Origin of the sequence: Snodgrassella sp. W6238H11, from assembly GCF_016100525.1 — a bacterium.
Classification (GTDB): Bacteria; Pseudomonadota; Gammaproteobacteria; order Burkholderiales; family Neisseriaceae; genus Snodgrassella; species Snodgrassella alvi.
Map to the genome: position 1 here is coordinate 181,792 of NZ_JACFSH010000002.1, position 57,671 is coordinate 239,462.

Genomic DNA, 57,671 nt, shown 5'->3' on the forward strand with positions numbered 1-57,671 from the left:
TGTATCGCACGCTTAGGAGGCATGTGTTCTATCCGTTGAACTACGGCGAGACATTTTAAAAACAGGGCTATGGCTGAAATCTGCCATAGCCCGTTATTTTAAGAGATTCGGGCTAAAGATGCCAAGGCTAAATCTCGCATAGCCTGGGTGGTTTCATTAACCGGTAACTCATCCAGGCAGTTAATTGCGGCATCTACGGCTTTTTTTGCCTGCATAGTGCAATAAGCCAGTGCATCAGAGTTGATTACGTGATCGTGAATTTTGTTGAAATAGCTGCGGTCGGCGTGTTCCAGAGCATGGCGTACATCGGCTTTGGCCGCAGCACTGCCCTGATTAAGCAGGTAAATCAGCGGCAGGGTAGGTTTGCCCTCAGCCAGATCGTCGCCGACATTTTTACCAATGGTTTCTACATCACCGGCGTAATCCAGTACATCATCGATAATCTGGAAAGCTGAGCCCAGATATGTACCATAATATTTTAAAGCCAGTTCCTGTTGTTCTGTAGCCTTGGCAAGTATGGCACCTACTTGTGCCGCTGCCTGAAAGAGTTTGGCGGTTTTGTATTCGATTACCTGTAAATACTGTTCTTCAGTGACATCAATATTACCAATATTCATCAGCTGCATGACTTCACCTTCAGCAATGATGTTGGTGGCTTCTGCCATCACTTCGAGAATACGAAGACTGCCGGAGCCAACCATCAGCTGGAAGGCTCGTGTGTAGAGAAAATCGCCCACTAATACAGCAGCGGCATTGCCAAACAGATTGTTCGCAGTTTCCCGGCCGCGGCGCAGGTCGCTTTCATCCACTACATCGTCGTGCAGCAATGTGGAGGTATGGATAAATTCCACCATGGCGGCCAGTGAAAAAAGCGGGTCTTCTGTATAGCCCAGAGCTTTGCCGGCAAGGATGGTAATTATCGGGCGCAGGCGTTTACCGCCGGCACTGATAATATACTGGCCTATTTGTGAAATCAGGACAACTTCGGATTCAACAGCACGGTTGATTACCGCATTAACACGGTTTAAGTCTTCAGGCAGGTGTTTCTGGAAATAAGGCAGGTTCTCAAGCATGTGTTTAGTGTTTCTGCAACTGGTAATGATGATGTGTTTTAGCCATGTGTCCCCGAAACTGCCGGGCACTTTTGTGTATTATTATACTTGAAATTCATTTGGGAAATGAGAAAAGTTAGATTGGGTTAATAAAGATGCAATTGTGAATCGGACAGGTAAATTATGCTGGTGTATACACAAGCCGGAGCAGAAATTCTATGCTCAAAGCGGTGCATCCGTCAGAAATGGTGGTATATCCGGCAGCCGGTTAGCAGTTATGCTGCAATACTTGTAAAGTATTTTTGTGTGCTTGTACGGTAGACCGGAGAGCAAATTTTATGACACTGAATAATTCAGCTCAAGTTTGAGTATGGAACATTATTAATATAAATCAGTTATGTAGTGCTTCGCCATTTTATCCATTCATTTACCGGAACTTAAAGCATTACTTGAAGAAATTAATGCTAAAATAAATTGCATAAAATCAGGTGCATTACTAATATGCCGGAACCGCCTGAATGGATAGGCTTCGGAATTAAATATGAGTTTCGGATTATAGGACAAAATCCCGTTATTCCAAGATTCATCCAATTGCATGCAATAAGGGCTTGGCATGGGTAATGACTTCGATAATGCATCATGATAGTGAGTATCTGGTTGGTGATTATCCGGTAAGGTAAAACCGGTATTTGTCATATTTAAGGGGATGGTTATGCTGTTTTTGATTATTTCCTCTAATGACTGTTAAGTGACAGCAGTTAATACGCCATCTAAGACATCTAATGCCATAGTTTGAGTGGGCTTGCTTTGGCTGTGACTAGTCTGTGAATGTAACGGGTCTTGCATATGCTTGGCAACACTATAAATAGCTTTCGGTAGGGCTTAATTTTTAATTGACTTAACTAATCTGAGCTATATATGCCATGAGATATTTATTATTGTTTTGACAGTAAAATCATGCGTTGATATAATCGCGAATTCCGTTTTTTGCGGAAATTTAATTTTTGTTTTTAATTGAATTCCTATTGGAGTTGAGTATGTACGCGGTCGTAAAAACCGGCGGTAAACAATATAAAGTTGCCGTTGGCGAAAAATTAAAAGTAGAACAGATACCAGCAGAACTCGACAGCCAGATCGAACTGAATGAAGTTTTGATGATTGCTGACGGTGAAGCGGTGAAAGTGGGCACGCCTTTTATTGAGGGCGCTAAAGTAACCGCTAAAGTGGTTGCACATGGCCGTCACGATAAAGTACGTATTTTCAAAATGCGTCGTCGTAAACACTATCAGAAACGTCAGGGTCACCGCCAGAATTTTACCCAGATTGAAATCATGGCGATTGCCTAATTGAGTGAAGGAATAACAGAATGGCACACAAAAAAGCAGGCGGTAGCTCCCGCAACGGTCGTGATTCAGAAGCCAAACGCCTGGGCGTTAAAGCCTTTGGTAATGAGCTGATTCCGGCTGGTTCAATTATTGTTCGTCAGCGCGGTACCCGTTTTCACGCAGGTGAAAATGTAGGTATGGGTAAAGACCACACTCTGTTCGCTAAAGTGGATGGTTATGTGGAATTTGCCGTTAAGGGCGCGCTGAACCGTAAAACCGTAAGTGTGCGTCCGTATACCGGCGCAGACGAGTAAGTTTTTACTGATGTTAAGCCCTGCCTTGTCTGGCAGGGCTTTTTTGTTATCAGGTCAGCTGGTGTGAAGAGGCAGCACAGATATTCTGTACTTTGGCTATAATCATGCTATGAGGTGTTCACAAGGGTATTACTGAGACTGGTTGCCCGGCATAAATATTGCAAACTGAGAATGATATGAAGTTTATTGATGAAGCAAAAATCGAGGTAGTTGCCGGCCGCGGCGGCAATGGTGCGGCCAGCTTCCGCCGCGAAAAATTTGTGCCTAAGGGCGGCCCCGATGGCGGTGATGGCGGCAGAGGCGGCAGTGTCTGGGCTGTAGCCGATGAAAATATTAATACCCTGGTGGAGTATCGTTTTGTTAAACGCTATCAGGCTAAAAACGGTGAAAAAGGTCATGGTTCAGACCGTTATGGTCGCGGAGCTGATGATATTGAGTTGAGAATGCCGGTAGGTACGCTGATTCGTGATGTTGATACGGAACAGGTTGTGGCGGATTTAACTCATCATGGTCAGAGGGTATGTCTGGCTAAAGGCGGTAAGGGCGGCTTAGGTAATATTCATTTTAAATCATCAGTAAACCGTGCTCCTAAGCAGGCTACACCCGGTGAAGAAGGTGAAGCGCGCAGTTTGTTGCTGGAGCTGAAAGTACTGGCAGATGTCGGTTTGCTCGGTATGCCGAATGCAGGGAAATCTACGCTGATTAGTGCAGTTTCGGCTGCACGGCCAAAAGTGGCTGATTATCCGTTTACAACGCTGCATCCTAATCTGGGGGTAGTACGCAGTGATGACAATCACAGTTTTGTTATGGCTGATATCCCCGGTTTGATTGAAGGAGCTGCTGAAGGTGCCGGTTTGGGGCACCGGTTTCTGAAACATTTGTCGCGTACCGGATTGCTGCTGCATGTGGTGGATCTGGCTCCTTTCGATGAAGGTGTGGAACCGGCAGCAGAGGCGCTGGCGATTATTGAAGAGTTACGCCGTTATGATGAGGCTTTGCACGATAAGCCGCGCTGGCTGGTGTTGAATAAAATTGATATGCTGGCTGATGATGAGCGTGCCGAACGTGTGGCTCAGTTTCTGGCAGATATTGGCTGGGATTACCCGCAGCCGGATGATCAGTTTGAATTTGATCTGACAACCCCGCGGGTATTTCAAATCAGTGCACTGGCACGTGAGGGTACGCAGGAGCTGGTGCAGACCATACAGCGTTATTTGGATGTGAAGCATGAATTACTGGCAAAACAGCAGGCTGAACAACCTGTTGTAACGGAAATGCCGACTACAAACGGGTTGATACAGCCGGAATAATTATGCTATACGGATAATTGATGTAGCCACCTGTTACAGGTGGCTTTTTTGTATTGGAATGAATCAGAAAATTGATGGTACTGAGAAATTAGTTTGTCTTATTTCTGACAGAACGGCGGCGGATAAAACGATATATCAATTGCAGGAGCAAGACGCTGACTAATGCCAGAACGGCAGCCATTGATATATGATCTATTGTATATACCGTTGATTTTATCGGTGTGACTGTGCCGGCGGTAGCCTGATAGGTGGCAATGGTAATGCTGCGTGATGTACGCAGGCTGGTTCGTATCAGCTGTTGTTGTGCGTTTTGTTCAATAACTTTATAACTAAAGGTATCGTTATCATTTTTCTGTTTGCTGCCGTCAGGCTTTTTAGCCAGAAAAGTGGTATTGGCCAGTGTGTACTGTTGAACGTAAGAATAGGGCAGGGCAAGAAAGGAGCCGTCCGGTTCAAAGGCTGCAATAGTCAGATCGCGGTGCCATGGTTTGTGATTGGCCGCAGTTCTGCTGTCCTGACCGGCAAGCAGGAAAATAAATAAAATAAAGAAGCCGCAAAATAAAATCAGTTTAAGCAGTCGCTGTTTAAACTGACCGGAACGCTTCTGAGGCTGACTGGCTGCCGGATTATGCTGAGTACTCATGTAACTAACCACTGCTGATTGATTAAATTCAGCCTGAATAATGGCTGAAAGGTAATTTTACCTAATTTTTGGCCTGTGAAAGCTTATTATATTGTTATTAATATTCTGATACGGGTAAATAATTGCCGATTTTATTGATTTTAATGGCATTCTGATTTGATGATTTATTTGTGCTCATCTTTTTTTCTGTGCCCGGTATGTTTGATAAGGATGCCTCGCCGATGATAAATAATGGTATGACGGTCAAATGGAATTTGAATTTTCAGATGGAAATTATTATCATTAATTTTGGTTATTGTTAATCTGATACAGGAATGAGTGTATGAGTGAGCAACAGAATGTCGCTGAGCTTCAGGCTGCTGTAACACGTTTACAGCAATTAAATTCTCTGGTTCTGGCTACGGTAGCACAGGATGGTACCCCTCAGGCAAGCTATGCGCCTTTTGCTGAATATGATGGTTGTCTGTATATCTTATTATCCGGTCTGGCACCACATACACAGAATTTGCAGCAACAGGAGCAGGCCAGTGTGATGCTGATTGAAGATGAAGCTTCGGCACGCAATATTTTTGCCCGTGCCCGGCTGAATTATACGGTATCGGTTACGGTAATTGAAAAAAACACAGCTGATGGCATTGCCGCTTTGCAAGCAATGAAAACAAAACTAGGCAATACAGTAGATGTGCTGTCTGAATTGCCGGATTTCATGCTGTTTCGTCTGCAACTAGAAAAGGCTCGCCTTGTAACTGGCTTCGGCCGCGCTTATGTCTTTATGCCGGGTAAGGTTGATGGAGCAATACAGCTGACTGAAAAGAATGCTAAAACAGTGTGATGTCGCTGTGCGCAGCGATTGCTCGGTAAAGGTGGTTAAAATCCCGTACAATAGTCGTTTTATTCGGACAAACCGGAGCTGCGTGCATGTGGTGTTGGCCTAAACGAATTTGGGTAATTATCCATACGGTGTATGTATATGGTCTGCTGGATCTGGTTCAGCAGCATGTACATCCGTCATGGCTGCAAAGGCTGATACGTTTACTGCCGCGCGGACACAAATACCGGCAGCTGGATGCAGCGGTACGGTTGCGACTTGCTTTGGAAAGTCTGGGGCCGATTTTTGTTAAATTTGGTCAGGTATTATCCACCCGGCCGGATTTAATCCCTGCTGATTACGCGCGTGAACTGGCCTTACTGCAGGACAGGGTGCCGCCGTTTGCCAGTGATGTAGCAATCCGGGTGATTGAAACTGAGCTGGGCAGGCCGCTGGCAGAAATTTACGCCCGCTTTAATCCGCAGCCGGTAGCCAGTGCGTCTATCGCTCAGGTTCATGAAGCCTATTTATTCAATGAGGCCGGTGGTATCGGTCAAAAGGTTGCAGTAAAAGTTCTTCGTCCTGACATCGCGCCGGTTATTGATCAGGATTTAGCACTGATGGCTGTAGGAGCGCGCTGGGTAGAATGGCTGTTTGCAGATGGCAAACGCTTAAAGCCACGCGAAGTAGTCGCAGAGTTTAAGAATTATCTGCATGATGAGCTTGATCTGATGCGGGAAGCCGCTAATGCCAGCCTGCTCGGGCGGCAGTTCAGTAAAAGCACTATGCTGATTATTCCGGCTGTTTACTATAATTATTGTGCGCGTCGGGTGCTGACAATTGAATGGATGGACGGTACTCCGGTTGCCAGTACCGATAAGTTGCGTGAAAAGAATATAGATTTGCACCAGCTGGCACGCTATGGGGTAGAAATATTCTTTACTCAGGTATTTGACAACGGTTTTTTCCATGCGGATATGCATCCGGGCAATATTATGGTCGCAGATGACGGCAGGTATATTGCACTGGATTTTGGTATTGTCGGCACGTTAACAGATTATGATAAGCGCTATCTGGCAATTAATTTTTTGGCGTTTTTCAATCGTGATTATCATCGGGTGGCTACTGCGCATGTGGAATCCGGCTGGGTACCGGCAGATACGCGGGTAGAGGAGCTGGAAGCAGCAGTGCGTGCTGTATGTGAACCGATTTTCAATAAACCGCTGGCAGAAATTTCTTTTGGTATGGTGCTGATGCGGTTGTTTGAAACCAGTCGTCGTTTTAATGTGGAAATTCAGCCGCAGTTGGTGCTGCTGCAAAAAACATTACTTAATATAGAGGGGCTAGGAAGACAGCTGGATCCTCAGCTGGATTTATGGGCAACTGCCAAACCGTTTCTCACCCGCTGGATGCATAATCAGATTGGTCTGAAAGCGCTATGGAAAACGCTAAAGCAGGAAGCACCAGACTGGGCGCAAATGCTGCCTGCACTGCCACGTAAGCTTAATGCCCTTGTAGATGAAAAGCGTCAGCTTGAATGGCGTGATGCCTATATTCATCTGCTGCGTACACAGCGGCAGCAGAATTTCTGGCTGGCGGTAATTGCTTTGGTGATGCTGGCAGTTTTTCTCTTTAAATAAAATTTAACTGTGTTTTTAATGTGAAATTATCGGATATCAGCTTGCTGTGCTGAGATGGTAACCGTTACGGTTTAGCTGGTCTTTGGTTAATAATTGTACTGTTTTTATATTGTTCTTATGCTGAAATCTGCTTATAGTTATATGCGGTGCTTTAAGGTACAGATTTCGGGTTATAATTTTGTCATTGTTTTAGCTCGCGGTTCATCCGCAGTATCTCATCTGTAAAGGAGTAGCCTTGTGTCGCGTGTGTATCCTTATCCTTTGATTGCTAAGGAAGGCTGGCCGTTTATTATTGGCAGCCTGGTGCTGAGCATATTAACTTTTTTCTGGTGCGGATGGTGGTCGCTGCCTTTATGGGTGCTGACAGCATTTGTGGTGCAGTTTTTTCGTGATCCTGCCCGTGATATTCCTGCAAATCCCGAAGATGTGCTGAGTCCGGCAGACGGACGTATTGTGGTTGTGGAAAAAACTACCGATCCGTACCGTGGTGTGAATGCTCTTAAAATCAGTGTATTTATGAATGTATTCAATGTACATTCTAACCGCAGCCCTATTGATGGCAAAGTGGAGCGTGTAGATTATTTTAAAGGCAGCTTTCTAAACGCTGCACTGGATAAAGCCAGTGCACAAAATGAACGTAATGCAGTTCTTGCGGTAACCAAAACCGGTCGGCCGGTAACATTTGTACAGGTTGCAGGTCTGGTAGCACGGCGTATTCTGTGCTACGTAAATGCGCATGATTTATTACATCGCGGTGACCGCTATGGTTTTATCCGCTTTGGTTCGCGGGTAGATGTTTATTTGCCGGAAGATGCTACTGCGCTGGTGGCTATTGGTGATAAGGTCAGTGCCAGCAGTACAGTACTGGCAACTTTGCCATTGCAGGCTCCTGATATCAGTTCTGAACCGCAAAGTAATACTGAAGAACATGCAGATCTGGTCACAGAAGCTGCTAATCGGGCAGCAGCTGCCGCACGGCATGTACTGTCTCAGGAATAAAGGCTATTAATTGTTATACAGGCTGTTTGTCCTTTGTAAGGTCAGGCAGCCTGTTGTCGTTTAAACCGGTAAATGATGAGCAGATTTGATAAGACCAATTTATCTGAGCAGCAGCCAGAGCGGGTGCTGCTGGTAGGGGTATTGCTGGATAAGGATTTTCCGGTTGCTGCCGAGCGCCGGACAGTATTGTTTGAGTCGGCACTGGCTGAAGCTGAGGAGCTGGTACGTGCTACCGGAGCAGATTTAGTGGAAGTTGTTCCGTGTAAACGTCAGCAGCCGGACAGTGCATTGTTTGTAGGTAAAGGCAAAGCAGAAGAACTGGCACAAAAAGTATCTGAAGCCGGAATTGATCTGGTGGTCTTTAACCATGCGCTGACGCCTACGCAGGAGCGTAATCTTGAAAGGCTGCTCCAGTGCCGGGTATTGGATCGGGTTGGCCTGATTCTCGCTATCTTTGCCCGGCGTGCACAAAGTCAGGAGGGGCGCTTGCAGGTGGAGCTGGCTCAGCTGGTTCATTTATCCAGCCGGCTGGTGCGTGGTTATGGTCATTTGCAGAGCCAGAGAGGCGGTATTGGTTTACGCGGCCCGGGTGAGACACGTCTGGAAACTGACCGCCGTCTGATCAGGCAGAAAATTACCCGTCTGCGCCAGCAATTGCAGCAGGTGCGCCGGCAGCGGGCAACTCAGCGTAAAAGCCGGTATCAGGGTACACTGCCGGCCTTTGCGCTGGTGGGCTATACCAATGTAGGCAAATCCAGTTTGTTTAACCGTTTAACCAAAGCTCAGGTCATGGCAGAAGACCAGTTGTTTGCCACCCTGGATAATACAGTGCGCCGTTTGTATCTGAATGACCAGACCAGTGTTTTATTATCCGATACTGTGGGTTTTATTCGCGATTTACCGCACGGACTGGTAGCTGCTTTTGCGGCGACACTGGAGGAAACTGCGCTGGCTGATGTACTGCTGCATGTGGTGGATATTACCCATCCGGAATTTGAGCGGCAAATAGATGCTGTGAATACGGTATTACAGGAAATTGATGCAGAAAACATACCGCAGCTGATTATTTATAATAAAATTGATAAATTGTCTGCTGAACAAAGAATGCAGGGGATTGTGCGTGATATACATGGTCGTCCGCAGGCTGTTTATATATCGGTACAGGATGGCAGCGGACTGGATGATTTACGTACAGCTATGATAGAAATGGCAGGTATGAAATATGCACAATATAATAAACAGGATGAGTAATTAATATTGCCTGTTGAGGATTTAGCTGAATATGACTCAAGAAAAAAATGATGTAATTAAACCAAATCGCCCCCATCGTCCGAACCGGCGCCGCCGGCTGCGTGATAACAGTATTTATTTGCTGCCTAATGCATTTACGCTGGCGGCACTGTTCGCCGCTTTTTATGCCATTACTCAGTCGATGCATGGTCATTATGAAATTGCAGCCATTGCGGTATTTATTTCTATGCTGCTGGACGGTATGGACGGGCGGGTTGCCCGTCTGACTAACAGTCAGAGTGCTTTTGGTGAACAGCTCGACAGTCTGGCTGATATGGTAAGTTTCGGGGTGGCTCCTGCCTTGATTGCGTATAAATGGCAGTTATTTCATTTTGGTAAAATCGGTTACTCGGTAGCATTTATTTATTGTGCCTGTGCGGCCTTGCGGCTGGCATTGTTCAATACTCTGATTGGTAAAGTAAGTAAGAAATGGTTTATCGGAATTCCCAGCCCGACGGCAGCTGCACTGGTAATTGGCTTAATCTGGGTAAGCCATACTTTTCAGGGTTTACCTCATGTAGACTGGCTATGCCTGATTATTACTCTGTTTGGCGGTTTATCCATGGTGGTTCAGATACCGTTCTGGTCATTCAAGGAAATCAATGCTTATCGTAAAGTACCTTTTTTTGTAATGATTCTGGCTGTTATTGGCTTACTGGTAGTGACATGGGAACCATCAGTAGTGCTGTTTGCCTTTTTCCTGCTCTATAGTTTGTCTGGTTATGTGATGTTTATCTGGCGCGTGCTGACTAAACGCAAATTTCAGCCAGAATAATGATGAGCACTTTCTATTGCTGAAAAAATAAGCTGATATTGATTAAAGGAGAATAGTAATGGCAGTTAATTTGTCCGTGCCTGGTGATGAGCAGATTTTAGCCATTGATGGCGTGCAGGTATTTGTCGGGCAGGCCGGAATCAAAAAACCGGAACACGATGATTTAACGCTTATCGTGCTTAACGGGATAAACAGCATCGGCGCTGTATTTACCCAAAACCGTTTTTGTGCTGCACCGGTGCAGATTGCTAAACAGCATCTGGCTACAGACGCCGGAGTGCGTGCACTGATAATCAATACAGGTAATGCCAATGCCGGTACAGGCAAACAAGGGCTGGATGATACGCAGTTGATATGTGACAAGGTTGCACAGCAGATTGGTTGCAGTGCATCAGAGGTTTTACCGTTTTCTACCGGTGTGATTCTCGAACCCTTGCCGGTAGATAAAATTGTGGCTGCTTTGCCGAAAGTGAAAGTTGTACACTGGCCGCGGGCTGCTGCTGCCATTATGACTACGGATACTGTTCCTAAAATGGCCAGCCGTACGGTTTATATTGACGGGCATAAAGTACGTTTCACCGGTATTGCCAAAGGTTCCGGCATGATTCATCCAAATATGGCTACTATGCTCGGATTTGTGTTTACTGATGCGGCTATAGCCCAGCCATTGTTGCAGCAAATGGTAGCTGAAGTAGCAGCCACATCTTTTAATGCGATTACTGTTGACGGAGATACTTCTACTAATGACAGTTTTGTGGTGGTAGCCACAGGTAAGTCTCAGCTGGGGCGGATAGAGTCAGTAGCCGGAAAAGATTACTTAGCCGTCAAAACTGTACTGGCTGATCTGGCACTGGAACTGGCACAGGCGATCGTACGTGACGGTGAGGGCGCAACCAAGTTTATTACTATTGATGTACGCAATGCTCTGACTGAAGCAGAGGCCAGACAGGTAGGCTATGCTGTTGCCCGTTCACCATTGGTAAAAACAGCTTTTTATGCCAGTGATCCGAATCTGGGGCGTATTTTATGCGCAATCGGTTATGCAGGTATTGCTGATTTGGATGTGGCAGCAATTAAGGTATATCTGGGTGAAGTGCTGGTGGCAGAAAATGGAGGCCGGGCTGCCAGCTATACAGAAGAGGCTGGTCAGCAGGTAATGGCACAGAATGAAATTACCGTAACCATTGATCTGGCACGTGCGGAAGCACGGGCAAAGATTTACACTTGTGATTTATCCAGAGAGTATGTGACGATTAATGCCGATTATCGCAGCTAAGCTGTACTGAATCAGCAATTACTGAACCCGCGTTTAACGCGGGTTCAGTGCTTTAAAGGATTTCTTTTTGTACAGCTGTTAGTTTGATTTCTACTTTCCAGTCTGGGTTAGCCAGAGCAGCCTGTATACAGGCTCGTGCCGGCGCTCTTCCTGGTGTAACCCAGTTATCCCATGCCTGATTCATGCCTTCATATTCCTGCATATTGCTCAGGTAAATTACTGCTTCACAAATATGCTGCTTATCACTGCCACATGCTTCCAGAATAGTATCTATCTGTGCCAGAACATTGGCAGTTTGCGCTGTGATGTCGGCATCTTCATTAGTCGGAACTTGTCCTGCAAGAAATATCAGGCCGTTAACAATGGTGGCTTCTGCCAGGCGGTTACCGCTCTCGTAAAATTTAATACTCATAAAATTCTATACCCATATACTGGTTCTTGTGAAAATAGCCTGAGCTACAATGTTATCTGTTAATGCAAGAATTTATTTTGTGGCCGGGCAATACTGGACTGAAAAGAAAAAACAGACAGCAAAAGAATATAAGCAATGCCTTTTTATATCAATACTATCTTTTGAATCTATCGAGATATCGCTATATGATAACCATCATTTTTCATTAAGTAGTAAAATAATAATCCGTTATCTTTGCCTGAGTTGATGAAAATAATTGATGAGTAAAAGTAAATTTCCGGTTACTCCTGCTATCCGTTTTTTGCGTGCTCACCAGATACCGTGTGAACCGCGTGAGTATGCTTATGTTGAGCATGGCGGAACAGCACAATCAGCATTAGCGCTGGGCGTAGACGAGCATGCAGTGATTAAAACCATTGTGCTGCAAAATGAGCATAAGCAAGGTCTGATTGTGCTGATGCATGGCGACCGGCATATATCTACCCGTCAGCTGGCACGTAAACTGGGTATGAAGCATATAGAACCAGCCAGTCCGCAGCAGGCTAATAAATGGACTGGTTATCTGGTTGGTGGGACTAGTCCTTTTGGCAATAAGGCCGGATTACCGGTGTATGTTGAAAAAAGTATTTATTCTTTGCCACTGATTTATATTAATGGGGGTAAGCGTGGATTTCTGGTACAGATGCAGCCAGAATATCTGGCCTGCCTGCAGCCGCAATCAGTGCAGGTGGCAACAGAGACGGAATAATATTGACTAATAAACACAGGCCGGACGTGAAAGTCTGGCCTGTTTGTTTGCTGGCTAATAGAAATTTTTATTTAATTAGTCCGCGCTGATAAGAGTTATTAAAAGGCTGATAATTATGATCATGCAGCTGCTGGGCTGCTTCGGTTAACCAGTTGGTATTACGTAATAACACCCGTCCTTCCATAATCAAATCTGCCTGACCGGTTTGTAAAATATATTCAGCCAGATCAGGGCTATCCAGCAGACCAACGGTTGCTACCGGAATATTGACTACTTGCTTCATGGCAGTCGCAAAAGGTGTCTGATAACCGCCATGCACCGGGATATCCGGAGCGTAATCCATAACACCGCCGGTGGATACATCAATAACATCTATGCCGTCACGTTCTAGCCACTGACATATTTCCTGCCAGTCGGCAATACTGTTTTGCTGACCGGTTTTGTCATAGTCGGATAAAGACATGCGTACCCATAATGAACTGGAAAATACTGCACGCATTTCAAGAGTAATTTCGTGCAGCAGACGATAACGATTCACTAAAGAACCGCCATATTCATCGGTACGCTGATTACTCAGCGGTGAAAGAAATTCACTGATTAGATAACCATGTGCAGCATGGATTTCAATTACATCCACACCGGCTTGCCGGGCTCGTCTGGCTGCAGCGATAAAATCTTCTTTGATTTGTGTGATTTCCGGTTTACTCAATGCTTTTGGCGTTTTCGAGCTGCTATTAAAAGGAATAGCACTGGGTGCAACTGGCTGTAATGCATCTGAAGCTTTGCGTCCGGCATGTGCCAGTTGCACACCTACTTTGCTGTTCAGATAATGTAGTGAATCAACCAGCTGAGTGAATTTTTCTGTCTGACTATCATCCCATAAACCTAAATCGTGTTTGGTAATCCGTCCGTCCAGCTGTACGGCAGTGGCTTCTATAATAATCAGACCGACATTGGCAATGGCACGTGCGCCATAATGTGCAAAATGAAAAGGTGTAACGATACCATCTTCCTTTTTTACTTCATACATGCACATTGGTGCCATAACTACCCGGTTTTTCAGATTTAAATTACCAATGGATATAGGAGATAATAATAATGACATTGATTGTTCCTTTTGATTATCTGATTCCTGATTGGGTGCAGTAAGTAATGTATAAAAATAATATTCAGATTATTTTTATTGATTTATTACTTCTTATCCAGTTCTCTGAATGATATCCGACAGGCAGATACAGCCTGCTATCAGCAGATATTTCATCAAGTTCATCATATAATAATATCTTGTTTGATAAACATAATTAATTATTATTTACTTACAAATAAAACTTATTTGTAATTTAAATTATCTATAATTTGTGACACAAATCCCCATATATGAATCCTTGCCAGTCTACGTCAATATCTTTTCCAAACGCGATGACTTTAAATAACTCGCCCATTTCATGTGCATCCAGCAGTGTATGACAGGCTGAAGCAGTCTGAATGTATGCATTTTCTTCCGGTTTGCCGGTTTTTGCGAGTAATTCGGTTATACCCAGATTAAGCAGAAATGTTGCCTGATTGGTATAACCAATTAAGTCCAGATGATTATCAATGCCGGCATCAGCAATACGAGTGAAATTAACATGAGCGGTTAAGTCAGTGAGTCCGGGATAAAAGAACGGATCATGAACGGTATGATGCCGGTAGTGGCCGATTAACGTACCCTGACGGCGCTGAACATGATAATACTGTGCTGCGTCAAAACCATAATCAATCCATATCATTGCTCCGCGTTTCAGCTTTTGTGCCAGTGTTGCTACAAAGGCATATTGTTGTGGATGCAGCTCAGACTGATAAGGTTCTGCTGTATCAGGGAAAGTTTCCATGACCTGTTGTATTGCTGCGCTGGTAGCAGGTTTATCCTGCCAGACAAACTGGTTATCCAGCCAGCTAACGCCCATTTCTGTTATCTGATTTGTCTGACGGAGATAGACCGGAACAGGCATGGCATCCAGAACTTCATTTCCTATCAGGATACCGTCAAATTGTTCAGGCAACTGAGTCAGGTGTGTAACTTTATGTATCTGATCAGGTGCATGAGTCTGAATATATTCTCTCTGACGCTGCGCCAGTTCTGCAGAAAGTTCAATAATGTAATAGTGCTGAAAGTGCTGGCTGTGCAGAGCTGGTAATACAGATGCTGCCAGATGACCGGTTCCGGCACCGAATTCATAAATATTGCCTGCTGTTTGTGGCAATAGTGCATCTAATTGATGCGCCAGCGTCTGCCCGAACAAAGGAGTCAGAATAGGTGCAGTAATAAAGTCGCCATCACGACCAAATTTTTGTGCTCCGCCGGTGTAATAACCATAGTCAGGCGTATACAGTGCCATTTGCATGTAGTCGGCAAAAGAAAGCCAGTTATTTTGCTGCCGGATTTTCTGCTGAATAAGTTCAGACAGTTTCTGCGAACTGATTAATGCGGCTTTTTCAGGAGTGGGTAAATTATCCATAGGATAGATGATGGAAATTGTAAAGAAGATGGTCATTATAAACGCTGATTTTGGCTTATGTTGACCCTGGTCAAGTGTCTGAAAAGGCACATAGGGGCTGGATTGGATGATTAGTAAAATAATGATTTGATTTAAATATATTTTTGTATTTTGGATTGCTTTTATTCGGCTTCGGAATTTGACTGGATTACATTGACCCTGTATGCAAAATTGCCTTATAGTGTGAATAAGTGTGTAAAGGTGTGGCGAAGTGGGGGATAATCCCGTTATATTGAATAGGAGCTAAACAGTGTTTGGCGGCGCGTATGAATTAAGTATAGACAGTAAAGGACGACTGGCGATTCCGGCCAAGTTTCGTGATTTGCTGGCGCGTCATTTCACTCCGGTACTGGTTGCCACACTGGAAAAGCGCACACATTTGTTACTGTATCCTGAGTCATCATGGCGCAGTGTGGAAGCTCAGCTGTTACAGCTTCCTGTGGCAGGCAACAGAGTATTGCAGGCCTATCAGAATTTACTGTTGCATAATGCGGATACTTTGGATTTAGACAGTGCCGGCAGAGTATTGCTACCGGCACATTTGCGCCGTCTGGTGAATTTTGAGCGTGAAGTTTATGTTGTGGGTCGTGCCAACCGCATTGAAGTGTGGGGCAGGGCACTATGGGAAGAACAGAATAATGCTGCACTGGATATGGATGAAGATATGCTGGCGGCAGAGTTGGGTAAGACTCAACTGCAATTATGAGTGAACAGATAAATAATGGCGGTCATGTTACCGTATTACTGAATGAAGCAGTTGCCGGTTTACAGGTACAGCCGGCCGGCGTGTATGTTGACGGAACTTTTGGCCGTGGCGGCCATTCGCGTTTGATTCTGTCTCAGCTCGGGAAAAACGGGCGGCTGGTTGTTTTTGATAAGGATCCGCAGGCGATTGCTGTAGCACAGGAACTGGCAAGGCAGGATGCACGGGTACTGGTTGTACATGAAGGTTTTTCTGCATTAAAGCGGTCGTTACAACAGCTGGGTATCAGCCGGATAAATGGCGCCTTATTTGATCTGGGTATTTCCTCTCCTCAGATTGATGATGCAGGTCGCGGTTTCAGCTTCCGCTTTGATGCACCGCTGGATATGCGTATGGATACTACGCGCGGACAGTCAGCAGCCCAATGGCTGGCTGTGGCAGAAGAGCAGGATATACACGAGGTAATTAAAAATTATGGTGAAGAGCGGTTTAGTCGCCAGATTGCACGGACAATTGTGGCGCAGCGGGAACAAAGCCCGATTACCACAACCGGCCAGCTGGCGCGCCTCGTCGCACAGGTCGTCCGTACTCGTGAACGTGGACAGGATCCGGCCACACGTACCTTCCAGGCCATTCGCATCTTTATTAACCGTGAACTGGAAGAAATAACTGTGGTACTGCCGCAAGTGATGGAATGTCTGGTTGTCGGCGGACGGATGGCAGTGATTTCATTTCATTCACTTGAAGACCGGATTGTAAAAAGATTTATGCAGCAGCACAGCAAGCCGGCTCCTTTACCGCGCTGGGCAGTAGTTAAAGAAGCAGAACGTGAGCAGCCGCCGTTGCGCCTGATAGGCAAGGCGCAAAAACCTGCTCCGGCAGAAATTGAAGTTAATCCGCGAGCCCGTTCAGCGGTGTTACGGGTAGCAGAACGCAGTTATTAAATAAAGACTAATAGTTGATTAATTATGAATAAAATCAACATTATTTTGCTTATATTGGTACTGGTCTCAGCTTTTGCTGTTGTAACAGTACAGGATCGTTCGCGTCAGTTTTTTATTGCGCTGGATAAAGCGCAAAAAGGGGAAAGTCTTTTGAACGAAGACTTTAGTCGCTTAAAGTTAGCGCAGGCAAAGCTATCTAATCATCAGTTGATTCAGGATGCTTCAGCCCGGCAGAATCTGCATTCGCCGTCATTGGCTGAAACGCAGATGCTGGCTGCGCCGCGCCCGGTTAAGTAATGAAGTGAAGGGTCAGGGATTAATGGAGTACTGCTTCAGACAGTATTTCCGGCAGTGGAACAAACTACTATGTTAATTAAAAACGATTATAAGCCACGCATGCTGCCCCGTGAGGTAAAACAGGCTAAGCCTGTAACCACTAACGGGCGGATTGTATTGGTATTAGGTGCTCTGGCTATAGCTTTTGCTATGCTAATCGGACGTGGTATCTACTTGCAGACTGAGAAACATGAATTTCTGAAAGAGCAGGGTGATCAGCGTTTTGTCCGTACTCTGCCGCTTACTGCTACCCGTGGCACAATTACTGATCGCAACGGAGCCGCACTGGCCATCAGTGCACCCGCAGATTCTTTATATGCAGTGCCCTCTGCCATGGAGCAGATGCCGACAGATACTCAGATTCAACAATTATCTGTATTAATTGATGTACCGGCGGCAACCATTAAAAGCCGCCTTAGCCGTAATAAAGACTTTATTTATCTGAAAAGACAATTGTCGCCGGAGATTGCAGAAAAAGTTGCTGCGCTGAATATTAAAGGTCTTGCCTTTCAGCATGAAAGTAAACGCCATTATCCGATGGGACCGATTTTTTCCCATATTATCGGTTTTACCAATATTGACGGTAAGGGGCAGGAAGGACTGGAATTATCGCGTGAAGACAGTCTGCATGGTATTGATGGTGCTAAAGTTGTTTTGCGCGATAATAAAGGTAATATTGTTGATAGTCTGGATTCTCCGCGTAACCGTCTTCCTCAGAATGGTACGGATATGGTGCTGTCTCTGGATCAGCGGATTCAGTCAATTGCATATGAATCGTTAAATAAAGCAATGCAGTATCACACTGCATCAGCCGGTTCAGTTGTGGTTCTGGATGGTAAAACCGGTGAAATTCTTGCTCTGGTAAATTCACCGGGATATGACCCTAATAATCCGGGTGCCACCGATAGTGATGCACGCCGTAACCGTGCGGTAACTGATATGATTGAACCGGGTAGTGCGATGAAACCGTTTACCATTGCTAAAGGGCTGGATAGCGGAAAAATCAAACCAGGCAGCGGTTTTAATACTTTACCGTATAAAATCGGACCGGCAACAGTACGGGACACGCATAATTATCCTTATCTGGATGTGGGCGGTATTATTCAGAAATCATCTAATGTTGGTACAAGTAAAATTTCTGCAATGTTTACGCCCGAAGAAATGTACAACATGTATACTTCTGTCGGTTTCGGACACCGGATGCATTCCGGTTTTCCGGGTGAAACACCGGGAGTAGTACGTGACTGGCATAACTGGCGGCCGATTGAGCAGGCTACTATGTCTTTTGGTTATGGTATACAGATGAGTCTGCTCCAGCTGGCACGGGCATATACTATCTTTACCAATGACGGTGCGCTACTGCCAGTGAGTTTTCTTAAGCTGAACAGTGCCCCGCAGGGTGAGCAGATTATCCAGCCAAAGACTGCAAAGGCAGTACGCCATATGATGATTGCTGTAACGCAGCCTGGTGGTACTGGTTTGCAGGGAGCAATTGACGGGTATGATGTAGCCGCTAAAACAGGTACTGCGCGAATGCTGGTCGACGGACACTATTCTGATTCCAAGCATATGGCTACATTTATTGGCTTTGCACCGGCAGACAATCCGCGAGTTATTGTGGCAGTAAATATTCAGAATCCTACTACTAACGGTTATTACGGAGGGCCGGTTGCCGGTCCGGTATTCCATGATGTAATGGTTGGCACTCTGAATGTACTTGGTGTTTCTCCGAGCAGACCGGTAAAATCCGCGCCACATTCTGAAACGCATTAATCTGAAGACAATCTGTGTGTTTGCACAGATTGTCTGTCTGTTTGTACCCGATAAAAATGTTTGAATCGACAGTGTTATGTTTTCCCTGAAAAAAATTTTGCCTGAATATCATTTAAGTGCTGAAACAAGTCGGCTGATTGCTGGCCGTACACTGCGGGTGGATAGCAGAAAGGTACAGCCCGGAGATGTATTTGTAGCCTGTCAGGGTGAGTATAGTGACGGTCGTGATTTTATACAGGCTGCAATTGATAATGGTGCAGAATTTGTTTTCTGGGATGATGATGGTCAGTTTGTATGGCAGACCGGCTGGAAAGTAGCGAATGAGGCTGTAAAAGATTTACGTCAGCGTGCCGGATTGGTGGCTGCTGCCTGTTATGACTATCCGGGCAGAAAGCTGAGTGTCTGGGGAGTGACCGGAACTAATGGTAAAACGTCAGTGTCACAATGGCTGGCGCAGGCTTCAGATATTCTTGGCAAAAAATGTGCCATTATGGGTACGGTAGGGAATGGATACTGGCAACAGCTGCATGATACTGCCAATACTACTATGGATGCGGTATCTAATCAGACATGGTTACGTGATTTTGCTGAAAATAATGCTGCAGCCGTTGCCATGGAAGTGTCCAGTCATGGTCTGGATCAGAACCGTGTCGTTGGTGTCCCTTTTACCAGTGCTGTTTTTACCAATCTGACCCGGGATCATCTGGATTATCATCATAGCATGCAAAGTTACGGTGATTGCAAGGCTTCATTGTTTTACTGGCAGGGGCTGAAACACGCCATTATTAATATTGATGATGAGTTCGGCTATCGGTTATGGCAGGATTTATGCCGTGATTGTCCGCAGTTAACTGTACTGGCTTATGGTTTTCATGCTGATGCAGATATTCATATTAGTCAATTTCACGCTTCAGCAAGTGGTATGCAGGTGCATTTGCGTACGCCGTGGGGAAACGAAGTAGTACATACACGTTTACTGGGTCGGTTTAATGCTCAGAATCTGGCAGCCTGTATAGGTGTATTGTGTGCTAATGGTTTTACTTTTAATGAGGTAATTGCTGTCTGGCCGCAGATTAAGCCTGCTACCGGACGTATGGATTGTCTGATGGGAAGTAATCAGCCGTTAGTGGTGGTTGATTATGCTCATACACCGGATGCACTGGAAAAAGCATTATCGACTTTGCAGGAAATTAAACCTGACGGAGCGCATTTGTGGTGTGTTTTTGGCTGTGGCGGAGACCGTGATGCAGGTAAAAGACCATTAATGGGAGCCGCAGCCGCTGCAGGAGCGGATTATGTTGTCGTAACCAGCGATAATCCGCGTACAGAAAATCCTCAGGCAATTATTAATGATATTTTGCCGGCTATTGCTGAACCGGCACTGGTAGAAGCAGACCGTAAAGCTGCGATTAATTATGCTGTAAATCATGCAGCAGTTGACGATATCGTTCTTATTGCAGGAAAAGGTCATGAAACCTATCAGGATATCGGTGGTCAGAAACAGCATTTTTCAGACTTTGAAATAGCACGGTCAGCTTTGCAACAGCGAGTCTAAAATTTTGTAATTGCTTAATAATATGCCAAATTTAGATCTTAATTTTATTTATCAGACTTTTGGACAAGTGTTACCTGATAATAATCAGCCGGTCACACGGGTAGTTATTGATAGTCGCCAGATTCAGCCGGGTGATGTATTTGTAGCCATTCAGGGTGAACACTTTGATGGTCATGATTTTGTTGATGAAGTGCTCGCTCAGGGAGCACAGTTGTGTATTGTTAGTCGCTCAGAGTGGCAAAATAAGGCGAAATGTCTGGTAGTTGCAGACACAGAAAAAGCGTTGGGAAAGCTGGCACAGACATGGCGAATGCAGGTTAATCCGGCATTGCAGGTGTTTGGTATTACCGGTTCAGCCGGTAAAACTACGGTAAAAGAAATGCTGGCTGCAATTTTGCGGCATCATGCAGGTACTAGTGCGGTTCTGGCTACTGCCGGTAATTTTAATAATCATATTGGTTTACCGCTGACATTATTACAGTTAAAGCCGCAGCATCGCTATGCTGTGATTGAAATGGGTATGAATCATACCGGAGAACTGAGTTATTTAACTGGTCTGACCAAACCGGACTATGCTCTGGTTAATAACGCACTGCGTGCTCATATCGGCTGTGGCTTCTCAGATGTTGCTGATATTGCCCGCGCTAAAAGTGAAATTTATCAGGGTCTGAATGCGAATGGAACTGGTTTTGTTCCTACTGATGATGGTCAGTCAGAAATTTATATTTCAGCTTTGCAAGGTAAGCAATGTGTCCGCTTTGGTACAGAACAGGGTGATGTATATGCCAGCAATATTGTACTGCAGCCATTAAATATCAGTTTTGATTTGTGCAGCCCGCAAGGGGTGGTTAATTTACAAGTCCCGGTTCCGGGATTGCATATGGTACATAATGCTGTGGCCGCTTGTGCACTTGCTTTGGGTGCCGGTTTGCCCTTGGCAGCATTACAGGGATTGAATTCATTTGAGAATGCTAAAGGCAGATTGCAACAAAAGCGCAGTGTGCATGGCGCGTTGGTAATCGATGACACTTATAATGCTAACCCGGATGCCTTTAAGGCAGCTATCGATGTTCTGGCGGCTTTTCCTGCGCCACGAATTATTGTGATGGGTGCTATTGGTGAGCTAGGCAGTAATGCTTCTGCTCTGCATGCAGAGGTAGGTACTTATATACGGGCACGCGGTATTGATGCAGCATTTTTTATTGGTGACGAAGCGCGGTTTGCAGCAGAAGCTTATGGTGTACCGGATGCTTTTTATACGGATCGAAACAAACTAATTGATGATTTACGTGCATGGGATCAGCAGACAGCTACCATTCTGGTAAAAGGTTCAAGGTTTATGCATATGGAAGATGTAGTACAAGCAATAACACAGAAATAAATTATTGCTAACTCTCGTCAAGTAGTGCTGAACGACTTAAAATAGCCGTTTTTATCCGGCTCAGGCTATCTGGGTGATTATGCATCATTCATATAGCAATAAATTATTTAATAACGGTTATGGCTTTGGCTGTGACAAGGGAAAACAACCATGCTGTTGTGGTTAGCAGAAATTTTTCACTATTGGATAAATGGTTTCCATTTATTTCAATACACTACTTTTCGTGCCGTAATGGCGGCACTGACATCCATGGGGCTGAGTCTGGCATTCGGTCCGTGGATGATTCGTAAATTAACTCAGCTCAAAGTAGGGCAGGCTGTTCGCGATGACGGTCCCAAAACCCATCTGGTGAAAACCGGTACACCAACTATGGGCGGTACACTTATTTTACTGGCTATCACTGTTACAACATTATTATGGGCTAATATGGCCAACATTTATATCTGGATACTTTTGCTGGTTATGCTGAGTACCGGAGCTTTGGGTTTTTATGATGACTGGAAAAAGGTAGTTTACAAAGATCCGCACGGGGTTTCAGCCAGATTTAAAATGATCTGGCAGTCTGTAGTGGCTCTGGTAGCCGGTCTGGTGTTGTTTTATGTGGCACACTTAAGCTCTACAAATACTTTTATTGTACCTTTTTTCAAGGAAATTACTTACCCGCTGGGTGGCATTGGTTTTGTTATTCTGACGTATTTTGTCATTGTTGGTACTTCTAATGCAGTAAATCTGACTGACGGACTGGACGGACTGGCTGCTTTTCCTATTGTGCTGGTTGCTGCCGGTCTGTCAATTTTTGCTTATGTCAGCGGTCATGCTGAATTTGCTCATTATCTGCAGTTGCCGCATGTCCCCGGTGCGAATGAAGTTATGATTTTCTGCGCCGCTATTTGTGGTTCTTGCCTGGGATTCCTGTGGTTTAATGCTTATCCGGCACAGGTATTTATGGGAGATGTTGGTGCACTGGCTTTAGGTGCAGCTTTGGGTACGATAGCTGTGATTGTGCGTCAGGAAATTGTACTGGTAATTATGGGCGGCTTATTTGTTGTTGAGGCAATGTCTGTCATGCTGCAGGTAGGTTCATATAAATTACGGCGTAAACGTATTTTTCTGATGGCACCGATTCATCATCATTTTGAACAAAAAGGCTGGAAAGAAACTCAGGTTGTAGTACGTTTCTGGATTATTACCATGATTCTGGTACTGGTTGGTTTAGCTTCCCTGAAAATCCGTTAGTAGTCAGATAAGCAGGATCAGACGATATACATTTGGGTTAAATTTAGTGTAGGACTTAACCATGATTGACTGGCGTAATCAAAAGGTTTTAGTTGCAGGGCTGGGGCGTACCGGAATTTCAATGCTGGAGTTTTTAACTCAGGCAGGTGCTGATGTAGCTATTTATGATGTCCAGCCTGATGCAGAACAATTGCAGTCTTTAACTGAGCGTCATCAGGTTGCCGTATATACCGGAGAGCTGGCAACAGTGTTTGAACAGCACCAGTTTGATATTCTGGCTTTAAGCCCGGGAATCAGTCAGCGTCAGCCTGCTATTGTTGATTTTAAACGTGCCGGCGGTGTCGTACTGGGTGATGTGGCTATTCTGGCTGATTTACTTGAAAGCAGTAACAGTAAAATTATTGCAATTACCGGTTCAAACGGTAAAACCACTACTACCAGTCTGGTGGGTTTTTTATGTGCGCAATGCGGACTTGATACAGTGGTGGCAGGTAATATTGGTACCCCAGTACTGGAAGCCTATCTGGAGCGCGCAGGTAAAGCAGCAGATGTCTGGGTTCTGGAATTATCGAGTTTTCAGCTGGAGACTACTCCCTGCCTGAATGCGACTGCTGCTACAGTGCTGAATGTATCAGAAGACCATCTGGATCGCTATGATGATTTTCTGGATTATGCACATAGCAAAGACCGTATTTTTCGGGGACAGACCATACAAGTGTTAAATGCCGATGATGTTTTTTGTCGCGCTATGGTACGGCATAACCGGCCGGTAAAATGGTTTTCTTTACAGCAAAATACTGATTTCTGGTTGAATAAAGATGTGTTGTGTGCCGGCAATGAACCATTGCTGGCCTGTGATGCCCTGTCTTTACAGGGTACACATAATGCGGCCAATGTTTTGGCTGCATTTGCTTTATGTGAAGCCATTGGCTTGGCGCGTGCACAATTGCTTCAATATGTATCCACTTTCAAAGGTTTACCGCATCGTGTGGAAAAAGTAGCCGAAGTGAAAGGTGTGACATTTATTGATGATTCTAAAGGTACTAATGTCGGTGCTACCTGTGCTGCATTGCTCGGGTTGGATAAACCTATTGTGCTGATTGCCGGCGGACAGGGTAAAGGTCAGGATTTTACTCCGTTGCAGGCTGCATTACAGGATAAGGCACGTGCAGTTTTACTGATTGGTGTGGATGGTCATCAGCTTGGAGCAGTTCTCGGACAAGCCTCCTATCCGGTAGAGTACTATGATGATTTGCCGCATGCTACTGAACGTGCTTTTGAACTGGCTCATCCGGGAGATATTGTGCTGCTTAGTCCGGCTTGTGCCAGCTATGATATGTTTAAGGGTTATGCACATCGCAGTGAGGTATTTATTGCCAGCGTCCGTCAATTGCAGGGTAGCGCAGCATGATTACTGAATCACGTCTGCTGGATCGCAAGCTATTGCGACGCGGATATACTTTTGATCAGTCACTGTTATGGATGGTGGTATTGATGGCCAGTTTCAGCCTGATCATGGTTTACTCGGCCTCAATTGCGTATGCAAAGCATGATGGTGGCAGTACTTATTTTTATCTGATTCGTCAGGCTATTTTTCTATTGTGCGGCGGCATACTTGGTTGTGTGGCTGCACGTATTCCTTTGCGAACATGGAAAAAGCTGACACCACTGGTGTTGCTGTTCAGTATCGTGCTGCTGATTCTGGTGCTGGTAATGGGAAGAGAAATTAACGGTGCCAAACGCTGGATTAATGTAGGGATGGTTAATATCCAGCCTACTGAAGTTTTTAAACTGGCGATAATTTTGTATTTATCCAGTTTTTTTACCAGACGTGCTGAAATCTTGAAAGAATTCAAAAAAGTCTGGTTTGCAGGTATTCCGGTAGGACTTGGTCTCGGGCTGATTATGCTGGAACCGGATTTTGGTTCATTTGTAGTGGTTTCTGTTATTGCGGTAGGCTTGCTTTTTCTGGCTGGTTTACCGTTTCGCTGGTTTATGGCTGTAGTAGGTTTTGGTTTGCTGGCCATGGTTATGCTGGTGCTGTTTGAGCCTTACCGTATGGCACGTGTAGCCGGTTTTCTTGATCCGTGGGCAGACCCTCTGGGTAAAGGTTATCAGCTTACGCATTCATTAATGGCAATTGGGCGCGGTGGCTGGTTTGGTGTCGGACTGGGAGCCAGTCTGGAAAAACGTTTTTATTTACCTGAGGCTCATACGGATTTCATTCTTGCGGTCATTGGAGAAGAATTCGGTTTTGCCGGTATTCTGGTATTAATGTTTTGTTATATCTGGCTGGTAGTCCGTGCTTTTTCCATTGGTAAACAGGCTCGCGATTTAGAGTTGTTTTATGGTTCTTTCGTCGCCAAGGGTATTGGTATCTGGCTGGGTATTCAGAGCTTTTTTAATATTGGTGTGAATATCGGGCTGTTACCGACTAAAGGGCTGACTCTGCCTTTACTGTCATATGGTGGTTCAGCTGTTATGATTATTTTAATCAGTGTGGGTTTGCTGTTGCGAGTGGATTATGAGAACCGGCGTGTGATGCGTGGATTCAAAGTATAAATAATCACAAAACTCTGATAGTTTTGACGGGAAAATAATGAGTGTAAAAACTTTCATGGTCATGGCCGGTGGAACAGGCGGTCATATTTTTCCTGCGCTTGCAGTTGCTCAGGCATTACAGGCACAGGGTCATCGTATTATCTGGCTGGGTAGTGACGGGGCGATGGAAACCCGTCTGGTTCCGCAATACGACATACCACTGGAAACCTTGGCAATCAAAGGAATACGCGGTAACGGGCTAAAGCGTAAGCTAATGCTACCTTTTACCTTATTAAAAACCATTGCGGCAGCACGTCAGATTATTCGCAGGCATCAGGTAGATGCAGTCATCGGTTTTGGTGGTTTTGTTACTTTTCCGGGTGGTATAGCCGCAAAGCTATGCGGTTTACCATTAATTGTTCATGAACAGAATGCGATTGCTGGTTTATCTAATAAAGTGCTGGCTCGTTTTGCCAATCAGGTAATGTATGCATTTCCACAAGTATTCGCAAATGAAAACGGACTGGTAGGTAATCCGGTACGTGCTGATATTGCTGCATTACCACCACCGCAACAGCGCTTTAACGGTAGAAATGGTGAGCTGAATATTCTGGTAGTTGGCGGAAGTCTGGGTGCCGATGTATTAAATCAGATTGTGCCGCAGGCTGTGGCTTTGTTACCAGTTGAACAGCGTCCGCGACTGCTGCATCAGTCCGGAAGAAATAAACTGTCACAGTTAGAGCAAAATTATGCTCAGTGTGCAGTAGAGGTGCAATGTGTTGAATTTATTACAGATATGGTATCAGCCTATCGTGATGCTGATTTGGTGATTTGCCGGGCCGGAGCACTGACAATTGCTGAATTAACCGCTGCCGGAGTCGGGGCAATTCTGGTGCCTTATCCACATGCGGTAGATGACCATCAGACAGTTAATGCACAGTTTATGGTTAAAGATGGTGCGGCAATATTATTACCACAGACGAATCTGAATACACAGACATTAATGGCTACGCTGGCTGATTTATCGCGCGAACGCTGTTTAGACATGGCGATTAAAGCACATGCGCTGGCTCAGCCTGACAGTGCGGCTAAGGTTGCGGCAGCAGCGCTAGCGAGTATCCGTTAAATTTTGATTGAGCCGGATGAATTGTTGCAGACTCGAGCTATCAATCACAATTCAGACTGGCAGGAAAAGTTATAAAGTATGAAAGAAAACATGAAAGACCGTATCCGCCATATTCATTTTGTAGGGATTGGCGGAACCGGTATGTGCGGTATTGCAGAAGTTTTACATAATGAAGGTTATCAGATAAGTGGATCTGATTTGGCTGATAATGCCGCAACCCGGCATTTACGGGCAATCGGAGTGCATATTTGTTCTGGACACAGTGCTGAAAATATTACTGGTGCAGATGTAGTAGTGACATCAACAGCCGTTAAAAAAGATAATCCGGAAGTGGTAGCGGCGCAAGAACAAAAAATTCCGGTAATTCCGCGAGCCATGATGCTGGCTGAAATCATGCGCTTTGGTCGCGGTATTGCCATTGCCGGTACACATGGTAAAACCACAACAACCAGTTTAACAGCTTCAGTACTGGCAGCAGCAGAGTTAGATCCGACTTTTGTTATTGGCGGTCGGTTAACTGCGGCCGGAACTAATGCCAAGCTGGGTAAAGGTGAATATATTGTTGCTGAAGCAGATGAATCAGATGCTTCGTTTCTGTATCTGACACCATTATTTACGGTCGTTACCAATATTGATACCGATCATATGGATACATATGATCATGATGTAGAAAAACTACATCAGGCGTTTGTGGATTTTGTGCATCGTATGCCGTTTTACGGCAAAGCCTTTTTATGTATTGACAGTGAGCATGTGCGCCAGATTTTACCGTTGATTCAGAAACCTTTTGTTACCTATGGTCTGGATGAAAGTGCTGATTTATATGCAACTAATATTGTTGCCGATGGTGCACAAATGCATTTTGATGTCCATACGCGTAAAAAAGGCATAAAACCATTTAGTGTGACGGTCAATATGCCAGGGCGGCATAATGTTCTGAATGCACTGGCTGTTATCGGGATTGCACTGGAAATTGGTGTCTCAGTACCGGCAATTCAACTTGGGCTGGAAAGTTTTGCAGGTGTGGGTCGCCGTTTTCAGCAGTACGGTGAGATTGCATTACCGAATGGTGGCGAAGCATTACTGATTGATGACTATGGTCATCATCCTGTTGAAATGTCTGCAACCATAGCTGCTGCACGAGGAGCCTACCCTCAGCGTCGTCTGGTCGTAGCATTCCAGCCACACCGCTATACACGTACACGGGACTTGTTTGAAGATTTTGTTCAGGTTTTGAGTAAAGCTGATGGCGTGGTTTTAACGGAAGTGTATTCTGCTGGTGAAGACCCGATTGTGGCGGCTGACAGTAAGGCATTAATGCGTGCGATCAGAGTGCTGGGTAAAGTTGAGCCGATTTATGTAGCAAACGTAGACGAAATGGCGCCCACGTTATTAAATGTCTTGCAAGATGGTGATGTTTTGCTCAATATGGGTGCCGGCAGTATTAACAAAGTACCTGCCATGCTTACCGGAATGTCTGCTGCAGTATAATGACAGCAGTTTAATTATTTTACATACTGTTCTTATTAAAAGAAAAACAGGATTAATGACAAACAATGAGTGATTTTGGTAAAGTTGCCGTACTGATGGGCGGTTTCTCCAGTGAGCGTAAGGTTTCACTGGCTAGTGGTGCATCAATTCTTACTGCATTGAAAAGCCGTGGTATAGATGCACATGCATTTGATCCGTCTGAGCGGCCATTGTCTGAACTGGTTAGTGCCGGCTTTGACCGGGCTTTTAATATTCTGCATGGCTCTTATGGAGAAGACGGAGTCGTACAGGGAGCATTGGAAGCATTTGGTATTCCTTACACCGGTTGTGGTGTTGCGGCCAGTGCGCTGGGTATGGATAAATTCCGTAGTCGTCTAGTCTGGCAGGGAGTTGGTTTGCCTTGCGTACCATTTATTGTGCTGCATGATGATAGTAATTTTGCTGCAGTAGAAGAAGAGCTGGGTTTACCTTTATTTGTTAAACCTGCAGCAGAAGGCAGTAGTGTGGGTGTGGTGAAAATCAGGCAGGCTGGTGAGTTGGCACAAGTTTATCAGCAACTGAAACAGTACCATGGTGAAATTCTGGCTGAACGGGCCATCGAAGGTGGTGAATATACATGTGGTATTCTTGGTGAACAGGTATTGCCAAGTATTCGCATCGTACCGGCAACGGAGTTTTATGATTATGAAGCTAAATACCATCGCAATGATACCGAGTATTTGTGTCCGGCTGATCTGGCACCGGCAGATGAGCAGTATATGCGTGATTTGACAGCCCGTGCTTTTAAAGCATTGGGTGGTCGGGGCTGGGGGCGAGTAGATTTTCTGCGTGATGCGGACGGTACAATCTATATTCTGGAAGTTAATACTGTACCCGGTATGACCGGACACAGTCTGGTGCCTAAAGCTGCACGTGAAATTGGCTTGAGTTTTGAAGATTTGTGTGTTGAAATTTTAAGTCATGCGACTTTGGGATAATGCACAAGCCTTAAAACGGCTTTACCGGTGGTTATATGTATGTGTATTGTTCTGCCTGCTGGCAGCAGGCGGATCTTGGCTGGTGCATTCACCATATTTTCCGGTCCGGCAAATTCAGGTAATACATCCGTTGAAGCATTTGCAGTCGGCTGAAATTGAACAAATCAGCAGACAATATTTGCAGGGTAATATTTTTACTGCGGATGTGAGTGCGGCACAATCTGCACTGGCTAAACTACCTTGGGTATATAAAGTACAGGTAAAACGAATCTGGCCGGATACGGTACAGTTAGACATCAGGGAGCGGGATCCTGTTGCACGCTGGAATGACCAGCAGCTGGTGGATACTGACGGACAGATATTTAATGCAGTAATTCATGAGCAGCTGCCGGTATTTGTTGGAAGCAGCGGTTCTGCTCGCTACATGACCGTACATTTGTTAACATTCGAAAATTTGTTGCAATCAACAGGTCTGCATATTCAGCAGTTGCAGTTAAGTAATCGTTCTGCCTGGCAGCTGACCTTAAGCAACGGAATTACCCTGAAACTGGGGCGGGAAAAGGTAGAACAGCGTTTGGCTCATTTTGTCTGGGCATGGCCACAGGTTTTACAGAAACAGGCCAGTAATATCGATTATGTAGATTTGCGTTATCCGGATGGTTTTGCGTTACGGTACAAAAATAAGGCTGTTTCAGCTGCAAGTACCAGCGCAGTAAATGCATCTGAAGTGGCGGATCAGTATGAAGCAAATCTGGATTGATCCGGACAGACCGATTGATTATTTGATTTTAAAGTGATGACCATGGTTAAAGGTAAAAAATACATCAGTGCACTGGATATCGGCACTTCAAAAGTAATCGCTCTTATTGGTGAGGTTCAGGAAGATAATGAAATCCACATTGTTGGTTTAGGACAGGCTCCGTCGCGCGGTTTGAAAGCAGGTATGGTGACCAACATTGAAACCACTGCACAAGCAATCAAACAGGCCATGGAAGAAGCGCAGATGATGGCTGATGTACAGGTAGACTGTGTAACAACCGGTATTGCAGGTAATCATATTCGCAGTTTCAATTCACAGGGTGTGGTTAAAATCAAGGACGGAGAAGTCAGTCAGGCTGATATTGACCGTGCAATTGAAACGGCAAAAGCTGTCAATATTCCGCCGGATCACGATATTTTACATACAGTGGTACAGGAATTTATTATTGATAATCAGCCGGGCGTGCGTGAACCCATTGGCATGAGCGGGGTTCGTCTGGACACGCGCATACATATTATTACCGGTGCTGTAACAGCAATGCAGAATATCCAGAAGTGTGTCAATCGCTGTGGTTTGCAAATCAATAAAATGATATTACAGCCACTGGCCAGTGGTCAGGCAGTACTGACTGAAGATGAAAAAGATCTGGGTGTCTGTGTTATTGATATCGGCGGAGGCACGACAGATATTGCTGTATATACTAACGGAGCTATCAGGCATACAGCCGTTATTCCGGTGGCAGGGGATTTGATTACCAAAGATCTGGCACAAGCGTTGCGTACACCCCACAGTGCAGCTGAATACATCAAAATTAATCATGGAGTGGCACTGGCAACCATGGACGGTCTTGATGATATGATTGAAGTACCCAGTGTGGGCGACCGTAATCCGCGCCAGATTTCGCGTCGGACACTGGCAAGTGTAATTGGTCCGCGCGTGGAAGAGATTCTGGAACTGACACTGAATGAATTGCGCCGTTCCGGTTTTCCTGAGGATGTGCTGACTTCAGGCATAGTTCTTACCGGCGGAGCATCATTATTACCCGGAATGGTCGAGCTGGCAGAGGATGTATTTAATCTGCCGGCCCGAATTGGTGTGCCGCAGGAAATGGGTGGTGTCTCAGAACGGATCCGCAATCCGCGTTATGCTACTGCTATTGGTCTGTTACAGTCTGCCTGTGAAGAAGAAAACAAAACAGACATGCCTGTGGCAGCAGCTTCTGAACCGAAAGATTCATGGCTTAAAAAATTACAGACTTGGTTTAAGAACAATTTTTAACTAAACTCAAACATTAAATGACAGAACTTTTGCGCATTGTATATAACTGTCTATATAATGATAGCTATACAAGGGCAGATGACGTTTATGCATAGGTTTTGTCAGGAGACATAAATGCAATTGGTATATGATGTTGTGGAGACGGTAGTCGGTGCTGCAGTTATCAAAGTCATTGGTATCGGCGGTGGTGGCTGTAATGCTATTAACAATATGGTGGAAAATGCGGTTGCCGGTATTGAGTTTATCAGTGCCAATACTGATGCACAGTCTTTACAAAACAGTAAAGCATCTAAACGCATTCAGCTGGGCAATAATCTCACCCGTGGTCTTGGCGCAGGAGCCGATCCGGAAATTGGCCGTAACGCCGCAATGGAAGATCGCGAAGCATTATCTGATGCTATTCGCGGAGCGAATATGCTGTTCATCACCACCGGCATGGGTGGTGGTACAGGTACAGGTGCGGCTCCGGTAGTTGCAGAACTGGCAAAAGAGATGGGTATTCTGACTGTTGCTGTTGTTACCCGTCCGTTTGAGTATGAAGGTAAACGTATTCACGTTGCTAATAACGGGATTGAGATTCTTAAAAATACCGTTGATTCACTCATTGTTATTCCGAATGACAAATTAATGTCAGCACTGGGTGAAGATGTGAGTATGCGCGAGGCTTTTCGTGCGGCAGATAATGTATTGCGTAATGCAGTAGCCGGAATTGCTGAAGTCATTACTAATCCGGGTATCATTAATCTGGATTTTGCCGATGTGAAAAATGTCATGAGTATCATGGGTATGGCCATGATGGGGTCAGGCAGTGCACATGGTGTTGACCGTGCCCGTATTGCTACTGAACAGGCTATTGCCAGCCCGCTTCTGGATGACGTGACTCTGGATGGCGCACAGGGTGTGCTGGTTAATATTACTACCGCACCAGGCTGCCTGAAAATGTCTGAATACAAAGAAATTATGTGCATGATTGATGAATATGCACATGATGATGCCGCCCTGAAATACGGTACTTCTGAAGATGCCAGTATGGAAGAAGGCGAAATCCGCGTAACCATTATTGCTACCGGATTGCAGGAACAGAAAGTTTTACATAACCAGCAACCGAGCAGTTTGCGTGTTTTGCAAACCGTACAAGCCACTGGTACAGAAGATGCCTATCCGGATATCGGAAGTGTGGTACGTTCAGGACGCAGTGCACGCGGGATGAATCTGGCTGCTGCTGATTTCTCAAATCAGTCTGTGCTGGATGACTTCGAAATTCCGGCAGTCATTCGCCGACAAGCTGATTAATTGATTAAAGTTATTAAAGCTGTCCGGGCTAAGCTCCGGACAGCTTTTTTATTTTTAAAATCAATATATATAATTTAAATACGATATATTGCCGGCATAAGAAAATTTTTTTAAAAAATTAGATAAAAAGTTTATTCTTTAGAAAAAAGTGCAATTTCTGCAAAGTTTGTGTTGTATTAAAACCAACAATATTTTACTGAAATGATAATGGTTTTTATAACATGCATTTCTGTTTTGTTATTTCATCAAACCAAAAGCAGTAGTTTTGGGTATAAAAGCAAAATCCTTTACAATAGGTAGCTTAGATAATCTGTTCCACAGAAGAATTTAATTAAGTCAGAATAAGTATGAGTGAATCTATTCAACAATCAGACCGCAGTGATGATCATCTGTTACTTGGTCAGTATGCAGAACGTGCTTACCTTACCTATGCCATGAGTGTGGTAAAAGGGCGCGCATTACCAGATGTGGCTGACGGGCAGAAGCCGGTTCAGAGACGCATTCTGTATGCTATGAAAGATATGGGGCTGGCTCATGGTGCCAAACCGGTAAAATCTGCCCGCGTGGTTGGTGAGATTCTAGGTAATTATCATCCGCATGGTGATTCATCCGCTTATGATGCGATGGTACGGATGGCGCAGGATTTTACCTTACGTTACCCTTTGATTAACGGTATTGGCAATTTTGGTTCACGTGATGGTGACAGCGCAGCAGCTATGCGCTATACCGAAGCCAGTTTAGCACCGATTGCTGAATTGCTGTTATCGGAAATCAATATGGGGACTGTAGATTTTGTACCCAATTATGATGACAAATCTTTTGAACCCTCTGTATTACCGGCACGCCTGCCAATGATATTGCTTAATGGCGCCTCAGGTATTGCAGTAGGTCTGGCAACTGAAATTCCTTCACATAATTTACGCGAAGTCAGTGCAGCTGTTGTGGCTCTGTTGAAAAAGCCTGAGCTGGATTCAGCAGCCTTAATGCAGTATTTACCCGGCCCTGATTTTGCCGGTGGTGGTCAGATTATTACTGCACCAGAGGATATTCAGGCAATTTATGCACAGGGTAAAGGCAGTATACGTGTACGTGCACGTTATGAAATTGAAAAACTGGCACGCGGACACTGGCGGGCTATTGTCACAGAATTACCTCCCGGTACCTCTGCGCAAAAAATTCTGGCTGAGATAGAAGAACAGACTAATCCCAAACCGAAAACCGGTAAAAAAAATCTCACTCAGGAACAGCAGAATACGCGCACATTAATGCTATCACTGCTTGATCGGGTGCGTGATGAATCAGATAGTCAGGCACCGGTGCGTCTGGCGTTTGAACCGAAATCCAGTCGTCTTCAACCTGAAGAATTTATGAATACTTTGCTGGCACAAACCAGTCTTGAAGGGAATGTGCCGGTCAATCTGGTTATGATGGGGCGGGATAATAAACCGGCACAAAAGAATTTATATCAGATTCTGCGTGAATGGCTGGATTTTCGGATACTGACTGTAACCCGGCGTTTGCAATACCGTCTTGAACAGGTGGAAAAACGTATTCATATTTTGCATGGGCGGCAAACGGTATTTCTTCATATTGATGAAGTCATCAGGGTTATCCGTGAATCAGATGAACCCAAAAATGAATTGATGTCTGCATTCGGTTTAAGTGAGATACAGGCGGATGATATTCTTGAAATCCGTTTACGTCAGCTGGCCAGACTGGAATGGATTAAACTGGAAACAGAACTGAATAAACTACAGCAGGAACGTGATCAGTTAACCACCCTTTTGGAAGATGATAAAGCTAAAAAACGACTAATTATCAAAGAAATTGAGTCTGATACCAAAATCTATGGAGATGACCGGCGTACACTGATACAGCCGGCAGAGCGGGCTTCGCTTACCCGAACTACTGCAGATGAACCAGTTACGCTGGTATTGTCACAGAAGGGCTGGCTGAAAACGCGTGTCGGACACAATCTGGATTTAAGCCAGACTACTTTTAAGGAAGGTGACGGTCTGCTTCAGGCAGTAGAGGGACGTACAGTCTGGCCGGTAGTTTTACTTGATTCGCACGGGCGAGCCTATAGTGTGGATGCTGCCAGTATTCCGGGCGGACGTGGTGATGGTGTACCTGCAGGTTCATTGGTTGATTTAGATAAAGGTGCCAGAATTGTAGCTATGCTCAGTGCCTTGCCGCAACAGCATTATGTACTGAGTAACAGTGGCGGATATGGTTTTGTGGTTGCATTTAAAGATATGGTCAGCCGTACTAAAAACGGTAAAGTTGTTATGACGGTTAATAGTGATGAGGCATTGCTGCCGCCGCTTCCTGTACCGTCTGCCTGCCTGTCTGTAAACGGGCAGACTCAACTTATTGCCATCTCCAGTGCCAATCGTCTGCTGGCCTTTCCATTACATGAATTGAAAGTGATGGCTAAAGGCCGTGGTCTGCAAATTATGAGTTTACCGGCTAATGAGAAACTGCTTTATCTTACTCTGACAAATAAATCGGAATTTAAACTGGAGACTCAGGGAAAACGTGGCGGACGCTATCAGGAAACCTTACGCGTTCAGGATATTCTTAATAAACGCGGACATAAAGGTAAGGAATTAAGCGTTTCGGGTGATATCGTTGCCGTCTATGGTGATCTGGATAACGGAAACTAAGCCGGTATGAAAACGTATATAAATGGCTGGCCGCAATATCTGGACAGGCTTTCTGCTTTGCTCAATATTGCGCGTATAAGTCTGCTGTTTTCAATTATGACGTTTTATTTGCTGACCCGCAGTATGGATGAGCCCGGTCTGGCTGTACCCATATTCAATAAAATTGAACTGTATAGCTGGGCAGCACTCTACGGTATTCTGATTGTCTTTTCCATGCTGGTGCCACGCTGGCAGAATCAGCCGGATGCACTACCAAATGTTAATTCTGCTGTAGACATTACCATGATAGCCTGGCTGATGAATATGGGTGGAGGAGTGGATAGCGGTTTTGGTATTTTACTTCTGCCATTTGTCGGTTCGGCCTGTTTGTTCAGCCGTGGCCGGTATCCGATGATTTATGCCGGTTATGTAACTTTACTGATTGTCATCATTACCTGGACGCAGCTAAGCCGTAATGGTTTTGCTAATCACAGTATGCGGATATGCATTATTGCCATCATGCTGATTGCCGCTGTCTTTCTTGTGGCCGGTCTGACTGCCTATGCCGCTACTTTACTGGCGCGTTCACAAAGTTTGCAATATCAGCAGTCAAAAATGCTGAACAGTTACCGGAATTTGCTCGACCGTGCTTTTAATTATGTACAGGAGGGGGTAGTTGTACTGGATGAAAGCGGTCTGGTGTGGCTGATTAACCGGAAGGCGCAGAATTATTTCCCGATGCTGCTGGTTGATAAACAAACTGCTTTATTTCGTCAGGTTATGCATTACTGGCACACTGAACAGAAAAATATTTTCGAAATAAACTGTACACTGAATAATTGGCCGATGAGGGTGCATGCACGCTTGTTACAGGAAGCAAATACGCCTTTACTGATGTTATCAATGCGTTCGCGTACTGAAATTGATAAGGAGGCTATGGCCATTAAACTGGCCTCATTAGGCCAGTTAACGGCTAATCTGGCTCATGAAATTCGTAATCCGATGTCTGCAATAAGACAGGCCAATGAATTGTTACAGGAAGAAGAATATGATTCGACACGACTGCGGCTGTTTAATATTATAGAGAACAATATCAGTCGTATTGATAAAATGCTTGAAGATATCAGTATGCTGAATAAGCGGGATAAAAAAAATAAACAGGCAATTGATTTGCGGGTATTCTGGACTGCCTTTATGCAGGAATTTATACTGATCAGGCAGCAGGCTGTGGATTGTATTGAACTACAAGCCGATAAAGGGGATTTAATCGTCTGGTGTGATTCGGTACACTTGCAGCAGATTATATGGAATCTGATGAATAATGCCTGGCGTCATAGTTTGCAGAATAAAAATGCTATTCGTGTTATTTTTTGTATAGAAGAGCAAAATGAAATTTCCATTACCGTAATTGATAATGGTGCTGGTGTCAGTGCAGAAAATCAGTTGTATTTGTTTGAACCGTTTTTCACGACTGAATCCAGCGGCACCGGTCTTGGATTATATGTGGCGCGCGAACTGGCTCAGGCTAATCATGGTCAGTTAATTTATCGCCCTGAAGTTAATGGATTTGAATTAACCTTGCCAAGGATGGTTGATGAATAATAATAATCAGATGGACTTAGAAAAGCCGGTACTGATAATAGATGATGAAGCCGATATTCGTGATTTAATGGAGTTAACCCTGATTAAAATGGGTTTGTCCGTAAAAACTGCCGCTGGTGTAGCTGAGGCAAAAAAGGCTTTACGTACGCATGCTTTCTCTCTGGTGCTAACGGATATGCGTATGCCGGATGGCTCAGGGCTGGAGATTGTTGATTATATTACTGCCCATAATCTGGATATTCCGATTGCAGTTATTACCGCTTACGGAAATGCAGCGCAGGCTGTACAGGCACTGAAAAATGGTGCTTTCGATTACTTACAAAAACCCATTACTCTGGCGCAGCTGCGTACTCTGGTTAAATCTGTTATTACAATCAATAATACTGCCGAAACCGAAATAGATAATAAAATGGTAACCGCATTTAAACAGTCTGAAAATAAACAAAAAAATGAAGATACTTCCGCAATGGTTAACGAACAGCCGGTACGTGAACGTTTACTGGGTAATTCTCCGTTAATAACAGAAGTACGTCAGTTGATCAGCAAGCTGGCTAAAAGTAACGTGCCGGTATACATTGCCGGAGAATCAGGCAGTGGTAAAGAGCAGGCAGCGCGCAGTATTCATGAACAGTCAGAACGCAGAGACAAGGCATTTGTTGCTGTAAATTGTGGTGCCATACCTGAAGCATTGATGGAAAGTGAGTTTTTTGGTTATAAAAAAGGCAGTTTTACCGGAGCAGAATCAGATAGGGCTGGTTTTTTTCAGCATGCGGACGGCGGAACATTATTTCTGGATGAAGTAGCTGATTTACCACTATCGATGCAGGTTAAATTATTGCGGGCCATTCAGGAACGTGCTGTACGCCGGATTGGCGAAATGGAAGAAAAGCAGGTTGATGTCCGTATTATCTGTGCAACCCATAAAGATTTAAATGCTCTGGTTGAATCAGGTCAGTTTCGTCAGGACTTGTTTTATCGTTTGAATGTTGTATCTATTACCATGCCGCCATTACGTGAATTACGTGATGATTTGCCGCAGTTAATTCGGGTTTTACTGCAACGAATTTTGCATGATGAAACCATGACATTAACACCGGAAGCAAAAAAAGCACTGTTGCAATACAGTTATCCCGGTAATTTCCGTGAATTGGAGAATATTCTGGAACGTGCTATTGCACTGTCGAAAAATCATATTATTGAGGTAGATGATTTACAGATTCATAGCTATCAGCTGGATAATCCGCGTACTGAATCTGCAGAGAATGCCGGCAGTAATCTATCCGCAGATAGTAATGAGGAAATTGAGGATTACCAGTTCGGAAAAACTCAGATACAGGATTATCTGGATGAAATAGAGAGAAAAATCCTGGAACAGGCTTTAGCGCAAACCCGATATAACCGAACACAGGCCGCCAAATTACTGGGTATCAGTTTTCGTTCTATGCGTTACCGGATGGAACGGTTAGGGATTGTCTGATGGTAAAGCCTCTGATTTTAACCGGTCAGATAGCAGATAAAACTGATCTGATCACTCCTTTACAGAAATTGCTAGCCAGTAAAAAACTCTGTTATCAGCAACAACCACCCGAACAGGGATTATATCTGATATACGAAAATGACAGTCTTGCTTTAGCTAAAGCCGGGCAAAAAGGGGTCGTGCGGGTTGATTTTGTAGAAGGTACTGCACGGCACCGGCGGCTTTTTGGTGGGGGAGAATTACTGGCACGTGCTATTCAGGCCAAAAACCGGCCGCTTGTCTGGGACGCTACCGGAGGTTTAGGTCGGGACGCTTTTGTAATGGCATCATTGGGACTGGAAGTTGTGGTATTTGAACAGAATCCTTATGTATATGTTTTATTTGCGGACGGGCTGAAACGTGCGATGGTTGATAAACAGACTGCGCATATAGCACAGCAGATTCATCTGCATTATGGCAGTATCACTTTACCAGACGCGGAACAAAAGCAGATACCATTGCCTGATGTGGTCTATCTGGATCCGATGTATCCGCAAAAGCAAAAAGCAGCAGCAGTAAAAAAAGAAATGGCTTATTTTCATGAATTGCTGGGTAATGCAGATATGAATAATGATCAGGCTTTATTACTCGCAGCACAGAAATTAGCCCGAAAACGGGTCGTGGTAAAAAGACCAGCTAATGGGGCAGTTTTAGCAGGAAAGACACCGGCTTTTCAGTATTTTGGTAAAACAACGCGATTTGATGGGTATATGCCTTTGTAGTTTTAAGGAAGAAATCAATTTTGTGAATCTGAATTATTTTGTTTAAACTTAATACAGGGGAGAATAACAATTGGCTAGAAAAATCTGGGCATATGCTAAAGATAAAAATCAATGTTTTATCTGCGAAAATCAATCTTTGCAGCCAAAAATTTTTTATATCTGGGATGTTCTGAGATTAAAAGAACAAAATTTTAAAAAATATCTGGAATTAACGTTTTACTCAACGGAATACGATGAAATTAATCGTCTGGAGTTAATTCCAACTGAACATGGCTTTTTTCGGTATAAATCCGACGAAATTGATGAAAACAATAAAGAGTCTATTTACCATTCTGCAGCGACAGTGATATTACTGGAAATGCCTGTAATTAAATTTACTATTGATAAAAATAAATATATTTTAAATTTTTCAAAATTTTTAGTTGAGCCGTGTCTTCGATTTAAGCATTTCGATCAAGATGAGGAAAAATATTATCCCGACCTTGTTGGCTATTTTTCTTCTGAGTGTGAATTGCAGGAAAAATGGAAAGGATGTCTGGCTATAGAGGTTGTTTATACTAATGCTTGTTATTCTAAAAAAATACACTCTTTTGAAAAAAATCATATACCGATCATTGAAGTGAGTATTTCAAAAAAATTAAAACTAGAGACAGAGTTTGGCGGTGAAATAAAATTTACAGTTGCAGATGTTGAAAACTATTATTTCTCACTAAAGAAGATTTTTGAGAAAAATGTATATGGTAAAATACGTTCAGATCCGGTGAATCATAAATTTTATACGGATAAGATTATTTCTCTTGAAGACGCATATAAGCGTGAATTAGAAAATAAGCAGCTATTAAATGATAATGAACAAGCAAATTTAAAAAGAGAGCTTAATTATATAAATCTAAAGTACGAAGAAATGAAATCTGAAGCATCACATTTACACAATTTACTTGAACAAATGAAACAACAGGAATGGCACTTAAATAACCGGTTAAATAATTATGCAGTAATGGGATTTTGGCAGAAACTAAAATTTTTATTTAATATTTCTGCCAAGAAATAATAAAGCTGCTTAGGAATTAAGGCAGCTTTATTATTTCTTGGCAGATATTTAATAATTTTGATTTAATTAGAAAGTATAACCTGTCTGAACTTCTTCTGAGCCAATTAATTCAGTAATTAATTGCAGTAGCGGGCGCAATTCACCATAACGGCGGCTGGTTTTGCGTAAATATTTCAGGAAGCGATGAATTTCACCGCGATATTTATCTTTACCATCGCGGTAATATAAGCGGGCAAAGATACCGGCAACTTTCAGATGGCGCTGTACACCCATCCATTCAAAATCACGGTAAAACTGATCAAAATCAGTATGTACCGGTAATCCGGCAGCTCTTGCTTTTTCCCAGTAACGAATGACAATGTCAAGTATAAATTCTTCGTCCCATTCGATAAATGCATCACGTAATAGTGATACTAAATCATAAGTAATCGGACCATACAATGCATCCTGAAAATCAAGAATACCAGGGCGGTCGCGGGTGAGCATGATGTTTCGAACAATAAAATCACGATGTACATAGACCAGTGGCTGTGACAATATTACCGGTAATATATTGTTAACTGTTTGCTGCCATAACTGTTGCTGTTTCTCAGTTAATGATAAACCAAGTTCTTTCTGAACATACCATTCAGGAAAAAGTTGCATTTCCCTTTTTAGTACGGCTTCATCATATAATGGTAGTTGATCCGGCTGGCTTGAAAGTTGTAGTTTGATGAGTTCATCAATGGCTTCCAGCAGCAATACTTTGTGTACTTCAGCACGTTTATCCTGTTGCAGTGCAGCCAGATAAGGGGTATTACCAAAATCTTCCAGAGCCATAAATCCTTGCTGTGTATCCAGATGATAGATTTCGGGAACATTAAGAGCCTGAAAAAGCTTTTGTACCTTAATATATGGCAGGATACTCATTTTATCCGGAGGGGCGTCCATACAGATTACTGTACGGTCGTCAGTAAAAGTAGCGCGGAAATAGCGTCGGAAATCAGCATCAGCAGCTGCAAAACTAAGAACAAATTCCTGTTGCGGATAGCAGGTATGAAACCATTTTTTTAATTCAGATTCTCGTTGCATGACATTTTTCAGGTTAAAATAAACACTATTTTAACTGGCAAAGCCGTTTAGGTGATACTTTGTCCTACTTATTCTCTCCAAAACCATTAGCTCTGGCCTTAACAACGGTTTTTTGTACTTTGCCCGGGTTTGTTCTTGCGGCCTCACCTTTGTCTATGGGCGAAGGAAATGTTTGTACAGCGCCACAGCGACCGAAAAATTTTGTTAAACCTGTACAAAGCAGCGGTGAAGCTAATCCGGGTACTGATGTTACCCGGGTTGTGGCTGACGATGTCAACGGGCAGTCACAGGTTCAGGTACATGCAAAAGGGAGTGTCATTATTGAGCGTAATGATGTCACTTTGAATTCAGACTGGGCTGATTATGATCAGGAAAGCCAGATTGTTAAAGCTGGTGATCACTTTACTTTAGATAATGGTAAGGGACGTGTTACCGGTGAACATGTTACTTACGACATGGCTAAAAGTACGGGTGTCGGTGATGCCGGCCGCTTTGAAATGGAAAATGATAACCGGCGTCTGCAAGGTGTCGGGGACGAGATACAGATGGGTGGTAAAAATCGCTATCGTCTGCAAAGTGCTAAATTCAATACCTGTAATCCGGGCGATGACAGCTGGTATATCCGTTCAGGCAGTATTGATCTGGATTATGATAAAAATGTCGGGGTAGCCCGTAATGCAACGCTGGTATTTGGCGGTGTTCCTCTGTTTTATACACCATGGATCGATTTTCCGTTAAACGGCAATCGTAAAAGCGGGTTTCTGACGCCTACACTTAAAGGAGGATCTGACGGTTTTGAAATAATGACTCCTTATTATCTGAATCTGGCTCCTAATTATGATGCAACTATCCGGCCGCATTTTATTAGCAGCCGTGGTCTACAGCTGGGTGGTGATTTCCGTTACCTGCAGCCGACTTATCAGGGACAGATTAGTGCTGACTGGGTGCCGAATGATCAGAAAAGCAGTCACAAAAATCGTGCTGAAATTGATTTTACCCATTCCCAGAGACTAGCAAAGGGATTAACCGGCGGTATTGACTATCATCAGGTCTCAGATGATGATTACCGGCGTGATTTCTGGAGCGGAGATAATGGCAGTTCTAATCTGAACCGGCAGGCATGGCTGAATTACCACCGAGATTTATGGGGCGGGACATTTGATGGCAGTTTAATGGTGCAAAAATATCAGACACTGGCCTCAATCAGTGGATATAAGGATCAGCCTTACTCACGTTTACCTCGTTTATCTGCTACGTGGAACCGTTATTTTGGTAATCATTACGCAGTCAATGTCTATGCTGAAGCAACCCGTTTTGAGGGCAGGGAAACTGGTCATAAAGACTGGTGGATACATAAATATCCCAATGGTACCCGTCTGGTATTATTGCCAACATTTACTGCTGACTATTCCAATAACTGGGGGTATATCCGGCCAAAACTGAGTTTTCATGCCACTCATTATGATATGAACCGGCAGGATAATCAGGATAGCCGCAGTATGGATCGTGCCGTACCTTTACTTAGTGTGGATTCAGGCGTGACCTTTGAGCGTTTATGGAAAAACAATCGATTAAACAAGGGATATATTCAGACACTGGAACCACGTCTGTTTTATACCTATATACCGCGACGTAATCAGAATGATATGCCTTTGTTTGATACAGCCGAAAACAGTTTTACTTATGATCAGTTATTTCATGAAAACCGTTATTCAGGACAGGACAGAATCAATGCGGCTAATTTTATGACAACGGCGCTGCAATCTCGGATATATGATAGTACTAACGGTATTGAACGTTTCGCAGCCGGTATTGGTCAGCGCTTTTATTTCCGTGATGATAACGTCAAACTGAATGACAACACGCCTAAAAATAAAGAACGCAAACGCTCTGATATGGTGGCTTTTGGACGTGCTGCCCTGAGCGAGCACATCACAGCTGAAACTAACTGGCATTATAATCAGGATTTAAAAACATCTGAAAGTTATAACTTTGGCATCCGCTATACACCGAATGCAGGTAAAACTATCAGTGTTCGCTATAAATATGGTCGTTATGAAAATTTATATGATGATGTTTATGGCAAAATGCGTACAATAGATGTCGGTGTTCAATGGCCGCTAACCCGTAATTACTATCTGGTCGCACGGCAGGATTATGATTTTAATAGTAGTACATCTCTGAATCAGACAGTAGGAATAGAGTACCAGAGTCCGTGTCATTGCTGGAGTGCCGGACTGGTAGGTTCCCGCTATACAGATGATTACAAAAAACGCAAAACCGCCGTATTATTCCAATTGCAGTTGCGTGACCTGACAGGTATGGGAAATGGTTCCCTCAATCAGCTCACTTCACAAATTCCCGGTTACAGCAATACTTATGAGGTAAAACATTAATGAAAAAGATACATTCCTGGCTGGCAGCAACGATGCTGGCTGTAGTATTGCCTTCGGCAATGGCATTGGATATCAAACCAGTTGATAACATTGTGGCAGTTGTCAATGATGATGTAATAACACGTCGCGAGCTGGACTTAGTAGCAGCCCAGATGCGTTCACAGTTACCAAAAGGACAAAATATCAGTAATGCAGATTTACACGAGCAGGCACTTGCACAGCTGATACGTAAGGATTTACTGGTGCAAGCTGCCAGGCGCTCCAATATCCGCCTGACTAATGCCGATGTAAACGAAGCAATTGAACTGTTTGCTTCACAACGCCATATGACAGTTAAAGAGCTGATTCAGCGCATTGCTAAAGAAGGTGTGAATGAAGATCAGCTGCGCCGCACCATAACGGAAAACCTGCTGGCACAGAAAATTGAACAAAGTGAAGTAATGGGCAAAAGTCAGGTCAGTGATGCAGAGGTAGATGATGCTATTGCACGTGCCCAGCAGGAAGGAAGACCTCTGCCGCCACCGGTTACAGCCTATTCCTATCATGTGCAACATATTCTGTTGAAAAACGATAACGATATCACACGAAAACTGATTGAACAGATTGCTCAGCAGGCACGTTCCGGTGCCTCATTCGATCAGCTGGCACGGCAGTATTCTCAGGATGGCAGTGCACAAAATGGCGGAGATCTGGGCTGGATTATCGATGGTGAGACTGTGCCGCCATTCGAAGCTGCGGTGAAATCATTGCAGCCGGGTCAGATATCCATGCCGGTGCGTACTCAGTTTGGCTGGCACGTAATCCGTCTGGTGGCTGTCAGAAGCAATGACAGCCCGCAAGAACGTCAGCGTAACGGGATGCGTGCAGTACTGGTACAGGAAAAACGCGAAATTCTACTGCAGAATTTCCTGAAACAGTTACATGATCAGGCCTATATCAGTATTCGTCCTTTGGATTAACTGCATAAAAACAACTTTTCTGCAATGCGTGCAGCCTGTATCAGTGTCGAAATGTAGAGTTTGTATATTCTGATAGCTAAGTATTTTTTATTGATTTTTCTGTGAAAAATATCATTATAATTCTGGCTTATTTTTATGAAGAATCAGTTAATTATTGCTGTTACTAGCGGAGAGCCGGCAGGTATCGGTCCAGATATCTGTCTGGATCTGGCCAGCCAGGACTGGCCGCAACGCATTGTGGTATTGGGAGATATGCAATTATTGCAGCAGCGTGCGGCACAACTGAATAAAAAAATTACCATACAGGCTTATCAGCCAGATAGTAACAAACCTGTATCCGGAGTACTGGAAGTTTGTCATATTCCAGTTCAGGTATCTGTTCAGGCAGGAAAATTAAACGTACAAAATGCTGCTTATGTATTGCAATTACTGGACAGAGCATATACTGGCATAGAACAGGGTGAATTTGCTGCTATAGTCACTGCTCCGGTTCATAAAGGAATTATCAACGATAGCGGTATTGCTTTTAGCGGCCATACGGAATATCTGGCTGCTAAAAGTGCTACTTCTCAAGTAGTAATGATGCTTACCGGTGGCGGTCTGAGAGTGGCTTTAGCCACTACTCACTTACCACTGCGGGCAGTAGCAGATACCCTGACACTTGAATTATTAACCGAAGTACTAACTATTCTGCATCATGATTTGCAGACAAAATTCGGGCTGATACAGCCGCGTATTCTGGTTGCCGGTCTCAATCCGCATGCTGGTGAAGGCGGTCATCTTGGAAATGAAGAAAATGATATTATTATTCCGGTAATCAGCCAGTTACAACAGAAAGGTATGCAAATAACCGGACCATTTCCGGCAGATACACTGTTTCAGCCTTTCATGCTTGAACAGGCTGATGCTGTTCTGGCTATGTATCATGATCAGGGATTGCCGGTATTAAAATATGCAAGTTTTGGAGAGGGCGTTAATATCACTCTGGGACTGCCTTTTATCCGCACCTCAGTGGATCATGGTACTGCGCTGAATCTTGCCGGTACTGGTGAAGCAACCAGCAGCAGTTTATTTGCAGCAATTCATGCTGCAGTGGATATGAGCAGACACTGGAAAGCAGAGCAGTAATTACGCACTTGTATTTGATAAATACCAACAGACATCATAAAATCTAAGTTGCTATACGGCATGGGAATTCTCAATATGGCTACGCCGTTTATTGAAATGAAAAATGTGGTTTTCGCTTATGGCGACCGACCCATTTTAAAAAATATTAATTTTAAACTGGAGCAGGGCAGTTTTACCGCTATTATGGGTAGTTCCGGAAGTGGTAAAACAACCTTGTTGCGTTTAATTACCGGCCAGATCAGTGCACAACAGGGGCAAGTATTGATCAATGGTCGTGATATTGCCGAATTCAGCCGCGAAGAACTGTATTACCATCGCCGTAACATGGGCGTACTGTTTCAGTTTGGTGCTTTGTTTACGGATTTATCAGTATTCGATAATGTTGCTTTTCCAATGCGGGAACATACTGATTTGCCGGAAAGCATGATACATGATCTGGTGGTCATGAAACTGAATGCAGTTGGTTTACGCGGGGTAGAGCAATTAATGCCATCCGAGCTTTCCGGTGGTATGGCAAGACGAGTAGCACTGGCTCGTACAATTGCACTTGATCCGGCATTATTGCTATATGATGAACCATTTACTGGCCTGGATCCGATTTCACTCGGGGTAATAGCCAGTCTGGTGAGTAAGGTCAATAAAGCCTTACAAACTACCAGTGTAATGGTGACACATGATATCCAGCAATCTCTGGATATTGCCAGCCATGTGGTTTTTCTGGCACACGGTGAAATTATTTTTTCCGGTTCACCGCTACAAATGCGTGAACTGGATTCACCATGGATAAATCAGTTTATTCATGGTCAGGCAGACGGCCCGGTAGCATTTCGTTATCCGGCTACCACCACCTTACAACAGGATTTAGACATCGCGTGATGAAAGCAATCGAGCAACTGGGTGCAAAAACCCTGAGTTTTGTCCAGCATCTGGGGCGGGCAGCATTATTTCTGCTTGCCGCCTTGCTGCGCAGCGGAACAGTTTTACGCCGTCCGCGCCTGATGATCCGGCAAATGTATTTTTCCGGTGTTCTTTCTATTGTCATTATCGCAGTATCAGGACTGTTTGTCGGAATGGTACTGGGGTTACAGGCCTACACACAGCTGGCTAAATTTAAATCTGCAGATATTCTTGGTTATATGGTGGCTGCCGCCATGCTGCGCGAGCTTGGTCCGGTATTGGCTGCGATACTGTTTGCCAGCAGTGCCGGTGGTGCAATGACCAGTGAAATAGGTTTAATGAAAACCACTGAACAACTGGAAGCCATGAATGTCATGGCTATTGATCCGGTGGCGAGAGTTATCGCACCACGTTTCTGGGCAGGTGTACTTTCCATGCCTTTACTGGCTTCAATATTCAATGTTGCCGGCGTTTATGGTGCTTATCTGATTGGCGTAAAATATTTTGGCATGGATAACGGCGTATTCTGGGGTCAAATGCAGAATAATCTTGATTTTTACTATGATGTTGTAAATGGTTTAATTAAGTCATTGGTATTTGGCGTAGTTGTTACTCTGATAGCTGTTTATCAGGGTTTTTATGCAAAACCGACATCAGAAGGTATTTTGCGCGCCAATACACGTACTGTTGTATCCAGCTCACTAACTATTCTGGCAGTGGATTTTATGCTGACCGCTCTGATGTTTACCAAATAGGGTGCAGATTAACAAGGTAATGATATGAAAAAAAACAGTCTGGAAATGCTGGTTGGTCTATTTGTTTTAATAGGCATAGTGGCAATTCTATTTTTATCTTTTCGGGTAGCCGGCGGTAATGGGATCGGCTCTTCCCAGCCTACATATACTTTATCGGCCTCGTTCAGCGATATTGGCGGTTTAAAAACACAGGCGCCTGTCAAAGCAGCCGGTGTTGTGGTTGGCCGGGTAGACAAAATTGTACTTGATCCGAAAACTTACTGGGCTAAAGTGACTTTAAAAATTGATAAACAGTACCAGTTTAGTACTGACACTTCAGCGCAGATTCTGACTTCAGGTTTGCTTGGCGACCAGTATATCGGACTGGAGCAAGGCGGCGACCCGGATAATCTGGCCGATGGGGATAATATTACTATTACCAGTTCAGCTTTGGTGCTGGAACAGTTAATTGGTAAATTTATGACCAGTTTTGCTGAGGGTAATGCCAAAAGCGATAATAAAAAAACAGATACTGCTGTTTCTGCGAGTGAATAAGTAAAAGTAACAGTAGATAAACAAATTTAATTTAATTAAAGGAATATATTAATGAAACTGAATAAATCTTCATTTTTCGGGGCGGTAAGTATTGCGATTATGAGCATTAGTATGGCATTTGCTTCACCACAGCAGGCAGTAAGCCAGCTTAAAGACAATGCTACTCAGGTATTGAATATTTTAAGTTCAGCCAATGGTAAAAATGATAATCAGGTACGCCGTCAGGCTGAAAACTATGCTATTCCGTATTTTGATTTTGAGCGCATGACTGCACTGGCGGTAGGTGCTCCGTGGCGTACCGCCAGTACTGCACAGCAGCAGGCATTAACTCAGGAGTTTAAAACCCTGTTAATCCGTACTTATTCCGGCACTATGCTGAAATTTAAAAATGCTCAGGCAAATGTATACAGTAATCCTGTCGTTAATAAGGGCGGACGCGAAATCATTGTGCGTGTAGATGTTACAACACCTAACAGTAAACCAGTACGTATGGATTACACCCTGTATCAGGCAGGCAATATATACCGTATTTACAATGTAGCTGTAGAAGGTGCCAGTCTGGTGACTGTATACCGCAACCAGTTTAATCAGACTATCAGCCAGAAAGGCATAGATGGTTTAGTAGCGGATTTACGTGCCAAAAACGGTAAATAATCATGCAAACCAACGTGCAGGGTAAAACCCTGATGATTCATGACAAGGTAACTATGGGTACAGTAGGAGAAAACGATTTCAAACGTTTCTGTGACTATATCCAAACCGGACAAATAGAAAAAGTGGACGTCAGTGGTGTAACCGAAGCCGATTCTGCCTGCGTGGCATTGCTCGTGGCGGCTAAGCGGCTGGCGCACAGACAGAAATTTATGTTGCACATCGCCGGTGTGCCGGCGGGACTTATTACCCTGATGGCACTTTACGGTGTAGAGGAATCATTACAATGAGTAGTAAGAAAAAGTTGCTAACAGGCTGTGTACTGCTTGTGCTCAGTCAGGCTGGCTGGGCGGCAGCAGAACAAACCTATACTTATAAAGATCCGTATGAGGGTTATAACCGGGTTATGTTCAATATTAATGATCATCTTGATCGTTATATCATGACACCGGTTGCCCGCGGTTACCGGAAAGTCACTCCTTCACCTGTGCGTACAGGCGTCAACAACTTTTTCAATAATCTGCGCGATGTAGTAAGTTTTGGCAGTAATCTGCTGCGACTGGATATTGAGAAAGCCAGTACAGATTTCGTGCGCGTTGGTATTAATACTACATTTGGCCTGGGCGGTTTACTGGATATTGCTGATGCAGGCCGGATTCCGAACAACAAAAATACCCTTGGTGATACCTTTGCCTCATGGGGTTGGAAAAACAGTAATTACTTTGTTTATCCTCTTTTGGGTCCGTCGACAGTGCGTGATAGTATCGGAAGTACCATTACTGATGTATTCCCGATAGAAAATGCTATTTTCAAGGAAGATGCTGTACGCTGGAGTCTTACCGGTCTGAATGGAGTGGCCTCGCGTGAAGCATTGCTGGATGTAACCGATAGCTTGAATGATGCCGCACTGGATCGCTATACATACATGCGTGATGTATATATGAAATTGCGTAACAATCAGGTAGGCGGCTCATTGTTTCCGGCAGATGATGAAGATGATGACGATATAGATAATCTGGTAGCTCCGGGTAGCGATAATGCCGTTACCCAGCCGGCTTCTGTATCATCAAGTCAATCTTTTAAAAAAGTAACTGAATCAGATGATAATGTTCCGGCAACAACTGATTCAACACCAGATAAAAATACAGGCGACAATTTGACTGAATCTCCGGTTTCGGTAAGTCAGCCCTATTGGAATGTGCATTAAACGTTAGTATTTTATAACAGTAAAAAGTATCATTCCGAAAACTGAAATTCAGATCAGTATAAAACAAGGAATAAGACTATGTATGAAGTTAATCGCAGTGTATTTTTGCTTGTTCCGCTTGAACCATTCTGGGCCTGGTTGCAAAAATTACCTGATATTGATCTGGAACAGTTATCTCTGGATATTTTGCAACAGGATGCCAATGCCTATCTGACTTCCGCCAGTGAAGATATAGAGAGCTTGTGGGTTGAAATCGAACAGCGTTATGAGGATATCTTTGCAGCAGAACTGGCTGACTGGTGTGAGGATGAAAGCTTGTGGCCTGATTTGAGCTTTGAAAATTTCAGAAACTGGTTTGGTGTACAATTTTCCACAGTAGTAACTGATCTGGCACAAGAAGAACTGGCGCGTGAAGCTTTTGTACCGATCGCCCTGAGTTAAGCAGTTCAGCTGTTATATCATGAAAAAAGCCAATATTGATATTGGCTTTTTTCTTTAAAACAGTTGTCTGGTATGGATTCTGTGGATTGAAAAACTCATATTGTCATAAAAATTACTGTATAAACTTTAAAATATCTAACTATATTTAATATAATCAATTAAAATTGCCTATCGTAATCTTGCAATCAGTTTGTATACAATACACAAACGGAATTAAATTATATGCCGTACAGAAATAAATCTGTCTCGCGACGCCGGCTGTTACAGGCAGGTGGTGCTTCCCTGCTGGGGATAGCTGTGCCGCGTATAGTGCTGGCAGGTGCACAGCGTGAAGAAACCCTTTCTGATGATGTCGCTTCGATCATGCGCAATGCAGTTAATAATGCCAATCCTCCGCGCCTGATTTTTTCTTCGCCCGCAGAGGCCAGCCGCTGGCTAAATGCCATGTCGGGTCGTCTTGCTTCACATATTCCTGATGATTATGCACGAAAACGTTTATTAACCAATATTCAGTATGAATCAATGCGTGCTGGTTTGGATACGCAGGTTATACTTGGTCTGATCGAAGTGGAAAGCCGTTTTCGTCAATATGCTATCTCCGGAGTAGGCGCCCGCGGTTTAATGCAGGTAATGCCTTTCTGGGTAAAACAAATTGGTCGTCCGGAACATAACTTATTCGATATTCGCACTAACTTACGTTACGGATGTACTATCCTGCGTTATTATCGAAATCGTGAGAATGGTAATATGGTAAGAGCGCTGGCGCGTTATAATGGTAGCTTAGGGCGTAGTACTTACTCGAATGCTGTTATCAATGCCTGGCAACGGCACTGGCAATGGGCCTGAATTTCCGGCATTCTGCGATATTTGTAATCTTTTAATTATGGGTTGTCATCTTGGACAGCCTGTATTCATTATTAGGAAACCACCATGTCTGTTAATAAAGTCATCCTGGTTGGCCGTCTGGGTCGTGATCCTGAAACACGATATATGCCCAGCGGAGATGCAATAACCAATTTTTCCATAGCTACTGATGAACAGTGGCGTGACCGTAATGGTGAACGCCAGACTCGTACTGAATGGCATAATATTACTCTGTTCGGTAAATTGGGTGAGATAGCCAGCCAGTATTTGCGTAAAGGCAGTCAGGTGTTTATTGAGGGCAGGATTCAAAGTCGTAAATATACCGGTAAAGATGGTATCGAACGCACCGCATACGATATTATCGGCAGTGAAATGAAAATGCTGGGCAGTCGCAATGACAGTGCTTCCGGCTCAGGTAATAGCTATGATCAGATGAATAGCGGAACCAACTACGCACAGGGAGGAGGTAACTATAATCAGGGCGGTTATGATGCTGCACCTGCTGCTTCCAGTCCGCCACCGGCAGCTCCGCGCCGTCAGGCACCACGACCGGCACCTACTCCTGCTCCGGTAGATGATATTGATGACGATATTCCGTTTTAATAACAAAGAATAGCATTGAATCTATTTTAAATTGATAAAAACCTGATAATTTTTATTAATCAATTTTATACCTTTCAGAGAAATATCTTTGAAAGGTATTTTATTTAATGAAATATTAATAATTAGATTGGATAGTGTTTATTTTTATGTTGATTGGCTGTCAATCAGATAAAATCATTAAATTTAGCTCTCAAGTTATAGTCAGGACTATTATTTATATAATAAGTTATTATTTAATGATTAAGTAAATGTTTAAAATAAAGCATCTTTATACCAGATTACATGGTCTACCAGCACCCATTGATCCTGTTTTTTCTCATACCAGATAGTTAAATTTTCATCTTGATTGTAAGACCACGTTACTTCTCTGATTATAATGTCTCTGTTTTCAATTTCTTTTTCTGTAAATGTGTTTCTTAAACTAATTCTGAATTCTGAAATCAAACCATCTCCTTTGCCTAAAATAAAAGTACTATCTGTTAATGGCGAGTATTTTAATACTAAAGTATTAACTGGTATCTGTTGTATATGATTTAAATTCATATTTTTTTCAGTAATAAATTCTGTATTTACATTCAGAGTATCTGTTTTATAGCTTTCTTCTAATGATTTAGTTTTATTACAGGCAGATAACAATATTACTAATAGCATAGCTACAAAATTTTTATTTGTTTTAAATAGATTCATATTGAAATAATTTTGGATTCTTAAACGGGATTATTTGATTAGATATAAAACAAGAGCGAAAGGATATACTAATAGCCTAATTTAAATCTAATTAGCGTAGTGATGTTGAGTATTTTATCAAAAACCAATTAATGTATATATTTTTTAAATAGTTAATAGCATTATTCTTTATGGTAATTTTGTTCTGATAAATTTCAGCAAAAAATCTATATCTGGTTAATTCTCCTTATCAGGCGAAACTGAATTTTTTAAACTTCATAAAAGAAAGCTGAATTGATTTACTGTATATTATGAAATAACTAAAAGATTAGGTAACCGAGGCATAGATTAATAAAATAATTAAAATATATATATCTTTGTTAAATATATTTAAATAAAGTTTAGTATTCAGATAAATCTGGCGATGATTGGTTCGATTAATCAGATTAATGAACATACAAAGACGCAGTATTGATGATGAATATTATGGCAAATTAAATTGGCTGATTATTATATGAAATAGTCGTTATAAACGTTGCTATTTTATACCGGTCTGCTAAAATAGCACCTATGGAACAGCGCAAGCCGCCAAAATCGGGCGGCTTGCTTTTTGTTATTAATACGAAATACCGTTGATGCATTCTGCAGCGGTATCTTGGAGAAATATGATGCAAAAAATTCCGTTGACCGTAATTGGTGCTAATTTGCTGAAACAAGAGCTGCAAGAGCTTAAAAGTGTAGCTCGGCCGGCTGTAATTGAAGCAATTGCTGAAGCACGTTCGCATGGCGATCTGTCGGAAAATGCAGAATATGAAGCTGCTAAAGAAAAACAGGGCTTTATTGAAGGCAGGATTGCTGAAATTGAGCACAAGCTTTCCCTGGCGCATATTATTGATCCAAAAGAAACCAATGCTGATGGTAAGGTGGTTTTTGGTGCTACAGTGAAAATGCAGGATCTGGAAACCGAAGAAGTAGTGAGTTACCAGATTGTGGGTGAAGATGAGGCAGATATTAAACAGGCTAAAATTTATGTCGGTTCACCTATAGCACGTGCTCTGATTGGTAAGGAAGAGGGTGATGTGGCAGAAGTTCAGGCACCGGGCGGTATTCGCGAATATGAAATTCTTGAAGTGTTTTATATTTAATTTATCTGCATTTAAAAAATTGTTTACTGTTTTACAGTAACTAGCCGGATAAAATAAAAGCGATTCATGTAATGAATCGCTTTTATTTATTCTGCCGGATTCTCTTTGCGGCGGAATAATATTAGTTGTTTGCCAATATGCTGAATTAATTCGGCATGAGTAGCTTTGCATAGTTCTTCTGCAATAGCTATACGCGCTGCACGATCGTCACCTGCTACCTGTACTTTAATCAGTTCATGTGCATCAAGATTACGATTGGTTTCGGTGATTACTTCAGTAGTCAGTCCGTGCTGACCAATCAGTACTACTGCATGTAATTGATGTGCACGAGCTTTTAATGCCATTTTTTCTTTACTGTTTAATTTATCTGTTGCCATTTTACTTTCCGGATTGATTACGATCTGATCAGCCTGTTATTCAAGTTAGATTCAGAGTTGAGCTATTTTAAATGAGACAGACGATTTTTTATAGTTGAGAGGTCCTGTATATTTGTATTGAAAATAAAAATTCAAAATCAGTATATTAATAAGGTATTTCTTATTTTAATTAAAATAGTAATTTATAAAACATTCAGGTATATTTAATTTCTGTGATATTTGTTTATTGTTGGTAATATTTATTCTATTTTAATTGGTTAGCAAAAATTAATATCTTTTCCGTTAAGTCATTATAATTATGAAATTTTCGCAGATTTTGTGCCTTGGCATACTGAGAGTTCTGGATACCTTTATTTTCAGATTAGTTGCAGGGCTTGGGTTGTGCGTGGTTTGTCTGCCGTTAGTGTCGCATATATATACTAGAAGCAGCATCAAAAACCAATCTCATTATCCTTTTGAAGTTGCGGTATTTCAGTCTGATGGTACTTTTACTCAGGTAAATTATAGTACTAATAGAGATTTTAAACCGGAAAATACGTCATTTCTGGCCAAATTCCCCAGTGGGCAGGATAAATCATCAGATGGTAATTATTCCTTCAGTTATAAGGTACTTAAAGAGGAGCCACAGCTTCAATTGATTGAGATTGAAACTATTGACCTGGAAGATGATAGAAATACATGGGCAACATATGTTGCTACGGCCGATACTATCATGCCATTGAGTACCAGAATTGAAACCCCTGCTTATCTGCTGCTATGCGCTCTTATAGCTTTTATTCTGGTGCAGCTAATGAAACAATTTATCAGATATGTGCGCTGGTGTTTCACTATGTCAATCTATTCAGATAAGTAACTTACACTACAAAAAAAGATTTGGAATAAAACCTGAGGAATAGGTCTGATTAATTGCTGAGTATAGCCGGCGCATAAAATTATTTATGCTGATGAATTTATCTTTTATATAAGGGGAAATGCTGTATTCTGCATCAATTTCACGATACAATGTGGTGATTTTTTCAAGAATTTGCATCATGGGTGTTCGCTCTAAATCTTCCAGTGCATGGCTCAACGAGCATGTTAACGATCATTATGTTCATCTGGCTCAAAAAGAAGGCTACCGTGCACGCGCAGCCTATAAGTTGCTGGAAATCAATGATAAGGATCATCTGATACGACCGGGTGCGGTAGTGGCTGACCTTGGCAGTGCTCCGGGTAGCTGGTCGCAGGTTGCGGCCAGGCTGGCTGGTGCGGCTGGACAGGTATTTGCACTGGATATTCTGCCTATGGAACCAGTGACGGGTGTACGTTTTATTCAGGGTGATTTTCGCGAGAATGACGTGCTGGCAAAGTTTGAAACTTTGCTGGATGGTTGTGAACTGGATCTTGTAATTTGTGATATGGCACCCAATATGTCTGGCAATAACATTACTGATCAGGCACGCAGTTTTTATCTGGCAGAACTGGGTCTGGAGTTTGCTCAGGCACATCTCAAACCGGGTGGTGATTTTCTGGTGAAGGTGTTTCAAGGAGCAGGTCTGCAAGAGTTTCAGCAGGCTATGAAGGATTGTTTTGCTCAGGTAATGGTTCGCAAGCCGAAAGCATCCCGTGACCGCTCGAGCGAAATTTATTTGCTTGGTCGCGGTAAAAAATAGTAGTTATAGCCAATGCTATGTGAAGATGTGGCTATATTAACTATTCTGAACAACAATTAATTAACCTCCTTAGGAGTTTCTGACAGTGCGGAATACCGTAAAGAATCTTTTGGTCTGGCTGGTGCTGGCGTTAGTATTAATGGCCGCATTCAATGCCATTACTGAGAAAAAAGAGAGTAAACAGCAAATTGAATACTCTCAGTTTATTCAGCAGGTTAACAAGGGTGAGATTGCCAGTGTAAATATTGAAGGTTCGGTGATTAATGGTCTGCAGCTGAAGGGCCAGCGTCATGATAAATCTTCTTTCATTACCAACGCACCGACACCGCTGGAAAATAATTTTGTTAGTAATCTGATAGCGAAAAATATTCGGGTTAATGTGATTCCGGAAGAAAAACCGGGTATTTTGACTAATATGTTTATCAGCATATTACCTATACTGTTGCTGATTGGTGTGTTTTTCTATTTCATGCGCTCCACACAAGGCGGCGGAGGCAAGGGTGGTGCCTTTTCTTTTGGTAAAAGCCGTGCCCGATTACTGGATAAAGAGTCTAATAAAACAACCTTTGCTGATGTAGCTGGTTGTGATGAGGCTAAGGAAGAAGTGCAGGAAATTGTGGATTATCTGCGGGCACCACAGCGTTATCAGACGCTTGGCGGGCGCGTACCGCGCGGTATTCTGATGTGTGGCAGACCGGGTACAGGTAAAACTTTACTGGCTAAAGCAATTGCCGGCGAAGCTCAGGTGCCGTTTTTCAGTATTTCCGGTTCCGATTTTGTAGAGATGTTTGTTGGTGTGGGTGCATCGCGTGTTCGCGATATGTTTGAGCAGGCAAAAAAGAATGCTCCCTGTCTGATTTTTATCGATGAAATTGATGCGGTAGGCCGCCAGCGTGGTGCCGGTTTGGGTGGTGGTAATGATGAACGTGAGCAAACACTGAATCAGCTGCTTGTGGAGATGGATGGTTTTGAAAGCAATACAACAGTTATTGTGATTGCGGCAACCAACCGTCCGGATGTGCTTGATCCTGCTCTGATGCGACCAGGCCGTTTTGACCGTCAGGTAGTGGTACCGTTACCGGATATCCGCGGACGTGAACAGATTCTGAAAGTACATGCTGCCAAAGTGCCTCTGGATAAATCAGTGGATTTACCTGTGCTGGCACGTGGTACACCTGGTTTTTCCGGTGCTGATTTAGCCAATCTGGTAAATGAAGCTGCTCTGTTTGCAGGTCGTCGGAATAAGACCAAAGTAGACATGAGTGACTTTGAAGATGCTAAAGATAAGATTTACATGGGTCCTGAACGTCGCTCCATGGTTATGCATGAGGATGAGAAAAAAGCCACTGCTTATCATGAATCAGGTCACGCTGTTGTTGCTGAGACACTGGATTTTACAGATCCGGTACATAAAGTAACGATTATGCCCCGCGGGCGTGCACTTGGTCTGACCTGGCAGCTGCCGGAACGTGACCGCATCAGTATGTATGAAGATCAGATGCTTAATGAGATTTCAATTCTGTTTGGTGGTCGAATAGCTGAACAGTTGTTTATTGGTCGTGTGTCTACTGGTGCTTCTAATGACTTTGAACGTGCTACTCAGATTGCGCGTGATATGGTAACCCGTTATGGTATGTCCAAAAAAATGGGACCTGTAGTATATGGTGAAAATGAAAATGAAGTGTTTCTCGGGCGCTCTGTAACGCAATCGAAAAATATTTCTGAAAAAACCATGCAGGAAGTAGATGCTGAAGTACGTCGTATCCTTGATGAGCAGTATGAAATTGCCTATAAAATTCTGGATGAGAATCGCGATAAGATGCATACCATGGCTAAGGCTCTGATTGAATGGGAAACCATTGACCGTGATCAGGTGCTGGAAATTATGGCAGGTAAGCAGCCTAGTCCGCCAAAAGATTTCAGTGAAAATATAGTTAAGGATGGCGATACTGAGCAGCCGTTAGCTGAGACTGAAACTGAAGCTAAGACTGATGCGGTAGCTGAAACCGAAACAGGTGCTAAAGCGGATGGAGCAACTCAATCCGAAATTAAAGCTGATGCTGTGGCTGAGGATGCAGATCATACTGAATCTAAAGCATCTGCACCTGAACAGAAATCACAGGACTAATTGATGTAGTTATATGATTTTTAACGGCAGCAATAGCTGCCGTTTTTTCTATGTTTTATCTGAAAATAAGAGGCACAAAATATAATAGTAATACTGAAAATAGTTATTCTGGTATATAGGTATATGCTATTTTGGTTC

The 57,671-nt window shown here is 43.5% G+C and carries 54 protein-coding genes and 1 tRNA gene (1 of these 55 running past the window's edge); 46 read left to right on the forward strand and 9 right to left on the reverse strand.

The window, feature by feature from the left end:
- Both H3V00_RS04265 and H3V00_RS04270 read right to left on the reverse strand, forming a co-directional pair.
- Positions 1–50: transfer RNA gene (locus tag H3V00_RS04265), tRNA-Arg, on the reverse strand; it reaches 25 nt to the left of the window's first position.
- Positions 51–98: 48 nt separating this feature from the next.
- The gene (locus H3V00_RS04270; RefSeq protein ID WP_198206990.1) at positions 99–1,073 is read right to left on the reverse strand and encodes a polyprenyl synthetase family protein; all 975 of its coding nucleotides are present in this window, start codon (positions 1,071–1,073) and stop codon (positions 99–101) included.
- A gap of 1,016 nt (positions 1,074–2,089) precedes the next feature.
- Between H3V00_RS04270 and rplU the strand changes: the two genes are divergently transcribed.
- The 3 genes from rplU to obgE all read left to right on the forward strand — a co-directional run bounded on the left by rplU (position 2,090) and on the right by obgE (position 4,001).
- Entirely contained in the window at positions 2,090–2,398 is a 309-nt protein-coding gene (gene rplU / locus H3V00_RS04275; RefSeq protein ID WP_198206988.1) for a 50S ribosomal protein L21, read from the forward strand.
- Positions 2,399–2,418: 20 nt separating this feature from the next.
- Positions 2,419–2,691 carry a 50S ribosomal protein L27 gene (gene rpmA, locus H3V00_RS04280; RefSeq protein ID WP_025331257.1) on the forward strand — a complete coding sequence of 91 codons (273 nt, stop codon included), beginning with the start codon at positions 2,419–2,421 and terminating at the stop codon, positions 2,689–2,691.
- A gap of 176 nt (positions 2,692–2,867) precedes the next feature.
- Complete coding sequence (obgE, locus tag H3V00_RS04285; protein WP_198206986.1) at positions 2,868–4,001, forward strand: GTPase ObgE; 1,134 nt, start codon at positions 2,868–2,870, stop codon at positions 3,999–4,001.
- 88 nt (positions 4,002–4,089) lie between these two features.
- Here the strand turns inward: obgE and H3V00_RS04290 are convergent, their stop codons facing one another.
- A complete protein-coding gene (locus tag H3V00_RS04290) occupies positions 4,090–4,644 on the reverse strand; it encodes a hypothetical protein (protein ID WP_198206984.1) in 555 nt (184 codons plus the stop codon).
- Positions 4,645–4,966: 322 nt separating this feature from the next.
- Here H3V00_RS04290 and H3V00_RS04295 point away from each other — a divergent pair, with 322 nt between their 5' ends.
- From H3V00_RS04295 to argJ, 6 genes are all read left to right on the forward strand, one after another.
- A complete protein-coding gene (locus tag H3V00_RS04295; protein ID WP_025331254.1) occupies positions 4,967–5,476 on the forward strand; it encodes a HugZ family protein in 510 nt (169 codons plus the stop codon).
- Between the two features lie 86 nt (positions 5,477–5,562).
- The gene (gene ubiB / locus H3V00_RS04300; protein WP_038648989.1) at positions 5,563–7,092 is read left to right on the forward strand and encodes a ubiquinone biosynthesis regulatory protein kinase UbiB; all 1,530 of its coding nucleotides are present in this window, start codon (positions 5,563–5,565) and stop codon (positions 7,090–7,092) included.
- 237 nt (positions 7,093–7,329) lie between these two features.
- Complete coding sequence (locus H3V00_RS04305) at positions 7,330–8,091, forward strand: phosphatidylserine decarboxylase (protein ID WP_198206982.1); 762 nt, start codon at positions 7,330–7,332, stop codon at positions 8,089–8,091.
- 75 nt (positions 8,092–8,166) lie between these two features.
- Complete coding sequence (gene hflX / locus H3V00_RS04310; protein WP_198207175.1) at positions 8,167–9,342, forward strand: GTPase HflX; 1,176 nt, start codon at positions 8,167–8,169, stop codon at positions 9,340–9,342.
- A 31-nt stretch (positions 9,343–9,373) separates the two neighbouring features.
- On the forward strand, positions 9,374–10,156 hold the full coding sequence (gene pssA / locus H3V00_RS04315) for a CDP-diacylglycerol--serine O-phosphatidyltransferase (protein WP_198206980.1): 783 nt from the start codon (positions 9,374–9,376) through the stop codon (positions 10,154–10,156).
- Positions 10,157–10,214: 58 nt separating this feature from the next.
- Entirely contained in the window at positions 10,215–11,432 is a 1,218-nt protein-coding gene (gene argJ / locus H3V00_RS04320; protein ID WP_198206977.1) for a bifunctional glutamate N-acetyltransferase/amino-acid acetyltransferase ArgJ, read from the forward strand.
- A gap of 52 nt (positions 11,433–11,484) precedes the next feature.
- On the opposite strand, the gene H3V00_RS04325 is transcribed toward argJ, so the two are convergent.
- Positions 11,485–11,844 (reverse strand): RidA family protein, encoded by a 360-nt coding sequence (locus tag H3V00_RS04325; protein ID WP_037391759.1) that lies wholly within the window; start codon positions 11,842–11,844, stop codon positions 11,485–11,487.
- A gap of 259 nt (positions 11,845–12,103) precedes the next feature.
- Here H3V00_RS04325 and H3V00_RS04330 point away from each other — a divergent pair, with 259 nt between their 5' ends.
- Positions 12,104–12,592 (forward strand): aminoacyl-tRNA deacylase, encoded by a 489-nt coding sequence (locus H3V00_RS04330; RefSeq protein ID WP_198206975.1) that lies wholly within the window; start codon positions 12,104–12,106, stop codon positions 12,590–12,592.
- Between the two features lie 67 nt (positions 12,593–12,659).
- Here the strand turns inward: H3V00_RS04330 and H3V00_RS04335 are convergent, their stop codons facing one another.
- Both H3V00_RS04335 and H3V00_RS04340 read right to left on the reverse strand, forming a co-directional pair.
- Complete coding sequence (locus tag H3V00_RS04335; RefSeq protein ID WP_198206972.1) at positions 12,660–13,697, reverse strand: NADH:flavin oxidoreductase/NADH oxidase; 1,038 nt, start codon at positions 13,695–13,697, stop codon at positions 12,660–12,662.
- A 244-nt stretch (positions 13,698–13,941) separates the two neighbouring features.
- On the reverse strand, positions 13,942–15,126 hold the full coding sequence (locus H3V00_RS04340) for a class I SAM-dependent methyltransferase (RefSeq protein WP_370530657.1): 1,185 nt from the start codon (positions 15,124–15,126) through the stop codon (positions 13,942–13,944).
- Positions 15,127–15,379: 253 nt separating this feature from the next.
- On the opposite strand from H3V00_RS04340, the gene mraZ reads away from it, so the two are divergent.
- The 20 genes from mraZ (at position 15,380) to H3V00_RS04440 (ending at position 40,059) form a co-directional block, all read left to right on the forward strand.
- Positions 15,380–15,835 (forward strand): division/cell wall cluster transcriptional repressor MraZ, encoded by a 456-nt coding sequence (gene mraZ / locus H3V00_RS04345; RefSeq protein ID WP_025331245.1) that lies wholly within the window; start codon positions 15,380–15,382, stop codon positions 15,833–15,835.
- A complete protein-coding gene (rsmH, locus tag H3V00_RS04350; RefSeq protein WP_198206970.1) occupies positions 15,832–16,776 on the forward strand; it encodes a 16S rRNA (cytosine(1402)-N(4))-methyltransferase RsmH in 945 nt (314 codons plus the stop codon). Before mraZ ends, rsmH begins: the two co-directional genes overlap by 4 nt.
- Before the next feature lie 24 nt (positions 16,777–16,800).
- On the forward strand, positions 16,801–17,073 hold the full coding sequence (gene ftsL, locus H3V00_RS04355) for a cell division protein FtsL (RefSeq protein ID WP_198206968.1): 273 nt from the start codon (positions 16,801–16,803) through the stop codon (positions 17,071–17,073).
- A gap of 69 nt (positions 17,074–17,142) precedes the next feature.
- Positions 17,143–18,885: a penicillin-binding protein 2 gene (locus tag H3V00_RS04360; protein ID WP_198189862.1), complete on the forward strand. Its 1,743-nt coding sequence runs from the start codon at positions 17,143–17,145 to the stop codon at positions 18,883–18,885.
- A gap of 76 nt (positions 18,886–18,961) precedes the next feature.
- The gene (locus tag H3V00_RS04365; RefSeq protein ID WP_198206966.1) at positions 18,962–20,440 is read left to right on the forward strand and encodes a UDP-N-acetylmuramoyl-L-alanyl-D-glutamate--2,6-diaminopimelate ligase; all 1,479 of its coding nucleotides are present in this window, start codon (positions 18,962–18,964) and stop codon (positions 20,438–20,440) included.
- Between the two features lie 22 nt (positions 20,441–20,462).
- On the forward strand, positions 20,463–21,821 hold the full coding sequence (murF, locus tag H3V00_RS04370; RefSeq protein ID WP_198186322.1) for a UDP-N-acetylmuramoyl-tripeptide--D-alanyl-D-alanine ligase: 1,359 nt from the start codon (positions 20,463–20,465) through the stop codon (positions 21,819–21,821).
- Positions 21,822–21,971: 150 nt separating this feature from the next.
- Complete coding sequence (mraY, locus tag H3V00_RS04375; protein ID WP_198186321.1) at positions 21,972–23,057, forward strand: phospho-N-acetylmuramoyl-pentapeptide-transferase; 1,086 nt, start codon at positions 21,972–21,974, stop codon at positions 23,055–23,057.
- Positions 23,058–23,121: 64 nt separating this feature from the next.
- Entirely contained in the window at positions 23,122–24,468 is a 1,347-nt protein-coding gene (gene murD, locus H3V00_RS04380) for a UDP-N-acetylmuramoyl-L-alanine--D-glutamate ligase (RefSeq protein WP_198186453.1), read from the forward strand.
- The gene (gene ftsW, locus H3V00_RS04385; protein WP_198206964.1) at positions 24,465–25,619 is read left to right on the forward strand and encodes a putative lipid II flippase FtsW; all 1,155 of its coding nucleotides are present in this window, start codon (positions 24,465–24,467) and stop codon (positions 25,617–25,619) included. Before murD ends, ftsW begins: the two co-directional genes overlap by 4 nt.
- 37 nt (positions 25,620–25,656) lie before the next feature.
- On the forward strand, positions 25,657–26,724 hold the full coding sequence (murG, locus tag H3V00_RS04390; RefSeq protein ID WP_198206962.1) for an undecaprenyldiphospho-muramoylpentapeptide beta-N-acetylglucosaminyltransferase: 1,068 nt from the start codon (positions 25,657–25,659) through the stop codon (positions 26,722–26,724).
- A gap of 78 nt (positions 26,725–26,802) precedes the next feature.
- Positions 26,803–28,215 carry a UDP-N-acetylmuramate--L-alanine ligase gene (murC, locus tag H3V00_RS04395; protein WP_232335932.1) on the forward strand — a complete coding sequence of 471 codons (1,413 nt, stop codon included), beginning with the start codon at positions 26,803–26,805 and terminating at the stop codon, positions 28,213–28,215.
- A gap of 65 nt (positions 28,216–28,280) precedes the next feature.
- A complete protein-coding gene (locus H3V00_RS04400; RefSeq protein WP_037474769.1) occupies positions 28,281–29,192 on the forward strand; it encodes a D-alanine--D-alanine ligase in 912 nt (303 codons plus the stop codon).
- Positions 29,176–29,952 carry a cell division protein FtsQ/DivIB gene (locus tag H3V00_RS04405; protein WP_198206960.1) on the forward strand — a complete coding sequence of 259 codons (777 nt, stop codon included), beginning with the start codon at positions 29,176–29,178 and terminating at the stop codon, positions 29,950–29,952. The genes H3V00_RS04400 and H3V00_RS04405 overlap by 17 nt, the downstream gene beginning before the upstream one ends.
- A 42-nt stretch (positions 29,953–29,994) precedes the next feature.
- On the forward strand, positions 29,995–31,230 hold the full coding sequence (ftsA, locus tag H3V00_RS04410) for a cell division protein FtsA (RefSeq protein WP_025331233.1): 1,236 nt from the start codon (positions 29,995–29,997) through the stop codon (positions 31,228–31,230).
- Between the two features lie 114 nt (positions 31,231–31,344).
- The gene (gene ftsZ, locus H3V00_RS04415; RefSeq protein ID WP_084547564.1) at positions 31,345–32,523 is read left to right on the forward strand and encodes a cell division protein FtsZ; all 1,179 of its coding nucleotides are present in this window, start codon (positions 31,345–31,347) and stop codon (positions 32,521–32,523) included.
- Between the two features lie 347 nt (positions 32,524–32,870).
- Positions 32,871–35,189: a DNA topoisomerase IV subunit A gene (gene parC / locus H3V00_RS04420; RefSeq protein WP_198206957.1), complete on the forward strand. Its 2,319-nt coding sequence runs from the start codon at positions 32,871–32,873 to the stop codon at positions 35,187–35,189.
- Between the two features lie 6 nt (positions 35,190–35,195).
- Positions 35,196–36,770, forward strand: coding sequence for an ATP-binding protein (locus tag H3V00_RS04425; RefSeq protein ID WP_143556003.1), 1,575 nt, complete (start codon positions 35,196–35,198; stop codon positions 36,768–36,770).
- Entirely contained in the window at positions 36,763–38,247 is a 1,485-nt protein-coding gene (locus H3V00_RS04430; protein ID WP_084553064.1) for a sigma-54 dependent transcriptional regulator, read from the forward strand. The genes H3V00_RS04425 and H3V00_RS04430 overlap by 8 nt, the downstream gene beginning before the upstream one ends.
- A complete protein-coding gene (locus H3V00_RS04435; RefSeq protein ID WP_084585935.1) occupies positions 38,247–39,008 on the forward strand; it encodes a class I SAM-dependent methyltransferase in 762 nt (253 codons plus the stop codon). Before H3V00_RS04430 ends, H3V00_RS04435 begins: the two co-directional genes overlap by 1 nt.
- Positions 39,009–39,078: 70 nt before the next feature.
- Entirely contained in the window at positions 39,079–40,059 is a 981-nt protein-coding gene (locus tag H3V00_RS04440; protein ID WP_198206955.1) for a hypothetical protein, read from the forward strand.
- 66 nt (positions 40,060–40,125) lie between these two features.
- Here H3V00_RS04440 and amgK read toward each other — a convergent pair whose 3' ends face one another.
- Entirely contained in the window at positions 40,126–41,130 is a 1,005-nt protein-coding gene (gene amgK, locus H3V00_RS04445; protein ID WP_198206953.1) for an N-acetylmuramate/N-acetylglucosamine kinase AmgK, read from the reverse strand.
- Positions 41,131–41,189: 59 nt separating this feature from the next.
- Between amgK and H3V00_RS04450 the strand changes: the two genes are divergently transcribed.
- From H3V00_RS04450 to H3V00_RS04505, 12 genes are all read left to right on the forward strand, one after another.
- Positions 41,190–43,526 (forward strand): LPS-assembly protein LptD, encoded by a 2,337-nt coding sequence (locus tag H3V00_RS04450; protein WP_198206952.1) that lies wholly within the window; start codon positions 41,190–41,192, stop codon positions 43,524–43,526.
- Positions 43,526–44,485 (forward strand): peptidylprolyl isomerase, encoded by a 960-nt coding sequence (locus H3V00_RS04455; RefSeq protein WP_084552063.1) that lies wholly within the window; start codon positions 43,526–43,528, stop codon positions 44,483–44,485. The genes H3V00_RS04450 and H3V00_RS04455 overlap by 1 nt, the downstream gene beginning before the upstream one ends.
- 135 nt (positions 44,486–44,620) lie before the next feature.
- Complete coding sequence (gene pdxA / locus H3V00_RS04460; RefSeq protein ID WP_198206951.1) at positions 44,621–45,613, forward strand: 4-hydroxythreonine-4-phosphate dehydrogenase PdxA; 993 nt, start codon at positions 44,621–44,623, stop codon at positions 45,611–45,613.
- A gap of 75 nt (positions 45,614–45,688) precedes the next feature.
- Positions 45,689–46,489, forward strand: a complete 801-nt coding sequence (locus tag H3V00_RS04465) for an ABC transporter ATP-binding protein (RefSeq protein WP_084552135.1) — start codon at positions 45,689–45,691, stop codon at positions 46,487–46,489.
- Entirely contained in the window at positions 46,489–47,265 is a 777-nt protein-coding gene (gene mlaE / locus H3V00_RS04470) for a lipid asymmetry maintenance ABC transporter permease subunit MlaE (RefSeq protein ID WP_078475685.1), read from the forward strand. Before H3V00_RS04465 ends, mlaE begins: the two co-directional genes overlap by 1 nt.
- A 24-nt stretch (positions 47,266–47,289) precedes the next feature.
- Positions 47,290–47,799 (forward strand): outer membrane lipid asymmetry maintenance protein MlaD, encoded by a 510-nt coding sequence (mlaD, locus tag H3V00_RS04475; RefSeq protein ID WP_174830538.1) that lies wholly within the window; start codon positions 47,290–47,292, stop codon positions 47,797–47,799.
- 57 nt (positions 47,800–47,856) lie between these two features.
- The gene (locus tag H3V00_RS04480) at positions 47,857–48,453 is read left to right on the forward strand and encodes a phospholipid-binding protein MlaC (protein ID WP_025331219.1); all 597 of its coding nucleotides are present in this window, start codon (positions 47,857–47,859) and stop codon (positions 48,451–48,453) included.
- 2 nt (positions 48,454–48,455) lie between these two features.
- Complete coding sequence (locus H3V00_RS04485; RefSeq protein ID WP_025331218.1) at positions 48,456–48,740, forward strand: lipid asymmetry maintenance protein MlaB; 285 nt, start codon at positions 48,456–48,458, stop codon at positions 48,738–48,740.
- The gene (locus tag H3V00_RS04490) at positions 48,737–49,657 is read left to right on the forward strand and encodes a VacJ family lipoprotein (RefSeq protein ID WP_198189881.1); all 921 of its coding nucleotides are present in this window, start codon (positions 48,737–48,739) and stop codon (positions 49,655–49,657) included. Before H3V00_RS04485 ends, H3V00_RS04490 begins: the two co-directional genes overlap by 4 nt.
- 78 nt (positions 49,658–49,735) lie before the next feature.
- Positions 49,736–50,098 carry a VacJ gene (locus H3V00_RS04495; protein ID WP_198189883.1) on the forward strand — a complete coding sequence of 121 codons (363 nt, stop codon included), beginning with the start codon at positions 49,736–49,738 and terminating at the stop codon, positions 50,096–50,098.
- A gap of 222 nt (positions 50,099–50,320) precedes the next feature.
- The gene (locus tag H3V00_RS04500; RefSeq protein ID WP_198189885.1) at positions 50,321–50,944 is read left to right on the forward strand and encodes a lytic transglycosylase domain-containing protein; all 624 of its coding nucleotides are present in this window, start codon (positions 50,321–50,323) and stop codon (positions 50,942–50,944) included.
- An 84-nt stretch (positions 50,945–51,028) separates the two neighbouring features.
- Positions 51,029–51,565, forward strand: coding sequence for a single-stranded DNA-binding protein (locus tag H3V00_RS04505; RefSeq protein WP_198206950.1), 537 nt, complete (start codon positions 51,029–51,031; stop codon positions 51,563–51,565).
- A 252-nt stretch (positions 51,566–51,817) separates the two neighbouring features.
- On the opposite strand, the gene H3V00_RS04510 is transcribed toward H3V00_RS04505, so the two are convergent.
- Positions 51,818–52,252: a hypothetical protein gene (locus H3V00_RS04510; RefSeq protein ID WP_198206949.1), complete on the reverse strand. Its 435-nt coding sequence runs from the start codon at positions 52,250–52,252 to the stop codon at positions 51,818–51,820.
- A 647-nt stretch (positions 52,253–52,899) separates the two neighbouring features.
- On the opposite strand from H3V00_RS04510, the gene greA reads away from it, so the two are divergent.
- Positions 52,900–53,376, forward strand: a complete 477-nt coding sequence (gene greA / locus H3V00_RS04515; protein ID WP_025331212.1) for a transcription elongation factor GreA — start codon at positions 52,900–52,902, stop codon at positions 53,374–53,376.
- A gap of 86 nt (positions 53,377–53,462) precedes the next feature.
- Here greA and yhbY read toward each other — a convergent pair whose 3' ends face one another.
- Positions 53,463–53,753 carry a ribosome assembly RNA-binding protein YhbY gene (gene yhbY / locus H3V00_RS04520; RefSeq protein WP_041881436.1) on the reverse strand — a complete coding sequence of 97 codons (291 nt, stop codon included), beginning with the start codon at positions 53,751–53,753 and terminating at the stop codon, positions 53,463–53,465.
- Between the two features lie 298 nt (positions 53,754–54,051).
- On the opposite strand from yhbY, the gene H3V00_RS04525 reads away from it, so the two are divergent.
- The 3 genes from H3V00_RS04525 (at position 54,052) to ftsH (ending at position 57,533) form a co-directional block, all read left to right on the forward strand.
- Positions 54,052–54,606, forward strand: coding sequence for a hypothetical protein (locus tag H3V00_RS04525; protein ID WP_110414452.1), 555 nt, complete (start codon positions 54,052–54,054; stop codon positions 54,604–54,606).
- A gap of 178 nt (positions 54,607–54,784) precedes the next feature.
- On the forward strand, positions 54,785–55,405 hold the full coding sequence (locus H3V00_RS04530) for an RlmE family RNA methyltransferase (protein ID WP_041880460.1): 621 nt from the start codon (positions 54,785–54,787) through the stop codon (positions 55,403–55,405).
- 85 nt (positions 55,406–55,490) lie between these two features.
- A complete protein-coding gene (gene ftsH, locus H3V00_RS04535) occupies positions 55,491–57,533 on the forward strand; it encodes an ATP-dependent zinc metalloprotease FtsH (protein ID WP_041880462.1) in 2,043 nt (680 codons plus the stop codon).
- Positions 57,534–57,671: the final 138 nt, after the last annotated feature.

Coding starts and splice junctions, on each gene's coding strand:
- H3V00_RS04270 (WP_198206990.1), bottom strand. CDS start 1,073: ATGCTTGAGAACCTGCCTTATTTCCAGAAACACCTGCCTGAAGACTTA.
- rplU (WP_198206988.1), top strand. CDS start 2,090: ATGTACGCGGTCGTAAAAACCGGCGGTAAACAATATAAAGTTGCCGTT.
- rpmA (WP_025331257.1), top strand. CDS start 2,419: ATGGCACACAAAAAAGCAGGCGGTAGCTCCCGCAACGGTCGTGATTCA.
- obgE (WP_198206986.1), top strand. CDS start 2,868: ATGAAGTTTATTGATGAAGCAAAAATCGAGGTAGTTGCCGGCCGCGGC.
- H3V00_RS04290 (WP_198206984.1), bottom strand. CDS start 4,644: ATGAGTACTCAGCATAATCCGGCAGCCAGTCAGCCTCAGAAGCGTTCC.
- H3V00_RS04295 (WP_025331254.1), top strand. CDS start 4,967: ATGAGTGAGCAACAGAATGTCGCTGAGCTTCAGGCTGCTGTAACACGT.
- ubiB (WP_038648989.1), top strand. CDS start 5,563: ATGTGGTGTTGGCCTAAACGAATTTGGGTAATTATCCATACGGTGTAT.
- hflX (WP_198207175.1), top strand. CDS start 8,167: ATGAGCAGATTTGATAAGACCAATTTATCTGAGCAGCAGCCAGAGCGG.
- pssA (WP_198206980.1), top strand. CDS start 9,374: ATGACTCAAGAAAAAAATGATGTAATTAAACCAAATCGCCCCCATCGT.
- argJ (WP_198206977.1), top strand. CDS start 10,215: ATGGCAGTTAATTTGTCCGTGCCTGGTGATGAGCAGATTTTAGCCATT.
- H3V00_RS04325 (WP_037391759.1), bottom strand. CDS start 11,844: ATGAGTATTAAATTTTACGAGAGCGGTAACCGCCTGGCAGAAGCCACC.
- H3V00_RS04330 (WP_198206975.1), top strand. CDS start 12,104: ATGAGTAAAAGTAAATTTCCGGTTACTCCTGCTATCCGTTTTTTGCGT.
- H3V00_RS04335 (WP_198206972.1), bottom strand. CDS start 13,697: ATGTCATTATTATTATCTCCTATATCCATTGGTAATTTAAATCTGAAA.
- H3V00_RS04340 (WP_370530657.1), bottom strand. CDS start 15,126: ATGACCATCTTCTTTACAATTTCCATCATCTATCCTATGGATAATTTA.
- rsmH (WP_198206970.1), top strand. CDS start 15,832: ATGAGTGAACAGATAAATAATGGCGGTCATGTTACCGTATTACTGAAT.
- ftsL (WP_198206968.1), top strand. CDS start 16,801: ATGAATAAAATCAACATTATTTTGCTTATATTGGTACTGGTCTCAGCT.
- H3V00_RS04360 (WP_198189862.1), top strand. CDS start 17,143: ATGTTAATTAAAAACGATTATAAGCCACGCATGCTGCCCCGTGAGGTA.
- H3V00_RS04365 (WP_198206966.1), top strand. CDS start 18,962: ATGTTTTCCCTGAAAAAAATTTTGCCTGAATATCATTTAAGTGCTGAA.
- murF (WP_198186322.1), top strand. CDS start 20,463: ATGCCAAATTTAGATCTTAATTTTATTTATCAGACTTTTGGACAAGTG.
- mraY (WP_198186321.1), top strand. CDS start 21,972: ATGCTGTTGTGGTTAGCAGAAATTTTTCACTATTGGATAAATGGTTTC.
- ftsW (WP_198206964.1), top strand. CDS start 24,465: ATGATTACTGAATCACGTCTGCTGGATCGCAAGCTATTGCGACGCGGA.
- murG (WP_198206962.1), top strand. CDS start 25,657: ATGAGTGTAAAAACTTTCATGGTCATGGCCGGTGGAACAGGCGGTCAT.
- murC (WP_232335932.1), top strand. CDS start 26,803: ATGAAAGAAAACATGAAAGACCGTATCCGCCATATTCATTTTGTAGGG.
- H3V00_RS04400 (WP_037474769.1), top strand. CDS start 28,281: ATGAGTGATTTTGGTAAAGTTGCCGTACTGATGGGCGGTTTCTCCAGT.
- H3V00_RS04405 (WP_198206960.1), top strand. CDS start 29,176: ATGCGACTTTGGGATAATGCACAAGCCTTAAAACGGCTTTACCGGTGG.
- ftsA (WP_025331233.1), top strand. CDS start 29,995: ATGGTTAAAGGTAAAAAATACATCAGTGCACTGGATATCGGCACTTCA.
- ftsZ (WP_084547564.1), top strand. CDS start 31,345: ATGCAATTGGTATATGATGTTGTGGAGACGGTAGTCGGTGCTGCAGTT.
- parC (WP_198206957.1), top strand. CDS start 32,871: ATGAGTGAATCTATTCAACAATCAGACCGCAGTGATGATCATCTGTTA.
- H3V00_RS04425 (WP_143556003.1), top strand. CDS start 35,196: ATGAAAACGTATATAAATGGCTGGCCGCAATATCTGGACAGGCTTTCT.
- H3V00_RS04430 (WP_084553064.1), top strand. CDS start 36,763: ATGAATAATAATAATCAGATGGACTTAGAAAAGCCGGTACTGATAATA.
- H3V00_RS04435 (WP_084585935.1), top strand. CDS start 38,247: ATGGTAAAGCCTCTGATTTTAACCGGTCAGATAGCAGATAAAACTGAT.
- amgK (WP_198206953.1), bottom strand. CDS start 41,130: ATGCAACGAGAATCTGAATTAAAAAAATGGTTTCATACCTGCTATCCG.
- H3V00_RS04455 (WP_084552063.1), top strand. CDS start 43,526: ATGAAAAAGATACATTCCTGGCTGGCAGCAACGATGCTGGCTGTAGTA.
- pdxA (WP_198206951.1), top strand. CDS start 44,621: ATGAAGAATCAGTTAATTATTGCTGTTACTAGCGGAGAGCCGGCAGGT.
- H3V00_RS04465 (WP_084552135.1), top strand. CDS start 45,689: ATGGCTACGCCGTTTATTGAAATGAAAAATGTGGTTTTCGCTTATGGC.
- mlaE (WP_078475685.1), top strand. CDS start 46,489: ATGAAAGCAATCGAGCAACTGGGTGCAAAAACCCTGAGTTTTGTCCAG.
- mlaD (WP_174830538.1), top strand. CDS start 47,290: ATGAAAAAAAACAGTCTGGAAATGCTGGTTGGTCTATTTGTTTTAATA.
- H3V00_RS04485 (WP_025331218.1), top strand. CDS start 48,456: ATGCAAACCAACGTGCAGGGTAAAACCCTGATGATTCATGACAAGGTA.
- H3V00_RS04490 (WP_198189881.1), top strand. CDS start 48,737: ATGAGTAGTAAGAAAAAGTTGCTAACAGGCTGTGTACTGCTTGTGCTC.
- H3V00_RS04495 (WP_198189883.1), top strand. CDS start 49,736: ATGTATGAAGTTAATCGCAGTGTATTTTTGCTTGTTCCGCTTGAACCA.
- H3V00_RS04500 (WP_198189885.1), top strand. CDS start 50,321: ATGCCGTACAGAAATAAATCTGTCTCGCGACGCCGGCTGTTACAGGCA.
- H3V00_RS04505 (WP_198206950.1), top strand. CDS start 51,029: ATGTCTGTTAATAAAGTCATCCTGGTTGGCCGTCTGGGTCGTGATCCT.
- H3V00_RS04510 (WP_198206949.1), bottom strand. CDS start 52,252: ATGAATCTATTTAAAACAAATAAAAATTTTGTAGCTATGCTATTAGTA.
- greA (WP_025331212.1), top strand. CDS start 52,900: ATGCAAAAAATTCCGTTGACCGTAATTGGTGCTAATTTGCTGAAACAA.
- yhbY (WP_041881436.1), bottom strand. CDS start 53,753: ATGGCAACAGATAAATTAAACAGTAAAGAAAAAATGGCATTAAAAGCT.
- H3V00_RS04525 (WP_110414452.1), top strand. CDS start 54,052: ATGAAATTTTCGCAGATTTTGTGCCTTGGCATACTGAGAGTTCTGGAT.
- H3V00_RS04530 (WP_041880460.1), top strand. CDS start 54,785: ATGGGTGTTCGCTCTAAATCTTCCAGTGCATGGCTCAACGAGCATGTT.